Below are 57,488 nucleotides of genomic sequence, written 5' to 3'. Positions count from 1 at the left end.
CGCCTGGCGGACCAGCGCGCGCTGGGCTTCGTCTCGCGTGCGCCGCGTTTCGCGCTGGCGCACAAGTTCCCGGCCGAGGAAGCCTTGACCACCGTGCAGGCGATCGACGTGCAGGTGGGACGCACCGGTGCGATCACGCCGGTGGCGCGCCTGACCCCGGTGTCGGTGGGCGGCGTGACCGTCACCAACGCCACCCTGCACAACGAAGACGAGGTACGCCGCAAGGACGTGCGCGTGGGCGACACCGTGGTCGTGCGTCGCGCCGGCGACGTCATCCCCGAGGTGCTGTCGGTGGTGCTCGAGCGCCGTCCGCAGCCCGAGCCGGCCGTCTACGAACTGCCGAAGACCTGCCCGGTGTGCGGCTCGCACGTGGTGCGCGAAGAAGGCGAGGCGGTGGCGCGCTGCTCCGGCGGCCTCACCTGCGGCGCCCAGCGCAAGGAAGCGATCCGCCACTTTGCCGGCCGCCGCATGATGGACATCGAGGGCCTGGGCGACCGCTACATCGACAGCCTGGTCGAAGCCAACCTGGTGCACGGCGTGGCCGACCTGTATCGCCTGACGCTGGAAGACCTGCTGCAGATGAAGCGCCTGGCCGACGAGCGCGACGGCACTACACCCGAGACGGTCAAGCAGGGCAAGGTCGCGACCAAGTGGGCCGACAACCTGCTCGCCGCGATCGCCGCCAGCCGCAACCCGCCGCTCGAGCGCCTGCTGTTCGCGCTTGGCATCCGGCATGTGGGCGAGTCGACCGGCAAGACCCTGGCCGACTGGCTGGGCAGCCTGGCGCTGGTGCGCCGCGCCCCGGCCGCGCTGCTGCGCGTGCTGCCCGACATCGGCGGCACGGTGGCCGAGGCGATCGCCGAATTCTTCGCCGAGCCGAAGAACCAGGTGGCGCTCGATGCGCTGCTGGCGGCCGGCGTCACGCCGCAGGGCGAGCATGCGCCCAAGGCCCAGCTGCGCGAAAAGCTCGACGAGGTCGCGCTGCTGGCGGCGCTCGGCATCCCGAAGCTGACCGAGCCGCGTGCGCGCCAGCTGCTGGACGGCCGCACGCTGGACGACCTGGCACACCTGAAGATCTTCAGTGTGTTCGGCCTGCCGGCCACGGTGGCCGAGTCGCTGGACGCCTGGATGGCGGTGCCGGCGAATCGCGAGCACGTGCAGCAGGTCGCCGACCTGCGCCGCGAACTGCTGGCCCAGCTGCCCGAGGAAGCCCCAGCCGGTGAGGAAGGTCCGCTCGCCGGCAAGACTTTCGTGCTGACCGGGACGCTGCCGACCATGTCGCGCGACCAGGCCGGCGCGCTGATCGAGGCGGCCGGCGGCAAGGTGTCGGATTCGGTGTCGAAGAAGACTTCTTACCTGGTGGCCGGCGAAAAGGCGGGCAGCAAGCTGACCAAGGCCGAGAGCCTGGGCGTGACCGTGCTCGATGAAGCCGGCCTGCTGGCGCTGCTGCCGCAATAACAATTTGGAGTAGAGAATGAGTGCAATCAAGAAGGCCGTATTCCCGGTCGCGGGCCTGGGCAGCCGCTTCCTGCCCGCCACCAAGGCCCAGCCGAAGGAGATGCTGCCGATCGTCGACAAGCCGCTGATCCAGTACGCGGTCGAGGAGGCGGTCGCCGCCGGCATCACCGAGATGATCTTCATCACCGGCCGCAACAAGCGCGCGATCGAAGACCACTTCGACAAGGCCTACGAACTCGAGGCCGAGCTGGAAGCCCACGGCAAGGAACAGCTGCTGAAACTGGTGCGCGGCGTGATCCCGAAGAACGTCAACTGCATCTACATCCGCCAGTCCGAGCCGCTGGGCCTCGGCCACGCGGTGCTGTGCGCGCGTCCGGTGGTCGGCAACGAGCCTTTCGCCGTGCTGCTGGCCGACGACTTCATGGACAGCGCCCCCGGCCACAAGCCGGTGCTGGCCCAGATGACCGACCTGTACGCCTACGAAAAATGCAGCGTGCTGGCGGTGCAGGACGTGCCGCGCGCGCATACCCGCCAGTACGGTATCGTCAGCGCCAGCGCCTACCGCCCGGATCTGGAACTGGTCTCCGGCATCGTCGAGAAACCGCAGCCGGAAGAGGCGCCGTCGACGCTGGCCGTGGTCGGCCGCTACGTGCTGTCCGGCTCGATCTTCGAGGACCTCGAGAACATCGGCACCGGCGCCGGCGGCGAGATCCAGCTCACCGACGGCATCGCCGCGCTGATGGCGCGCGAACGCGTGCTGGCCTACCGCTACGCCGGCCAGCGTTATGATTGCGGTTCCAAGCTCGGTTACCTGAAGGCGACCACGGCGATGGGTCTGAAGCACCCGGAAACCGCGGAAGGCTTCGCCGAGTTCCTGGCCGAACTGCGGGAGAAACAGGGATGAGCATCCGCGAGATCCTGAAGATGGGCGACCCGCGCCTGCTGCGCGTGGCCGAGCCCGTGAAAGAATTCGACATGCCGGAACTGCACGCGCTGATCGCCGACATGTTCGAGACCATGCACGCGGTCGATGGCGCCGGCCTGGCCGCGCCGCAGATCGGCGTCAACCTGCAGCTGGTGATCTTCGGCTTCGGCAAGAACCAGCGCTATCCGGACGCGCCGAGCGTGCCGGAGACGGTGCTGATCAACCCGGTCCTGACGCCCTTGTCCGACGAGATGGAAGAGGGCTTCGAAGGCTGCCTGTCGGTGCCGGGCCTGCGCGGCAGCGTGCCCCGTCATACGCGTTTGCACTATGAAGGGGTCGATCAATATGGAAATCATATCAGTCGCGATGTCGACGGCTTCCATGCGCGCGTCGTGCAGCATGAAGTCGACCACCTGCTGGGCATCCTCTACCCGATGCGCATCAAGGACTTTTCCCGCTTCGGCTACACCGAAGTGATGTTCCCCGATCTCGATCCGAAGGCCGACGATTGAACCATAAGCTCATCAAGGCCGCACTGGCGGCCTGCTGCATCGTCGCGCCGCTGGCCCATGCCGACGACCTGTTCACGAAGATCGACGCCGCGCCGAAAAGCGAGTTCTGGCTCGACAGCGGCTTCGCGACTTACCACTTCGACCGCGACAAGGACCTGAACGGCGCCAACTGGGGCCTGGGCGCCGAGTACCGCTTCTCGGGCACGATGGCGGCCACCGTGGGCCGCTTCTACAACAGCGACCGCGATTACTCGAACTATGCCGGCGTGATCTGGCAGCCTTACGCGATCGGTCCGGTGCGCGTGGGCGCGGCCATCGCCGCTTTCAACGGTTACCCGAACATGCGGGATGGCGGCTGGTTCCCGGCGGCGATTCCGACTTTGACTTACGAGTACCAGCGCGTGGGCGTCAACGTCGGGATCATCCCGAGCTACAAGGATCGGCTGTATGGCGGGATTTCGGTGCAGTTGAAGATCAAGCTGTTTTGAGGTTTGCGTGGGCACGGTGTGCCCACCCTACGAACCGCCTGAGCCGGTAGGGTGGGCTCCCCGAGCCCACGCACACGCGGTTCAAGGTGCCGGGTAAGGCGACTTCCCACCCTCCGCAATAAACGCATCGATCCGCGCCTCCAGCACCGGCAGCGGCACCGAGCCCAGCTGCAGCACGGTATCGTGGAAGGCGCGAATATCAAAGCGAGACCCCAGCGCCGCCTCGGCCTTTTTACGCGCCCCCATGATCGCCATCTCGCCCAGGTAATACGACAGCGCCTGCCCCGGCCAGGAGATGTAGCGATCGACTTCGGTCTCGATCTCGTGGTCCGATAAAGCTGTGTTGTCGTGCATGTAGGCCTGGGCCTGTTCGCGGGTCCAGCCCTTGGCATGAATGCCGGTGTCGACCACCAGGCGCGCCGCGCGCCAGGCCTGGTAGCTCAGCATGCCGAACATCTCGTAGGGCGTCTCGTAGATGCCCATCTCCGTGCCCAGGCGTTCCGAATACAGCGCCCAGCCTTCGCCATAGGCCGAGATATACGCGCGGCGGAACGGCGGCACGCCTTTCTGCTCCAGCGCCACCGGCATCTGGAAGGCGTGGCCCGGCGCCGATTCGTGCAGGGTCAGGGCCGGCAGGCTGTACAGCGCGCGCGCCGGCAGGTTGTAGGTATTCACCAGGTAGACGCCGGGCCCGCCGCGCGCCGAGGTGTAGTAGGGCGCCTGGTCGGGCGGCACCGGGACGATCGCGAAGCGGCGCCGCGGCAGGTAGCCGAAATACTGGTCTGCCTTGCCGTCGAATTTCTTGGCGATCCAGGCCGCGCTTTTCAAGAGTTCGTCCGCCGTCTTCGCATAGAACTGCGGGTCGCTGCGCAGGAAAGCCAGGAAGGCCGGCAGCTCGCCCTGGAAGCCGGCGGCGGCCATGGTCTGCAGCATCTCGGCGCGGATCTTCGCCATCTCGGCCAGGCCGATGGCGTGGATCTCGTCGGCGCTCAGCGAGGTCGTGGTGTACTCGACGATCTTCGACTGGTAATAGGCGCGGCCGTCGGGGAGGCTCTCGGCCGCCAGCGGTACGCGCGCCTTCGGGAAGTAGTCGCTGCGCACATAGGCCAGCACCTCGGCGTGGGCCGGTTGCACGGCATCGCGGATCGCGGCGGCGCCTTCCGCGCGCAGGCGCGCCTGCTCGTCGGCCGGGATATTCGCCGGCATGCTCCTGAACGGGGTGTAGAAGATGGTGTCCTCGGGCGTCCTGCTTTCTGCCACCGTGGCCAACGGCGCATCGCGCCCGGCGAGCGTCACGCGCGGCGGCGTGAAGCCGCGCGCCAGGCCGGCGCGCATGTTCGCCAGCTGCTCCCTGAAATAACGCGGCATGTCGCGCAGCAGCAGGATGTAGTCGCGGTATTCCTGGGCCGACTTGAACGGCCGCCGCGCGGCATAGGTGATGTCGGTCCAGAAGGCGCTGTCGGCGTTGACCGGCTGCTCGTATTCGCGGAAGCGCTGGGCTTCATACAAGGCCTGGATCTGGGCGCGGTAGACGGCGTAGTTGATGCGCTCGTTCTTCGACAGCGCGGCCGGGGCGATGGCATCCAGGCGCTTGAGCACATCCTCCCAGTAGCGGCGGCGCGCTTCCTGGGTCGCGGCATCGACGCGCGGCAGTTCGGCACGGCGGCCCTTGGGCTGGTCCTCGTCGTCGGCCAGGCGCTGGGCGATGCGCCATTTCCATTCCTGCTGGTAGATGGACTGGAAGCGGGCGTCGGCCGGGGTCGAGGCGGCGGCGATGGAAGACAAGGAAGCGAAAAGCAGGGCGGCGGTCAGCGTTTTCAGGTGCATGGTTTCCCAAGGGGCTAGGCGGTGTGGTGAACTTGCGTTTGGTAACGATAGTACCGTGTTGCCCTTGCCGCAGGAAGATGCTGTGTTCGCTCAACGGCGGCCAGGTCCCGGCGTGCCATGATCAAGGGTTTTCGTAGACTTGCCGATTCTCGACATGGCTGACCCGACGCGGCCCTTGCCTCCCATGCTCCCTTTGCCCGACGGCGGTTGGTCGGCGCGCACGGTGCTGACCCCGACGGCGGTCAAGGTGCGCGGTCTTGCCCTCATGCCGTCGAACAGCGTGATTCCCGTGATCGTCGTGCCCGGCATCATGGGCAGCAATCTGCGGGCGAAGCGGCAGCCGCGCTCGCGCAAGGAGCGCAACTTGGGAGCCGAGCCTGGTGAGCCGGTCTGGCGGCCACCGAATACCATGGTTGGAGGCCTCTGGGATGCACTAACCTGGGACGGGTGCACGCCCAAGCAGCGCCAAAAACTGTTCGATCCAGACACGCTGGAAGTCGACGAAGATGGACCGCCGCATATTCCGCACCGCGACGGCAGATTGCACGTTCATCCGACACTGGCGCGCGAACGCGGTTGGGGGAGCTGCATGCCGATTCCTACGGCGGGCTCTTATGCGCGCTGGAGACAAGCCTGAACCGGACCTTCCAGCACGACGAAGCCACGGGCGAGCGCCATATCCAGCGCCATTGGCAGGAGGTCATGGCCTGCGATCCGAAAAAGTGGGGCATGCCGGGCATGATGCCGCTGACCGAGGCGGCCCTGGAAAAGCACGCGCGCCATCATTATCCGGTGTACGGTGTGGGCTACAACTGGCTCGAATGCTGCGAGCAGGCTTCGATACGGCTGGAGCGGCGCATCCTCGACATCATCGAATACTGGAAAGGCATGCGGCGCCAGTGCGAGCGCGTCATCCTCGTGACCCATTCGATGGGCGGGCTGGTCGCGCGCGCCTGCGCGAAGCGTATTCCGGACCGGATCGCCGGTGTGATCCATGGCGCGATGCCGGCCCTGGGCGCGCCTGCCGCCTATCGCCGCATGAGCTGCGGCACCGAAGCGCAGGATTTCGCCGGGCGCTTCGTCGCCAAAATTCTTGGTGCCACAACCTATGACACCACGCCCGTGCTGGCGACCTCGCCTGGGGCGCTGGAACTCCTGCCCACCCATTTGTATCCGGGATCCTGGCTGCACGTGCGGGTGGTGCATGCGCCCGGACCTGCGGGCGGGCCGGAAACGGCCATCGATTACCTGCACCTGCCGAACGAGGCTGCGCCGAATCCCTACGATCTTTACCGTGATTTGCGGCCCTGGTACAGGCTCGTCGATCCCGAGCTGGCCGACCCGGCAGGAAAATATGAGAGGAAACGCGGAGGCGTACACAAGGCGATCACGAATGCCATCAACACAGCCGAACGCTTTCACAGGGAATGCCTGGGCGACTACTATCACCCGAATACCTACGCCTTCTACGGCAGCGATGCGAGCCAGCCCGCTTTCGGCAAGGTGCGCTGGCTTGGGCGGAAAGAAACCGGCCTGGGCACCGCGCTCACACCGGCAAACATCAAGAACGCCAGATTGAGAGGGCGCGAACCAGGCGGCGTCCGGCTCGTGGACGTCGATCCGGTGTGCTCCCTGTCGTTCAAGCCCGAGCCGCCCGATGCCCGCGGCGACCGCACAGTGCCGTTCCAGTCCGGCGCCGGGCCGGCGGGTAAGGTCCAGCATCTGTTCGAAACCCGCGGCTACGACCACCAGGGCGCGTTCAACCACGAAGACATGCTGATGCTGACGCTGCGCCTGGTGGTCAGGATCGTACAGGGGATGCCATGAAACGTATTTTTCAAAGCAAGCTGTTCCGGGTGTATGCCGCAATGGCCGGATGCCTGGCCGCGGCCTGGGCGGCGGGCGCCGCCTGGGATACTTTCAAGGTGGTGCAAATGACTGGAAAAATGACGACGGTTTGTGTCGGCAGGATGCTCATCGACCTCCCCGCGGAGACCCGGGTAGAGCTCTACGGCGCGGAGATCAGCGGGCTTGGCATTGATGCGTTTGCCGAGAGTTCGGAGGCTTTCCAGCAGCGGCTGGCAGCGCGGGAAGCCGAGATCCGGGCCAAGCCGGATTTCCGTGGTGGCCGCAACAATATGGAATCCGCCAGCGACGTCCGGACCGACAATGGGCTCGCCGGAAAAATCTTCGTCCACGGGCGAAACGTCACCGAGGGCAATGCATCCGATGGCTTCACGACCGAACATTTTCACTATGAGGGCGTCGCCATCGAAGCGCATGTACACGGCGGCGGAATCAGCATCGACCTGAGTGCGGACGATTACGATCCCAAGCTCATCGGGAACCTTCCCCGGCTCCTCGCGCAACTCGTGCCGAATCCCGCCAACCGCGCGCCCACCGAGCCCGGCTTTTGCCTCGATCGCGCCTACGTCCGCGATCCGCTGCCCGCCGACGAGAACGAGCAGATCACGCTCGCCGCGGAGCTGCCCAGCTACCCCGACCTTGGCTTTCACTTCGAGACCACTGCAGGACTCAAGCCCGATCCGCGCGGCCTGATCGAGCGTAATGCCGCATCGCGCGGGCGCCTGCCGGCGATCCTGAACATGCGTGTCACCGACCTGCGCGCGGCACCGCGTACTATCGGCGGCCTGAAGGGCGAGGAGGTGGTCCAGCGCGTCATCGAGGACAACCTTGCCATCGTCTACGGCTTCGAATGGGAAGTGAACGGCATCCAGAACACCGTCTATGTGCCGACGCTGAGGCTGACCATGGTCACCGGCCGCGACCGCGGCGAGCCGGTCGCCTCGTCCCTCTCGCAGCCAGCCGCGCTGGCGCTGTGGGACCGCATCTCCTCCAGCATCCGCGTACGCCCCGTCAGCCGATGAGCGGCACGCCGCATCAGCGCTTGACCTTCCCCCAGGCCTCGCCCGCACGCCAGCGCGGCATCGCCGGCGCATTCGCTACCGCATAGCCCAGGTTCAGCGTGAACTGCGCCTGCTGCACCATGCCCGACAAGTCCCAGGCCGGGTCGTACTGGTCGCTGACCTGGTGGTAATCCTTCGTGAAGTCGTGCATGCGCTGGTTCGAAGCGGCCGCGTCGTGGGCGAAGGCGAAGCTGCCGTCGCCCGAGAACACGGCCGAACCGACGTTGAAGGCGGGGACGCCGGCCTTGGCGAACATGAAGTGGTCGGCGCGGAAGTAGGCACCGCCCAGGTCCGGCACGCTCGGCGCCAGCGCCAGGCCCATCTGCTTGGCCACCTCGCGCGAGGTATCGATGAGCGAGCTGCGCTCGGCGCCGGGCACGCCGATGTCGCGCGTGGGGCCGACGAAATTCATGCTGTCGAGGTTGAGATCGGCGGCGGTCTTCGCCAACGGCCACAGGGGCGCGCGGGTGTAGGCGAGGGCGCCCAGCAGGCCCTGCTCCTCGGCGCAGGGCCACAGGAAAATCTGGGTGCGCCGCGCCGGATGCGCGACGGCGGCCTGGGCCATCGCCAGCAGGGCGGCGGTGCCGGAGCCATTGTCGATGGCGCCGTTCCAGATGTGGTCGGGCTTGCCGCTGGTTGGGCCACTGGGTTCGTCGATGCCGAGATGGTCCCAGTGCGCCGAATAGATCACCGCTTCCTCGCGCAGCTTCGGATCGGTGCCGGGCACGATGCCGGCCACGTTGTACTCGGTCACCTGGCGCACCGTGCTTTTCAGCTGGGCGTGGACGCTGGCCTTCAGCTCGACCGGGCGGAAGCCCTTCACTTCGGCGCGGGCGCGCAGGGTGTCGAGGTCCTGGCCGGCGGCGCTGAACAGGGTGCGCGCCATGTCTTCGCTGATCCAGCCCTGCAGCGCGTTGCCGGGGCCGGCCAGGTGGAACTGCTCGTGCGAGAAGCTGTTGGCCGGCACGCTCCACGGATAGGAGCTTGATGCCGTGGTGTGGATCAGCAGGATGCCGGCCGCGCCCTGGCGCTGCGCTTCCTCGAATTTATAGGTCCAGCGGCCGTACCAGGTCAGCGACTTGCCGCCGAAGCGGTTCGGCTCGGCGGCCGTGGGCTGCGGGTCGTTCACCATCGCCACCAGCAGCTTGCCCTTCACGGCCACGCCCTGGAAATCGTTCCAGCCATCCTCCGCCGAGGCGATGCCGTAGCCGACGAAGACGATGGGCGCATCCAGCCGCGTATCGGGCTGGCCGTTGCCGTTGCCATAGACCGCGCCGGTGCCGAACGCCGCTTCGATGGTCTTGCCGCCGGCTTCGAAGCGCAGGCTGCTGGCGCCCACCTGGGTCTTCTGGCCGACCAGCGCGACCTTCTGGCGATAGCTGTTGCCGGCGGCCGGCTTGAGGCCGATCGCCGCGGCCTGGGTTTCCAGGTAGCGTACCGTCAGTTCGCCGCCGCGCTGGCCGGTGCCGCGGCCTTCGAGCAGGTCGTCGGCCAGGAAGGCCAGGTGCGCACGCAACGGCGCTTCCTGGACGGCGGGCGGGCTTGACGGTGCCGCGCCGGCGGCGAAGGCGGTGGCGAGCAGCGCACTGCCGAGCAGGGCGGCGTGCGGGAGTGGGCGGTCGGGCATGGCATCTGTCTCATCGTTGTTATGCAGGCCAGCGATGGTAGCAGCAGGCAGGGCCGCGCGGCACGGAAAATATTGTCACTACTTTACAATGTTCGATTCCGCGATCCCGTTATAATGGCTGCCACATGCCTTGGCCGCCTCGGCGGTGCCGCACCAAGATAAATCCAGTTGACCTGCATGGAAAGAGACGACAAAGAGCGGCAACAAACCAGCGATGACGGAAAGGCGAGGCCCCATGGGGTCGCCGTCGACCGGCTGCGCCCGTGGCGCCGGATCAGTGGCCAGTTGGTCACCCTGATCGGCGAGAGCGGGTTCTGCGCATTGTTTGGCCGCGCCCAGCGTACGCTGGCGGTCCGCTACGAATGGCTGAGCGTGGATCCCGCACGCAAGTCGATCGCCGGACTGCTGAGTGCGCTCGAGCACGACCTCGCGGTCGCCGAGCCGGCCGTCGCCGACATCGCAAACGCGGAGTTGCTGAATACATTCACCAGACAGTTGTCGTCGCTGATTGGCGAGGCGCTCACGGCCAGGCTGCTCGAGCAGGCCGCCGCTTCGGAACCGCAGGGACCGGAAGATGTACAGGAGCACAAGTAAATGACCGACAAAGTACGCCTTGGATCGATGGCCACCGGAGTACCAGGCCTCGATGTCCTCCTCGGCGGCGGCCTGACCGAATATTCCTTCACGCTGATTGCCGGCGCGCCCGGCAGCGGCAAGACGACGCTGGCGCACCAGATCATGTTCGCGCTGGCCGGTCCCGAACGGCGCGCCCTGTTCTTCACGGTGCTGGGCGAGCCGCCGCTGAAGATGCTGCGCTACCAGCAGCAGTTTTCCTTCTTCGACATGGCCAAGGTCGGCCCCTGCATCCGCTACGTGAACCTGGCGGACGACCTGCGCGCCGGCCACTTCCAGGGCGTGTTGGAACGCATCATGCGCGAGGTCGAGGACTTCGGCCCGGGCCTGGTCTTCGTCGATTCCTTCCGCTCGGTCATGCAGTCGGCGCGCAGCGGCAACGAAGGCCTGTCGGACCTGCAGCAGTTCATCCAGGAGCTCGGTTCGCGCATGGCGACCTGGCAGGCGACCACCTTCCTGATCGGCGAGTATTCGCAGGCCGACGTCGAGGCCAATCCGATCATCACGGTGGCCGACGGCATGGTCACACTGTACCAGGCGGCCGACGACAACTCGTCCCTGCGCAAGCTGCGCGTGAACAAGATGCGCGGCCAGGGCCACATGACGGGCGCGCACACCATGCGCATCGCCGACGACGGCATCCGCGTCTACCCGCGCCTGCTGCCGCCGCTGTCCGCCGACCGCCGGCCCGGCGTGCCGGTCGACCGCAATCCATGCCGCATCTCCACCGGCACCGCCGGCCTGGACGAACTGATGCACGGCGGCCTGCCGCAAGGGCACACGCTGCTGGTGTCGGGCCCGACCGGCGCCGGCAAGACCATCCTCGGCACCCGCTTCCTGCAGGCCGGCGCGGCCCAGGGCGAAAAGGGCGTGGCCCTGTTCTTCGAGAAGGGCACGGCGCGCCTGCGCAATGCCGAGCTGGCGGAAATCGTCCAGGGCGGTCATGTGGCCGTGGTGGAAAGCCGCTCGCTGTCGCTCAGCGTCGAAGAGCTGATGGACGAGATGTGCGCCGCGATCGACCGCAGCGGCGCGACCCGGGTGGTGATCGATTCGCTGTCCGAGCTCGGGCTCTACCTGGCGCCGGAAGCGCGCGCCGACCTGCGCACCGGAGTATTCCGGACCCTGGCCGAACTGGCCAAGCGTGGCGTCTCGGCGATGGTCACGGTCGGCATGGAAGACGATTATTGCAAGCTGAGCTTCAGCCCCGACGAGCTGTGCTTCCTGACCGACGCCGTGCTGTCGCTGCGCTTTGTCGAGTACGAAGGCGAACTGCGCAAGTTCATGACGGTGGTGAAGGTGCGCGGCTGCGACCACAGCACCGATCTGCGCGAGTACCGCATCACCGGCGAGGGCATCGAGGTGCGACCCAAGGCTTCGCAGCTGAACGGCATCATGATCGGCCGGCCAACCCTGGGGCGCTGAGGACGCATGGACGAGGACGAGGACGAGGACGCAATGGCACCGCCAGACAAGGACCCCACGGCCTCGCAACAGCGCGCCAGCACCCATGAGCTGCCGCGGGCCAGCCTGCCCGAGGAATTCCTGCTGCGCCGCATCCACATCCTCGAGAACGAGATCGACGCGCTGCGCGAAGTGGCGGCCGAGAAGCGCCGCCTGGAAGAGACCCTGGCCCAGCTGCGCGAGGCCAACGCGCACCTGGTGGTGGCCGCGGTCCAGGCCCAGCACCTGCAGGAAGACGCCGAGGCGGCCAACCGCCGCCAGAACGAGTTCCTGGCGATGCTGGCGCACGAGCTGCGCAATCCGCTGTCGCCGATCGGCATGGCGGCTTCGCTGCTGGATCGCATGCCGGACGCCACGCCCCAGCTGCACAAGCTGTCGCGCGTGATCGGGCGCCAGGTCGACCACATGGCCAAGCTGCTCGACGACCTGCTCGACGCCGCCCGCATCAGCAGCGGCAAGATCACCCTCTCGACCCAGCCTCTGCTGCTGGCCGACGTGCTGCAGCAGGCCGTCGAGACCATGCAGCCCTGCATCCAGGAACGGCGCCAGAGCCTGCAGCTGGAGCTGCCGCCGGAATCGGTGGTGGTGGAGGGCGACCAGGTGCGCCTGACCCAGGTCTTCACCAACCTGCTGGCGAATGCCTCGAAGTACACCGGCGACGGCGGCCGGCTGCACCTGACGGCACGCGCCGACGCCGACCAGGTGTCGGTGGCGATCGCGGACAACGGCAACGGCATCGCACCGGAAATCATCCCCTATATCTTCGACCTGTTCACCCAGGGCCCGCGCTCGCTGGCGCGCTCCGAGGGCGGACTGGGCGTGGGCCTGAACGTGGTGCGCAACCTGGTCGGCATGCACGCCGGGACGGTGACGGCCGAGAGCGCCGGCGCCGGCCTCGGCAGCTGCTTCACGGTGCGCCTGCCGCGTTCCGGCCAGCAGACCGTCGGCCGCGGCCCGTCCGAGGTGGCGGTGACCGGTGGCCGCAAGCGGGTGCTGGTGGTGGAGGACAATCCGGATACCTGCGCCACGCTGGCCGCCTGTCTGCGCGAAGAGGGACACGAAGTGGTCACCGCCCTCGACGGCCGCAGCGGCCTGGCGGCGGCGCTGGAGCGGCCCTATGACGTGATCGTGTGCGATATCGGCCTGCCGGGCCTGGATGGACTGGGATTGATCCGCGCGGTGCGCGCGGCGGTCGGCGTCCATGGCGCCGGCGCCGGGCCGCTGGCGATCGCCATGACCGGCTACGGCCAGCCGGAAGACGAGGCGCGCGGCCGCGAAGCCGGCTTCGACCATTACCTGGTCAAGCCGGTCGCACTGGAGGCTTTGCTGGCGCTGATCGGTTCGGAAGCGCGGGCAATCCGCGCCTGAACCGGCGTCCTACTTGCCCAGCAGGCGCGCCAGGCGCTGCACGGCTTCCTCGATCCGCTCGTACTGCGTCGCGTAGGAAAAGCGCACATGGCGCGCCGGCGCGGCAAAGCCGAAGTCGTCGCCGGGCACGATCGCCACATGGGCTTCTTCCAGCACCGCCTTGGCGAAGGCCGTGCTGTCGTTCGCATGCCGGTGCGGCAGGGCGGTGATATCCGCGTACACATAGAAGGCGCCGTCCGGCATCACCGGCACGCCAAAGCCGAGTTCGCGCAGGGCCGGCACCAGGAAGTCGCGGCGGCGCTGGAATTCCAGGCGGCGCGCTTCGAAGATGGCCAGCGCATCGTCGCCGAAGCAGGCCAGGGCGGCGTGCTGGGCGATGGTCGGCGCGCAGATGAACAGGTTCTGGGCCAGCTTCTCGAACACCGGCACCAGCGCGTCCGGCACCACCAGCCAGCCCAGGCGCCAGCCGGTCATGTTGAAGTACTTCGAGAAGCTGTTGACGGTGATGACGCTGTCGTCCAGCGCCAGGGCGCTGACCGGTTTGCCGTCGTAGGACAGGCCCTGGTAGATCTCGTCGACGATCGCGAAGCCGCCGCGCGCGCGCACCGCACCCAGCAGTTCGCGCGCCTGCGGCACCGTCATCGAGGTACCGGTCGGGTTCGAAGGCGAAGCCACCAGCACGCCGCGGCTGCGGTTGTTCCAGTGTTCGGCCAGGTGGGCGGCGGTCAGCTGGTAGCGTTCCGCGGCGCTCGAATACAGCAGCACGGGTTTACCGCCGAAGGCGCTGACGAAGTGGCGGTTGCAGGGATAGCAGGGGTCCGGCATCAGCACTTCGTCGCCCTCGGCGACCAGCGCGGCGCAGGCCAGCAGCAGGCCGGCCGAGGCGCCGGCGGTGACCACGATGCGGCGCGGATCGATGTCCAGGCCGTAGAAGCGCTGGTAGTGGCCCGAGATCGCTTCACGCAGGGCCGGCAGGCCGAGCGACTCGGTGTACTGGGTGGCGCCGCCGCGGATCGCCTCGACGGCGGCCTCGGCCACCATGTCGGGCGCGGTGAAATCCGGCTCGCCGACGCTCATGCTGATGACGTCGATGCCGGCGCGGCGCATGGCGGCGGCCTGCTTGACCATCTCCATGACGCGGAAGGGTTCGATGGCGTCGACGCGGGACGCCAGCTGCAGGGCGCGGGAAAGAGGGGTGTTCTGGGTATCTGGCATCCCGCTACTTTACCTCATGCCGCCAGTGCCTGCTCGGCGCGCTCCAGTAAAGCCACGCAATCCGCCGCCGGCAGCGGGCGGCTGACGTAATAGCCTTGAATCTCGTCGCAGTCGTACTGCTCCAGCTCGCGCAGCTGGGCGATGTTCTCGACCCCCTCGGCCACCACTTTCAGGCTCAGGCTGTGCGCGAGGCGGATCACGGCCTTGGTGATGGCGGCATCGTCCGGGTCGTCCGGCAGGTCGCGGACAAAAGTGCGGTCGATCTTCAGCGCGTCCAGCGGGAAGCGCTTCAGGTAGGCCAGGCTCGAGTAGCCGGTGCCGAAATCGTCCACCGAGAGGCGCATGCCGAGCGCCTTGATGCGCGACAGGATCGCCACCGCGGCTTCCGGATTCACCATCAGCATCGATTCGGTCAGCTCGAATTCCAGCAGGCCGGGATCGACCCCGGCGCCGACCACGATGCGTTCGATCAGCTCGGCCAGGTCGGCCTGCTGCAGCTGGCGTGCCGACAGGTTGATCGCCACCGGCGGCACCGGCAGCCCGGCCGCGGCCCAGGCGCCGAGCTGGCGGCAGACTTCGCCGATCACCCATTCGCCGACCGGCAGGATCAGGCCGGTGTCTTCGAGGATGGAGATGAATTCGAGCGGCGGCACCAGGCCGCGCTGCGGATGCTGCCAGCGCAGCAGGGCCTCGAAACCGCTGATGCTGCCGCCGGCCAGGTCCAGCTTGGGCTGGTAATGCAGCAGGAACTCGCCGCGTTCCAGGGCCAGGCGCAGCTGCGATTCGAGCTGGATGCGCTGGGCCGCGTTCTCGTGCAGCGCCGCGGAATAGAACTGCCAGGTGTTGCGGCCGTTGTTCTTGGCGCCGTACATCGCGGTGTCGGCGCTCTTGAGCAGTTGCCCGGCGCTGCTGCCATCTTCCGGGTAGACCGCGATGCCGATGCTGGCCGAGACGAACAGTTGCTGGCCCTGCAGGTGGAAGGGCTGGGCCAGTGCCTCGACGATGCGGCCGGCCAGTTCGGCCGCCGCCGGCGATTCCTTCTGCTCGCCTTCCAGCCAGGGCAGCACCACCGCGAACTCGTCGCCGCCCAGGCGCGCCACCACGTTGTCGGTGCGCGCGCAGGCTTCGAGGCGGGCCGCCGCCTGCACCAGCAACTGGTCGCCGGCGCCGTGGCCGAGCATGTCGTTGACGTTCTTGAAGCGGTCCAGGTCGATGAACATCACCGCCGCGCGGTGGCCGTCGCGGCCGGCCTGGGCGATCGCGTCTTCGAGACAGGTGCCGAGCTGGCGCCGGTTCGGCAGGTTGGTCAGCGAATCGTACTGGGCCAGCCAGGTCAGGCGCTTGCGCGCTTCCTGGCGCTCGATCGCGGTGCCGAGGATGTTGGCGATCCCGCGCAGGAACACGGCGTCGTCGTCGTCGAAGCGGCGGCCGTTGTCGGTGTACGCGCCCAGCACGCCGAAGGCGCCGACACCGGCGTCCAGGCCGCTGCGCAGACCGTGCATCGCCGCCAGCGGCGCGAACCAGGGCCGCAGGCCGGATGCCGGTGCGCCGCTCAGCGGATCGCCGGCACAGCCCAGCTGCAGGCCGATGGTCTGGCTCAGCCGCCCGGCGCCGCTACGCACCATCAGCTGGCGCCCGGGCGCATTGCCGGACTGCGTGTTCTCGAATAGCGCAGCGCAGGGCGCGCCCAGACCCTGGGCGGCGGCCTGGGCGGCATCCTGGAACAGTTCGTCGAGATCGTTCATGGCCAGCGCCTTGCGGCCGAGCTCGGCAATCAGGGTCTGGCGCTTGGCGTTCTCGACGATTGCGCGTTCGAATTCCTTGCGTTCGGTAATGTCGATGTCGATGCACAGGTAGCGTTCGAGCGTGCCGCCGGCGTCGAAGATCGGCACGATGGTGCGGTACCACTGCAGGCGGCCGGCGCGGCCGTCGAACACGACCTCGCCGTTCCAGACCCCGGTCGAGGGCTGCCAGGGCGCATCGCTGCCGGCCGGGCGCCCGAAGTCGAGCAGTTCGCGGCCCAGCGCTTCCTGGCGCGCAAAACCGCTGCTGCGCTCGAACAGTTCGTTGACGCCGATGATGCGGCCCTGGGTGTCGACTTCGCACACGATGGCGGCCTGGTCGACCGCGCTCTTGTGCTGCATCAGGGAGTTGGTCAGCGAATCGATGCGCTGGCCGAACTGCACGCGCAGGCTGGCGGCGCTGCGGTTGACGGCGCGGATCGCTTCCTCGATCTCGGTCGGGGCGTCGGCGTGTAGCGCGGCCTCGGCGGTGACGCGGCCGGCCGCGACGTCGTTCTCGAAGGAGTGCAGGCGTCCGAGGCTGGCCAGCCAGCGCTTCAGCAGCGTGCGCATCAGCGCCAGGCCGACCGCGAAGGCGATCAGCGCGAAGGTCGCGGTCTCGATCACCAGCGCCCACAGCTGCGCGGCGATCTTGTCGGCGTCGAAGTCGAGGCGAATCACGCCGTAGTCGCGGCCGCCGACGCTGGCGACGCGGTTGACTTCGTAGAGCTTGGACGCGATCAGCCGGCTCAGCCAGGCAGGCGCCGGCGCGCGCTCGACTTTCGGCGCCTGCACGCGCAGGGTGCCGCCGGCCACGTCGATGAAGGCGGCGCTCTTGAACGGCGACTGGAACAGCATCTTGCCGAGGGTGCGCTGGACCGTGTCGTAATCGCCGATGACCACGCTGTCCTCGATGTTCTGGGCCGCCACCTCGACCAGGGTGAGGGCGGCGTCCTGGGTCTCATCGACATGCTGCAGGAACTGGTAGCGGTAGAACAAGCCCATGCCGGTGCCGAGGAAGACCACCATGGTGAGGCTGAAGACGGCGAACACGCGCCCGGCCAGGGAGCGCGGCAGCAGGGAAGTCGGTAACAGGCCGGTCAATGAGCTTCTTAGTGAGCGAATGAGCGAGCGTGGCGGCGGCATGGGCACGGGTCTGGTGGATCGCGAAAACTCAGCGCAGGTTCAGGGGCGCGCCGGCGTAGAAGGCACGGTAGCTGGCGTAATCGGCGTTGCTGGCGGCGACGAAGCCGAGCGGCTCCTTCGCGCCGATCAGTTCGGCGGCGGCGTCGAGGATGCGCCGGCCTTCCGGGTCCTTGCGCATGCCCAGGAACGCCTTGGCCACGGCGCGGACTTCGGCGGCCGGCACGCGCGGCGAGGCCATCAGCGCCAGGTCGTTGAAGGGCGCGGAACGCCACAGCACGCGGAAGGCCTTGTTCTCGCGTGCGCTGAAGTTCTCCACCAGCTGGGAGTTGGCCCCGCTGGCGCGGGCCCGGCCGGCGAACAGCTGGGTGAAAGCGGCGTCCATGTTGCCCGCAAACACGGCATTGACGGCAATCCGACGGCGCAGCAGTTCGGCATAGGGGGCCTTGTAGGCGACCAGGGCTTCCGGCCCCGGGAACACGACGGTGCCGCCCGCCAGCTCGTCCAGATCCTTGATTGGCGAGTCGGCCGGCACCACGATCTGGGCCTGCACTGGCGGCGCGTCGCGGCGGCCGAATACGGTCCAGCCCATCTTTTCGCGGTCCGGACTGAACAGGTGGTTGGTGAAGGCGAAATCGACTTCGCGCGCCAGCACATAGCTGGTGGTGTCGGCCGAGGTGCGGCCCAGTTTCAGGTTCAGCTGCACGCCGCTCTTTGCCGAGACGTAGCGGACGATGGGATTCCAGAAACTGGCCGAGACCTTCAGGTTGTACTGGTTGACCGGTGAAAAGTTATAGCTGTGGGTCTCGGCGCCGGCGCCAACAGGGAGGGCGCACGCAAGCAGCACAAGACCGGTTTTGATAAAGGAGTGCATGAGTCTGTACGGTGGCGGCCGGGGGCGCGGGCCGGTTTGTCGAAGCTGGGCGAATGTGGCCCGGAACAGCGCTGCGAACTATATCATATTTCCTATGTGCAATAGATTGCGGCTTGGCGTTTGTTCTGATAATGCAACGCCCGAACGAAAAACGCGCCGCACGGGCGCGTTTCCGGGGGTGACGCAGCGGTCTCAGGCGCGCCGGCGGCTGCGCAGGCCCAGCAGGCCCAGGCCGAGGCCCAGCATGGCCCAGCTTTCCGGCTCCGGCACGGCCGACACCAGGTCGAGACGCACCGCATAGCATTCGCCGATGGCGCCGCCGCGGCAGGCGGTGGCGGCGATCTGCTGGGCGCCGTTGATGCCTTGTGCGTCCGTGATCACCCAGGCGGAAGCCGGGTCGATCAGGGCGTTCAGGTCGACCATGCCGTTCGCGCTGTCGTAGAGGAAGCCGTGGTAGCCGTAGCTGGTTTCGGTGAGCTGGACGGAGGAGGTGCCGACGATCTGGCCGAGCTTGTTGATGTCCCAGGCGATGCTGTCGTCGAAGCCGGCGTCGAGCGTGCCGAGGTCGGTGATCGTGCCATGGTCGTACAGGAAGGCGTGCGAGGCATGGGCGATGCTCGAGGTCGGGATGCCGCCGACCGCCTGGCCGAGATCGTTCAGGCCGTAGATCGCGCTGTTGCCGAGATCCGGCGCCCCGATCGGGTCGACGCTGCCGCCGCGGAAGAAGGTGGCGTAGTAGGGATACTCCGGCACCGTGATCTCGCCCTGGTAGGAGGCGCCGCCGATCAGGCCCTTGTTGTTGATCGCATAGGCATCGCTGCCGGCGCCGCCCGGCAGGGTGCCGAGCCCGGTCATGCTGCCGCCTTCGTAGCGGAAGGCCTGCCGGTAGTAGGTGTCCGGTTCCGCCCCCGTGTTGGCGCTGCCGACGATCGTGCCATGGTTGTTGATGTCCCAGGCCACGCTGTTGCTGCCGCCCAGGGTGCCGAGGTCCTGCAGCGAGCCGCCCGAGAAGACGAAGGCGTGGCTGTCTCCGCCGGCGGTGCCGGCGGCGCCGACCACCTGGCGGTAGTCGTTGATCGCGTTGGCAGAACTGTTGAGACCGCCGAGCGTGCCGAGATCGGCAAAGCCGCCGCCGATCCACGCGAAGGCGTGGGTATTGCCGCCGGTACTGTAACTGCCGACCACGTCGCCGTAGCGGTTGATGTCGGCGGCGGTGCTGCCGACGCCGGCCACCACGGTGACGTTGTACAACGGGTCTGCCAGCGCCGCGGCGCCGGGGAGGGCGAGCGCGGCGGCAAGTAATATTCGTGAGAAATGAGTCAGGCGCATGTGAGCCTCCTTGGACGGTTGATGAGTAAAGCACCGTCCAGCTTATGCGGCGCCGCGGCGGCGGCGCCTGATGAGCATCAGAGGTATGCGCGCTGAATGGGCGCGCAGGACGCGCGCCCGGAGAGGATCACTGGTGCGACTGGTGGCTGGCGGTCAGCTTGCGCATCAGCGGCAGCGCCAGCAGCGCGATCACGGTGCAGGCCACCGCGCCCATGCCCAGCTTGTTGAACAGGCTGGTGTAGATCGGCAGGGTCTGCAGCGGGTCGGTGACGTCCTTCGGCACGCTGGCCAGGTTGGCGACCACGCCGCCCAGGTATTGCGAGATGCCGGTGGCGACGAAGTAGGCGCCCATCATGAAGCCGCTCATGCGCGCCGGCACGTAACGCGCCACCATGGCCAGGCCCAGGCCCGATACCAGCAGTTCGCCCAGCGAGTACAGGCCGTAGCCGGCGATCATCACCCACGACGAGGTCATGCCGTTGACGGCGAAGACACCGGCCACGCCGTAGGCGAAGAAGCCGGCGGCCACCGCGGCGAAGCCGAGCGCGAACTTGCCGGCGATCGACAGGTCCTTGCCGGTGCGGCCGGCAAAGGAATAGGCCCAGGCCAGGACCGGCGACAGCACCATGATCCAGATCGCGTTCAGCGCCTGGAACTGGGCCGGCGACCAGGTCCACAGGTGGGCGCCGAAGACGGTGAAGTCGAGGTCGACGTTACGCAGCGCGAACAGCGACAGCGAGGTCGACATCTGCTGGTAGAAGATGAAGAAGAACACGGTCTGCAGGGTCAGCACCAGGGCCGCGATCAGGCCGGCGCGTTCGCTCGGCTCGCTCTTGCGGATCAGGTGCACGAAGATGCCCAGCACCACCACGCCGGCCAGGTAGACGAAGAAGCGGGCCAGGGCCTGGTCTTCGAGGATCTCGGCCGAGCCGAACACCACCAGCACGGCGCCGGCCAGCACGGCCGCCAGCTTGCCGACCTGCAGCGGCTTCTCGTCCGGCAGGCTGCCGACATGGGCGATGGTGGCGCGCATCAGCGCCACGTTCAGCAGGCCGACCACCAGGCCGACGCTGCAGACCGCGAAGGCGGCGTGCCAGCCGAAGTTGTTGCCGTAGGCGGCGTTGACGTAATCCTTGATCCAGGGCGTGGCCAGCATCGACACGGTCGAGCCGACGTTCACGGCCATGTAGTACAGGGTGAAAGCGGAGTCGATCTTGGAATCGTCGCCTTCGTAGATCTTGCGCACCAGGTTGGCGGTGTTGGGCTTGAACAGGCCGTTGCCGACCACCACCACGCCGAGGGCGCAGAACAGGAAACGGGTGCTCTCGGTCGGCACCGCCATCAGCGCGTAGCCGACGGTCAGGATCATCGCGCCCAGGTACATCGAGCGCTTGGTGCCGAGGATCTTGTCGCCGATCCAGCCGCCGATCGCCGGGGCGACGTAGATCAGGGCGGCGGCCGCGCTCCAGACCAGGTTGGCGCGGCTGTCCTCGAAGCCGAGGCGCTCGACCATGTAATAGACGATCAGCGCCTGCATGCCGTAATACCCGAATCGCTCCCACAGCTCGATCAGAGCGACGGTGAGGAAGGAACGGGTTTGTGTGTAGGGTAGTGGTAGGGTTTCGGTTTTCATGGGTCTCCCGGATTCGCGGATGCCGGGCCTTGTGGGCACAGCAATTCCGGGATGCTACGCGAGGCCGGGGCTTCGCGCAATGCCGGAAAACAGGGCCGTAAACACCGTCCTGGCGGGCTCTACGCGTTTTCGCGCTGTCGTGCGGCACGAAAAAACTTGCTGAATATAAAATGCAATGTTGTCCTACCTTGCCGACGCGAACCGACCCGAAGAGCCCAAGACACCATGAGAGTGCGCACCCACCTGAGCCTGCTGGCGGCGGCGGTTTTCCTGCCGATGATCGTCGGCGCCGGCGTTGCCATCAAGTTGCTGCTGGACGCCGAGCGCCATGCGGTGCTGCGCGGGATGCAGGAGCTGGCGCGCACCTCGGTGCTGGCGATGGACCAGGAGCTGACGGCGGCGATCGCCACCGGCCGCACGCTGGCGACCTCGGCCCGCCTGAGCCAGGGCAACCTCGAAAGCTTCTATGCCCAGGCGCGCGCGGCGAATGCCGGTACCATCCGCCAGACCGCGCTGCTGCGCGAGGACGGCCAGCAGCTGTTCAACACCGCACTCCCCTTCGGCCAGCCGATCGCGCCGCCGCTCGCCGGCGCGCTGCAGCGCGTGCAGGGCGTGCTGGCACGCGGCCTGCCCACCGTCTCCAACCTGATCGTCGGCGGCGCGACCCGGCGCCCCGTGATCGCGATCGAGCTACCGCTGCGGCTCGACGACGGGCGCAGGGTCCTGCTCGACCAATGGTTCGCTGTCAGCCACCTGAACCGTGTACTGCCGCGCGACGTGGCGCCTTCCTGGCAGGTCGCGGTGTTCGACCGCGACGGCGCGACCCTGGCGCGCAACGCGGCCTGGAAGGACGAGATCGGCACGCGCGCCCGCCCGGCGCTGCTCGACGGCCTGCGCCAAGGCAAGGCGCAGATCGATATCGCCGGGCCCGACGGCAAGCCGATGGCGGCGGCGCTGGCGCGCTCCGCGCTGTCCGGCTGGACCGCGGTGATCGGCGTGCCGGTCAGCGAACTCGAGGCGACGGCGGCGAGCGCGGTGTCGCTGATCGCCGCGACCCTGCTGTGCGCGGTGGCGCTGGCGCTGGCGGGCGCGATCCTGTTCGCGCGGCGCCTGCTGGCGGCCACCGAATACCTGGGCGCCGCCACCGAGGGCATGGCCGAAGGCTGGCTGCCGCCGCCGGCCGACCTGCGCATCGCCGAACTGAACAGCCTGCAGCAGGTGCTGCACGCGGTCTCGCGCCGGCTGCAGAAGGCCGAGGCGGGGCGCCGCAAGCACCTGGCCGAAGTGCAGGCGGCGCGCAGCGTGGCCGAGTCCCAGAACCGCGCCAAGGACGAGTTCCTGGCCATGCTCGGCCACGAGCTGCGCAATCCGCTGGGCGCGATCAGCTCCGCCATCGCCCTGATCCAGATGGGGGCGGGCGGCCCGGCGGCAGAGCGCGCGCACCAGATCATCGGCCGCCAGAGCCGCCACCTGGCCCACCTGGTCGACGAGCTGCTCGACGCCAACCGGGTCCTGAGCGGCAAGGTGGTGCTGGCGCCGGTGCCGCTCGATCTCGCCGGCGCCGTGCGCGAAGCGGCGCAGACCCTGCAGACCCAGGGCACCACCGCCGCGCACGAGGTGACGCTGGCGCTGGAGCCGGTCTGGGTCCATGGCGACCCGACCCGGCTGCAGCAGGTGATCGGCAACCTGATCGAAAACGCCGCCAAGTACACCCAGGCCGGCGGCCATATCGCCGTCAGCACGCGCGTACGGGACGGCATGGCGGAACTGGTGGTGCGCGACGACGGCAAGGGCATCGAGGCCGAGCTGTTGCCGCGCGTGTGGGACGTGTTCGTCCAGGGCAAGGTGAGCAACCGCGCCAAGGGCGGCCTGGGCATCGGCCTGGCCGTGGTCAAGTCGCTGGTCGAGCAGCAGCATGGCACGGTGGCCGTGCACAGCCGCGGGGCCGGGCAGGGCAGCAGCTTCACGGTGCGCCTGCCGCTGGCCGCCGAGGTGCCGGCGGATGCCGCCGTCGAGCGCGTCGATGCCGCGCCGCTGGATGGCTTGCGCGTGCTGGTTGTCGAGGACAACGAGGATTTGCGCGAGATGATGTGCGCGCTGCTCAGCTCGCGCGGCTGCGTGGTCGGCAGTGCTGCCGATGGAACCACGGCGCTGGCGCTGGCCCGCAACACCTTGCCGCAGGTGGCCTTCGTCGACATCGACCTGCCCGACATCTCGGGCTACGAGGTGGCGCGCCAACTGGCCGGGCAAGGCGGCATCCGGCTGATAGCGGTAACCGGCTACGGCCAGCCGGACGACGTACGGCGCGCGCTGGCGGCGGGCTTCGATCGTCACCTGAAGAAGCCGGTGCGCATGGAAGATATTGAACAGGCGATCGGCGCCATCGATCTCGTGCGTTAATTGTAAATTCGCAACAAAAGAATGCGCCGTCTGCCGCGGCGTCTTTTTACACCGCTTTATTCTCTTTGGCAGCGCTTCCATTTGTCCATGACAAAGACCCGATGTGGGTGGCGCGTCGGGGCATTCTCCGACCCCTGCTGCCGTTCGCCTTCGCCGCCTGCAAGCGAGCTCGTGCACGATTGGATTCCCGTTGGAGATTATCGGGTTGTAAAGTAATCTGGCGGGCAGGAGTACCAAAACTCACAAATTTTCACCAACATTCCTCATGGCCGATTCCAGCACAGGTTCCACGGTCGGATACCGCGACGATGCCGTCATCGCGGCGCTGCTGCATGGACGCGGCGTGCACGTGCAGGGCCGCGACGCGGCAGCCGAGCGCGCCGCCCTGGCGGGGCTGGCCCAGTGCCTGGCCGACGATCCGGACCTGCTGCTGCAACGGGTAGCCGAGGCGGTGCGCGAGCTGTGCGCCGCCGATGCGGTCGCGATCGCGGTGCGCGAAACCGGGCCGGGCGGCGAAGAGATCTGCTGGCATGCGACTGCGGGAGGTCTGGCAGGCCAGGTGGGAAAGCGCTGGCCGCTGCAGGCCTGTCCCGCCGGCGCCAGCGTGCTGGCCGACGGCGCCGTGCTGTTCTCGCGGCCGGGGCAGGTGTTCGCATCGGTGCGCGATGCCGGCCTCGATGTCGCCGAAGCGCTGGGCGTCCCCTGGCGCGTGCGCGGACAGCCGGCCGGCGCCCTGGTTGCCCTGCTGGACGGCGAGGGCCAGCATTTCGATGCGCATGACCTGCAGCTGCTGCGCGAGCTCGCCGGTTTTGCCGCCGCGGCGCACCAGGCCAGCGGCGCGCGGCGCGGCGCTCCCGACCCGGAGCAGCTGGAGCGCGAGCTCGAACAGCGCCTGCGGCCGGTGCTCGAGAGCCGCGAGACCTTGCAGCGCGAAGTCGAGGAAAGCCGCGCCGCCGAGCGCGCGCTGCGCGAACACAAGGCCCTGATCGACGCCACGCTCAGCATCAGCACGGTCGGGGTGATTTATTTCGACCTCGACAATAACGTCTACGACATCAACCAGGCTTACCAGCGCATGACCGGTTACAGCGAGGAAGAGCTGCGCACCGTCGACAACTGGAGAGCCATCACCGCGCCCGAGTTCTGGGACCTGACGCTGCGTTCCGGGCGCGAGCTGCGCGATACCGGCGTCACCCGGCCCTACACCAAGCAGATGCTGCGCAAGGACGGCAGCCGCTGGTGGGGGCTGTACGCGCCGGCGCGCATTTCGGGCGAGGGCGCGCACGCGCGCTGCGTCTGCTTCGTGCTGGACGTCAGCGAATTGAAGGAGGCCGAAGCGCGCCTGGCCGAGAGCGAGCAGCGCTTCCGCGCCCTGGTCGAAGGCTTCGGCCAGGCCGTGTGGGAAACCGATGCGCAAGCCAATTTCGTCCAGCCTTCGCCGAGCTGGTGCGCCTACACCGGGCAGCGCGAGGCGGCCTCGATGGGCAAGGGCTGGCTGGATGCCGTCCATCCCGACGACCGCGACTACGTGCAGCGCGAATGGCGCGCGGCGCTGGCGATGCGGCGCGGGATCAACATGGAATTCCGCGTGCACGTGGCGATGGGGGGCTGGCGCTGGACCAATGTGCGCGCGGCGCCGCTGTTCGACGCCGACGGCAGCCTGCGCAAGTGGTTCGGCATGAACATCGACATCGACGAGCGGCGCCGCACCCAGGCCGCGTTGACCGAGAGCGAGCGCCGTTACCGCATGCTGTTCGAGGCGATGGACGAAGGCTTCCTGCTGGCCAGCGTGCAATACGACGCCGACGGCCGCGCGGCCGCGCTGGTGTATTCGGAAGCGAATCCGGCGGCGGTGCGCATGACCAGTATCCATTATGTCGGCCCGGGCTTGCTGAAGGTGCGCCCCGAGCACGAACCCTGCTGGCTGGACGCCTGCGCCCAGGTTGCGCGCACCGGCGTCAGCACCCGCTCGCAGTGCTTTTCGGAGGCGCTCAACAGCTGGTTCGATTTCTTCGTCTATCCGGTCGGCGGCGACTCGCCGCGGGTGGCGATCCTGTTCCATGACATCACGGTGCGCAAGCGCGCCGAGGATGCGCTGCGCGAAAGCGAGGCACGCTTTCGCGCACTGGCCGATGCCTCGCCGGCGCTGATCTACCAGTTCGATCCCGACGGCGGCCTGATGTACCTGAACCAGGGCGGCAACGGCGACAGCGGCTCGCCGGCGCCGTCCGACAGCTGGCGCGGCGTCGTGCAGCCGGAGGACATGCACAGCTACCTGATGCAGGTATCCGAGGGCATCCGCCAGCGCGCCATCTTCAGCCACCGGATCCGGGTGCCGGCACGCGACGGCAGCTGGCGCTGGTTCGAGTCGCACGCCGCGCCCTGGTATTCGGACGACGGCCAGCACCGTGGTTATGTCGGCATCTCGCTCGACATCACCGGCGCGGTGCAGGCCGAGGACGCGCTGAAGGACGCCGACCGCCGCAAGGACGAGTTCCTGGCGACCCTGGCCCACGAGCTGAGGAACCCGCTGGCGCCGATCAGCAACGCGGTGCAGCTGATGCGCCGCCCCGACGGGCGCCGCCAGTCCGACCGCGTGGTCGAGATGGTGGGGCGCCAGGTGCGCCAGATCGCGACCCTGGTGGATGACCTGATGGAAGTCTCGCGCATCACGCGCGGCAAGATCGACCTGCGCCTGGAACGGGTGCCGGTGGCGGAAATCGTTCACAGCGCAGTCGAGACCAGCCAGCTGCCGATCGAGCGCGCCGGCCACCAGCTGGCGGTGGCGCTGCCGGAGGAACCGCTGGTGCTGCTGGCCGACCGCGTGCGCCTGACCCAGGTGTTCGCCAATCTCCTCAACAATGCGGCCAAGTACACCGATCCGGGCGGCCGCATCTGGGTCGACGTCTGGCGCGAAGACGGCCAGGCCGTGGTGTCGGTGCGCGACACCGGCATCGGCATACCGCCGGAAGCGTTGGGCCAGGTGTTCGACATGTTCGCCCAGGCCCACCGTGCGGTCGGGCGCGGGCAGGGCGGGCTCGGGATCGGCCTGACGATGGTGCGCAGCCTGGTCGAGATGCACCACGGGAGCGTCGAGGCGCACAGCGGCGGCAGCGGCATGGGCAGCGAGTTCGTGGTGCGCCTGCCGCTCGCAACCGAGGACGACGGCCGGCTGGAGCGCCCCGGCCAGGAGCAGGCGCGGCCCTATGCCCCCTTCGCCGGCCAGCGCATCCTGGTGGTGGACGACAACCGCGACGCCGCCGATACCCTGGGCCTGCTGCTCGAAGCGGACGGCGCCGAGGTGCGGGTGGTCTACGACGGCCGCAGCGCGCTGGCGATGGCCGAGAGCTTCCTGCCGTCCAGCGTGCTGCTCGACATCGGCATGCCGGTCATGGACGGCTACGAGGTCGCGCGCCGCCTGCGCCAGGACGAGCGCTTTGCAAGCATGCGCATCGTGGCGCTGACCGGCTGGGGCCAGGATGCGGACCGGCGCCAGACCCGCAACCGCGGTTTTACCCAGCATTTGACCAAGCCGGTGAGCCTGGAGGACCTGCATCGCATACTGACTTAGAGCCAATTAAGTGCAGATAGGAACAGTTTCCGTGCGTTTCGATGCACGCTGCATTTTTTATGCAGTGTGAGTTGGCTAACATCAAAGCCAGATACCCGCTGATAGACTGAAATCACGTCAACCCTTGTTGGGAGGCAGCGATGACGTGGATTTCGGAGTTTGTCAGATATTTATCCGTGCTGGGCGACCCTAGGCTGGAGCCCGGCACCATCGACGGGCTTCCCCCGTTCGCCTTGCGCCAGACGGTGGATGCCTTGCAGGCCGCCGGCTGGATCACGACCTACGAATACGGCGGCGCCGACGCCTGGGTCGACTACGCCCGCGTCGACCTGCGCAAGGGCCGCTCCAAGCTCAAGCTCGAGTGGGACCAGGAAAGCGGCGGCAGCATCGACGGCCCGCGCGTGGTGCTGGATGAGTTACGGGTGCTGGATCCGTGGACCAGGATGCAGCCGCGGCCGCATTGAACCATTGAACATGCGTGGGCACGGGGTGCCCACCCTACGTAGGGCGGGCACCCCGTGCCCGCGGCGACATCAAAACCGCTCGTCGGCGCCCAGATAGCGCCACTGCCCCGGCGGCAGCTCGCCCAGCTTGACGCGGCCGATCCGCACCCGCTTCAGGCCGATCACCTTCAGGCCCACCATGTCGCACATGCGGCGGATCTGCCTTTTCCGGCCTTCTTTCAGGGTAAAGCTGAGCTGGTCGTCGTTCTGCCAGCGCACCTTGGCCGGCAGCAGCGGTTTGCCGTCCATCCACAGGCCGTGATTCAGCTTCTTCAGATCCGCGTCCGGCAGCCTGCCCGGCCTGGTGTACTGCACGCGCACCAGGTATTCCTTCTCGATGGAAGTGTCTTCGCCGATCAGCTGGCGCGCGATGCGGCCGTCCTGGGTCAGCACCAGCAGGCCGACCGAATCGATGTCCAGGCGCCCGGCCGGCACAAGCGAGCGCAGCTGGGTCGGGTGGAACTGCTCGGGCGAGGGATCGTCCTTCCAGCGGTTTTCCGGCTTGACCAGCACCACGGCCGGCTTGTAGCCATCCTCGGCCTGGCCGCTCACATAGCCGACCGGCTTGTTGATCAGCACCGTCACGCGCTTGCTCTGCTCGGCCGCGGCCTGGCGCTCGACCGTGATCTTCTGGTGCGGCAGCACCTTGCTGCCCAGTTCATTGACGACCTTGCCGTCGACCCGGACCCAGCCTTTCGCAATCCAGTCGTCGGCTTCGCGACGGGATGAAAGGCCAAGTTCGGACATGCGTTTGGAGAGGCGTACGGGTTCGGTCATAGCAGTAAATGTTGATTCGTCATTCCCGCGGAAGCGGGAATCCATCGGCCGCGTTCTCAGTGGCTCGGCATGGATTCCCGCCTGCGCGGGAATGACGGTGGTATTGGTCAGATTTTCAGTGCATCCAGCAATTCAGTCTCGAGCTGCACCTGCACCCGCTGGTTGTTCAGCGCCTGGCCGTCGATCAGGAACACGTCCTCGACGCGTTCGCCCAGGGTCATGATCTTGGCGGTGTGCAGGTTGATGCGGTAGCGCGCCAGCACGCTGGCGATCGCGTACAGCAGGCCGTTGCGGTCGTTGGCGGCAATCGACAGCAGCCAGTACTGGCCGCGCTCGTCCGGGCGCAGGTCGACGCTCGGCGTGATCGGGAAGTTGCGCGACATGCGCGACAGGCGTGCGCGCAGCGGTGGGCTGAGCGGCTCCTGCCGGATCAGCACTTCGCACAATTCGTGCTCGATCAGGCTGATGATGTCGCGGTAGTTGTTGGCGAAGTGTTCGTCCGTGATCAGGAAGGTGTCGAGCGCATAGCCATCCCGCGTCGTATGGATCTTGGCGTCGAGGATGGAGAAATTCTTGCGGTCGAAATAACTGCAGATGCGCGCGAACAGGTCCGGCTGGTCCTTCACGTACACCGTCACCTGCAGGCCTTCGCCGATCGGCGCCAGGCGCGCTTTCACCACGGGCTTGTCGAGCCCCAGCCTGCCGTGCAGGGAGCGGGTCTGCCAGGCGATGTCGGAGGCGTCGTGGCGCAGGAAGTAGGCGACGTCGAGCTGCTTCCACAAGGCCTCGTGCGCATCCGGGGGCAGGCCGAACAGGCGCAGCGTGGCCAGGGCTTCCTGCTGGCGCGCGCGCAGTTCGCGGTCGGCCGAGGGCGGCTCGCCGCCCAGCACGCGCAGCGTCATCTTGTACAGGTCTTCCAGCAGCTTGGCCTTCCAGGCGTTCCACACCTTGGGGCTGGTGCCGCGGATGTCGGCCACCGTCAGCAGGTACAGCGCGGTCAGGTGGCGCTCGTCCTTCACCAGGTTGGCGAAAGCGGCGATCACGTCCGGGTCGGACAGGTCCTGCTTCTGGGCCACCTGCGACATGGTCAGGTGCTGCTCGACCAGGAACACGACGAGCGCCGTGTCGTCCTGCGCGATGCCGTGGTCGCGGCAGAATTCCAGCACGTCCTGCTTGCCCAGCTCGGAATGGTCGCCGCCGCGGCCCTTGGCGATGTCGTGGAACAGCGCCGCCACGTACAGCAGCCAGCGGCGCGGGAAGTTGGCGATCAGCTGGCTGCAGAACGGGTATTCGTGCGCATGTTCCGTCATCGTGAAGCGGCGCATGTTCCGCACCACCATCATGATGTGCTGGTCGACGGTGTACACGTGGAACAGGTCGTGCTGCATCTGGCCGATGATGCGGCGGAAGTTCGGCAGGTAGCGGCCGAGGATGCCCATGTCGTTCATGCGGCGCAGCGCGTGCACCAGGCCGACCGGCGCCTGCAGGATGCGCAGGAACAGCGCCCGGTGCAGCGGGCTGGCGCGGAAGGCATCGTCGATCAGCGTGCGCGCATGCCACAGCGCGCGCATGGTACGCGCCGTCATACCCTTGATGTCGGGGCGCTCGGTCATCACCAGGAAGATCGCCAGCACGGCCGAGGGCTCGGCCTGGAACACGTCGTCGTGGGCGATGTCGATGAAGCCGTTGACTTCGTTGAAGCGCGGGTTGATCGGCACCGGCACCGAAGGGTGGGGGAAGAGCTGGGCCTCGATGTTCTGCAGCAGGATGGTGTTCATCTGGGTCACCGTCTTGGCGGCCCAGTAGTAGCGTTGCATCAGGTATTCGCTGGCGCGGCGCGCTTCCAGGCCCTGGCCGGTCGAGCGCAGGCCGAAGGTCTCGGCGATCGCGGTCTGGACGTCGAACACCAGACGGTCTTCGCGGCGCCGGGTCTGCAGGTGCAGGCGGATGCGGATGTCCTTGAACGCGTATTCCTTTTCCATCAGCTGGCGCGCTTCCTCGCGCGTGATCAGGCCGCGGATCGCCAGCTGGGTCCAGGAATTGCCGAGTTGCGCCGCCTGGGCCACCCAACGGATGACTTGCAGGTCGCGCAGCGCGCCCGGGCTTTCCTTGACGTTCGGCTCCAGGCTGTAGGGCGTAAACTCGTACTTGGCGTGGCGCAGCCGCATCTCGGCGGTCTTGGCGTGGAAGAAAGCCTGGGCATCCATCGCTTCGTGGTAGCGCCGCTGCAGCTCGGCGAACACGGCCTCGCTGCCGGCGACGAGGCGCGCTTCCAGCAGGCTGGTCTGGACCGTGATGTCGGCCGCCGATTCGCTCATGCATTCGTCGACGGTGCGGATCGAATGGCCGATCTCCAGGCCCAGGTCCCACAGCAGCTGGACGAACTGTTCGAGTTTCGCCTGGGTGAGGGCGTCGGCCGGGTTGGCGAGCAGGATCAGCAGGTCGACGTCGGAATGCGGAAACAGCTCGCCGCGGCCGTAGCCGCCGACCCCGACCAGGGCCGCGTCCGACGGCAGCCCGGCCGCGCGCCAGGCATCGGTCAGCACCCCGTCGACACTGTGGCGCAGGCCGCGCAGCAGCTTCTCGGGTTTGCCGTTCTCGCGGAAGTCGGCAATGATGTGGCTGCGCTCGTCCTTCAGGCGCTGGCGCAGCTGCGTCTGCAGGAGAGGCTGTTCGGTGGTGGCGGAACCTGGCATCGGCGTGGCGGTCATGCGGCGCGGACTCAGGCCGCCACGGCGTCCTTGGCGAGGACGATCGCCGGCGGTGGCGGGGTGCCGGCCGAGACGGTCAGCACTTCATAGCCGGTCTCGGTCACCAGGATCATGTGTTCCCACTGGGCCGACAGGCTGCGGTCGCGGGTCTTGATGGTCCAGCCGTCCGGCATTTCCTTGATCTCGCGGGCGCCGGCGTTGATCATCGGCTCGATCGTGAAGATCATGCCCGGCACCAGTTCTTCGCCGGTGCCCGGGTGGCCGTAGTGCAGCACCTGCGGCTCCTCGTGGAAGACCTTGCCGATGCCGTGGCCGCAGAATTCGCGCACCACGCTGAAGCCGTTCTTTTCGGCGTGCTGCTGGATCGCGTGGCCGATGTCGCCCAGGTGCGCGCCCGGTTTGACCTTGCTGATGCCCAGCCACATGCATTCGTAGGTGACTTCCGACAGGCGGCGCGCCTGCAGCTTCGGCTTGCCGACCAGGAACATGCGGCTGTTGTCGCCGTGGTAGCCATCCTTGGTGATGACGGTGACGTCGATGTTGACCGAGTCGCCGTCCTTCAGCACCTTGTCGCCGGGGATGCCATGGCAGATCACGTCGTTGACCGAGGTGCAGACGGCCTTGGGGAAGGGCGGGTAGCCCGGCGGCGCGTAGTTCAGCGGAGCCGGCACGGTGCCCTGCACCTTGACCATGTATTCGTGGCAGAGGCGATCGAGTTCGCCGGTGGTGACGCCGACCTTGACGAAGGGGGTGATGTAATCGAGCACTTCGCTGCCTAGGCGGCCGGCGATACGCATGCCTTCGATCTCTTCCGGGGTCTTGATGGAAATGGACATAATATTTTGCTTGCAATGAGTTCTGCGAGGGATATCCATCCATTATATGTGATCGCGCGATACGTATGAACTTGAAATCAGGACCGAATCCCGCTAGAATCTCGGGTTGCTCGTGTCCGTATCGAGCAATGTTGTAAAAAACGTCTTTTTATTGAATCGCGAATGCGGCCGACAAGGGTGCCCGAAAAGGGTGGACTGGCCGTTATTCAAGACCCAACCCTGGAGAATCATATGTCCGTTACTATGCGCGAAATGCTGGAAGCCGGTGTTCACTTCGGCCACCAGACCCGTTTCTGGAACCCGAAAATGGCACCGTTCATCTTCGGTCATCGCAACAAAATCCACATCATCAACCTGGAAAAAACCATGGCGATGTACCAGGATGCGATGAAGACCATCAAGCAGATCGCTGCCAACCGCGGCACCATCCTGCTGGTCGGCACCAAGCGCCAGGCCCGCGACATCATCGCCGCTGAAGCCCAGCGCGCTGGTGTGCCTTACGTCGACCAGCGTTGGCTGGGCGGCATGCTGACCAACTTCAAGACCATCAAGACCTCGATCAAGCGCCTGAAAGACATGGAAGCCGCCATCGAGTCGGGCGAAGTCGAGAAGATGTCGAAGAAAGAAGCCCTGATGTTCTCGCGCGAACTGGACAAGCTGCAGAAGTCCATCGGCGGCATCAAGGACCTGGGCGGCGTGCCGGACGCGATCTTCGTCGTCGACGTCGGCTACCACAAGGGCGCCATCACCGAAGCCGCCAAGCTGGGCATCCCGGTCATCGGCGTGGTCGACACCAACCACTCGCCGGAAGGCGTTACCCACGTGATCCCGGGTAACGACGACTCGTCGAAGGCCATCACCCTGTACGCACGCGGCGTCGCCGATGCGATCCTGGAAGGCCGTGCCAACGCCACCAACGAAGTCGTGCAGATGGCAGCCAAGGCTGACGACGAATTCGTCGAAGTCTCCGACCAGGCATAATTGGTTAACGCGGGCCTTCGCCCGCGGCCGTGCTGCGCCGGACCCAGGGTCCCGCGCGGTACAAAAAGGGGCGCCGAGCCTGTAATCGAGCGCCCCTTTTTTTAAGCGAATTCAGCAAGAACAATCTCATTAAGGAGAAACAACATGGCAGCGATTACTGCAGCGATGGTCGGCGAACTGCGCGCCAAGACCGATGCCCCGATGATGGAATGCAAGAAGGCCCTGAACGAAGCCGAAGGCGATATGGCCCGTGCTGAAGAGATCCTGCGCGTCAAGCTGGGCGGCAAGGCCTCGAAAGCAGCTTCGCGCATCACCGCCGAAGGCGTGGTGACGGCTTACGTCGCCGGCAACGTCGGCGCGCTGGTCGAAATCAACAGCGAAACCGACTTCGTCGCCAAGAACGACGAATTCATGGCCATGGCCAACCTGGCTGCCAAGCTGGTCGCCGAGAACAACCCGGCCGACGTCGCCGCCCTGGCCGCTCTGCCGGTCGACGGCAAGACCTTCGACGACGTGCGTACGGCACTGATCGGTAAAATCGGCGAGAATATGACCGTTCGCCGCTTCCAGCGCTTCGAAACCACCGGCAAGCTGGCTTCGTACCTGCACGGCTCGCGCATCGGCGTGATCGTCGACTACGACGGCGCCGACGAGCAAGTGGGCAAGGACGTCGCCATGCACATCGCCGCGATGAAGCCGGTCGCCCTGTCGTCCGAGCAAGTGCCGGCCGAACTGATCGAGAAAGAGCGTTCGGTCGCCCAGCTGAAGGCCAAGGAAGATGCCGACAAGGCCATCGCCGAAGGCAAGCAGCCGCAATCGGAAGAGATCGTTGCCAAGCGCATCGACGGTTCCGTGCAGAAGTACCTGAAGGAAGTGTCGTTGTTCAACCAGGCTTTCGTGAAGAACGACAAGCAGAGCATCGAGCAGATGCTGAAGGCGAACAACGCTTCGGTGAAGGCATTCACGATGTACGTCGTCGGCGAAGGCATCGAGAAGAAGGTCGACGACTTCGCAGCCGAAGTCGCTGCCCAGATGGCCGCAGCAAAGCAGTAATCAGCAGTAAGCAAGAAGACGGGCCGCAAGGCCCGTTTTTGCAGGGGCGTCCGGGCAAGTCCGGACGCCCCGGTAGGGTGGGCACCCTGTGCCCACGCGTGACGCTCGCGCCACGTTGGCCCACCCTGCATCAGTACCCCGAATTCGAATCATCTAACATCCAGGAGCCCATTCATGACCAAACCCGCCTACCAACGAGTCCTCCTCAAACTGTCTGGCGAAGCGCTGATGGGCGATGACCAGTTCGGCATTAACCGCGCCACCATCGAGCGCATGGTTGCCGATGTGGCGGAGGTGCAGAAGCTGGGCGTGGAACTGGCCGTGGTGATCGGCGGCGGCAACATCTTCCGTGGCGTGGCGCCGGGCGCGCAAGGCATGGACCGTGCGACCGCCGACTACATGGGCATGCTGGCCACCGTCATGAACGCGCTGGCCCTGGCCGACGCCATGCGCCAGCAGGGCATCACCGCACGCGTGATGTCGGCGATCGGCATCGAGCAGGTGGTCGAGCCCTACGTGCGCCCGAAGGCCCTGCAATACCTCGAAGAAGGCAAGGTGGTCGTGTTTGCTGCCGGCACCGGTAATCCCTTCTTTACCACCGACACCGCGGCCGCCCTGCGCGGCTCCGAGATCTCGGCCGAGATTGTTTTGAAGGCAACCAAGGTCGATGGCGTATATACTGCCGATCCGAAGAAGGATCCGCATGCAACCCGTTACGAGTCGATCACCTTCGACGAAGCGATCGCCAAGCACCTGCAGGTGATGGACGCGACCGCGTTCGCCCTGTGCCGCGACCAGAAGCTGCCGATCAAGGTGTTCTCGATCGTCAAGCCGGGCGCGCTCAAGCGCGTGATCATGGGCGAAGACGAGGGTACACTGGTACACGTTTAACATCCGTAATTTAGAAAAACAGGAGAGCAGCATGTCCGTAGCTGACGTGAAGAAAAATGCCCAGGACAAGATGGCGAAATCCATCGAAACCCTGCGGGCCAACCTGGCGAAAGTCCGTACCGGCCGCGCCCACACCGGTCTCCTCGACAGCGTGACGGTCGAGTACTACGGTTCGCCGACCCAGCTGTCGCAGGTCGCCAACCTGACCCTGATCGACGCCCGCACCATCGGTGTGCAGCCGTACGAGAAGAAAATGCTGGGCACCATCGAAAAGGCGATCCGCGACTCCGACCTGGGCCTGAACCCGTCCTCGTTCGGCGAAATGATCCGCGTGCCGACCCCGCCGCTGACCGAAGAGCGCCGCAAGGAAATGGTCAAGCTGTGCAAGTCGGAAGCCGAAGACGCCAAGATCGCGGTGCGCAACGTGCGCCGCGACGGCAACGAGCAGCTGAAGAAACTGGTCAAGGACAAGGCGATCTCGGAAGACGACGAGCGCCGCGCCTCGGACGACATCCAGAAGCTGACCGACAAGGCCGTGGTCGACATCGACAAGCTGGTTGCAGAAAAAGAAAAAGAAGTCATGACGGTGTAAGCTGGCGGGGGAGGGGCGCTTGTCCCTGCGCTTTGCCCTGTCCTTGCAATCGTGTACGCCGGCCCGGGTGACCGTGCCGGCGCCTCGTTTTTACCGCCGATTCCGGCCTGATTTATGATTTTCAAAAGTTCGACCACCGCAGTTCCCGACGCGCCGAAGGTGCCGCGCCATATCGCCATCATCATGGACGGCAATGGCCGCTGGGCGACCAAACGCCTGCTGCCGCGCGTGGCCGGCCACGTCAAGGGCGTGGACGCCGTGCGCAAGATCGTCGAAGCCTGCGTGGAGCGCGGCGTCGAGTACCTGACGCTGTTCGCCTTTTCCTCGGAAAACTGGCGCCGTCCGGCCGACGAGGTGTCGTACCTGATGGGCCTGTTCGTCACCGCGCTCGAGCGCGAAGTGGCGAAGATGCACGCCAATAACATCCGCCTGAAGGTGGTGGGCGACCTGTCGCGCTTCGACCCGAAGCTGCAGGACATGATCGCCAACGCCGAGCGCAAGACCGCCAACAACAGCCGCCTGACCGTGACCGTGTGCGCCAACTACGGCGGCCGCTGGGACATCATGCAGGCGACCGGCAAGATGGTGGCGGCCAATCCGGGCGCGACCGAATTCACCGAAGAGATGCTGGCGCCGCACCTGGCGATGGCCTACGCGCCGGAGCCGGATCTGTTCATCCGCACCGGCGGCGAAGAGCGCATCTCGAACTTCCTGCTGTGGCAGCTCGCCTATTCGGAGCTGTACTTCACCGACGCGTTCTGGCCCGACTTCTCGCCGGAATCGCTCGATACCGCGATCGCGTCCTACCAGAGCCGGGAGCGCCGCTTCGGCCGCACCGGCGAGCAGGTCGCTACCAAGGCTTGATAACTGATGCTGAAAACCCGCGTCATCACCGCTCTCGTCCTGCTGGCCATCCTGTTGCCAGTCCTGTATTTCAACAATTTCACGGCGTTCGCGGTGGTGGCCACGGTGTTCTTCGGCGCCGCCATCTGGGAATGCGTGCGCCTGTTCAATCCCGGCACCGCCAGCGGCCACATCATCGCCCTGGTATGGGCGGCGGTGTTCGCCTTCTCGGTGTTGAGCGGCCACGGCAGTCCGGCATTCTGGGCCGCGCTCAGCCTGGCGCTGTGGATCGCGCGCTTCACGCCTTCGCTCAAGCTGGGCCTGCCGCCGCTGGGCAGCCCCGTCAACACGCTGCTGAGCCTGCTGTACGGCTTCGCCATCTTCGGCTGCTTCATCGCCATCGTGGTGCTGTTCCAGCACTCGCCGGTGTTCCTGCTGTCGGTGATGGCGATCGTCTGGGTGGCCGACATCGGCGCCTACTTCTCCGGCAAGGCCTTCGGCAAGCGCAAGCTGGCGCCCTCGATCTCCCCGGGTAAATCCTGGGAAGGTGCGATCGGCGGCGGCATCGCGGTGCTGGTGCTGGCTTCGCTGTCGGTGGTTTTCGGCGGCGACGCCTTCGCCGACACCTTCGCCGCGCGCGTCGCGCACGGCTTCGGCTGGCCGGCGCTGCTGGCCATCCTGGTCCTGATGGTTGCCGCCAGCGTGGTCGGCGACCTGTTCGAATCCCAGCTCAAGCGCCGCGCCGGCATGAAGGACAGCAGCAACCTGCTGCCCGGCCACGGCGGCGTCCTCGACCGTATCGATGCCCTGATCCCGGTCCTGCCGCTGGCAGCCCTTATCGGCTCGCAGCTATAAGCCGATCGGTTTAACATGGCCTGGCCACGTTGAACCGGCCGCATATAATGGAAAATGCCATGCAACGCGTAACCATCCTGGGCGCTACCGGCTCGATCGGCGTCTCGACGCTCGACGTGCTCGCGCGCCATCCCGACCAATACGGCGTGTATGCGCTGAGCGCGCACAGCCGCGTCGATGAACTCGCGGTCCAGTGCCGCCAATTCCGTCCGGCCCGCGCCGTCGTCGGCTCGGCCGAGGCCGCCGCGCGCCTGCGCCAGCTGATCGCCGACCTGCCGACCGAGGTCGCTTACGGCGAACAGGCCCTGTGCGAGATCGCCTCCAGCAGCGACACCGACACCGTGATGGCCGCCATCGTCGGCGCCGCCGGCCTGGCGCCGACCCTGGCCGCCGCGCGCGCCGGCAAGAAGGTCCTGCTGGCGAACAAGGAAGCGCTGGTGATGTCCGGCCAGCTGTTCATGGACGCGGTGCGCGAGCACAAGGCGACCCTGCTGCCGATCGACAGCGAACACAATGCGATCTTCCAGTCGCTGCCCGCACACTACGCACGCGAGCCGGAAGCGGCCGGCGTGGCGAAGATCCTGCTGACGGCTTCCGGCGGGCCCTTCCTCAAGCGCGCCGTCGGGACGCTGGAGCAGGTGACCCCCGAGGAAGCCTGCAAGCACCCGAACTGGGCCATGGGCCGCAAGATCTCGGTCGATTCCGCCACCATGATGAACAAGGGCCTGGAAGTGATCGAGGCCCACTGGCTGTTCGGCGCGCCGGCCGACCGGATCGAGGTGGTGATCCACCCGCAAAGCGTGATCCACTCGATGGTGTCCTACGTGGACGGCTCGGTGCTGGCCCAGCTCGGCAACCCCGACATGCGCACCCCGATCGCGCACGCGCTGGCCTACCCGGAGCGGATCGTCTCCGGCGTCGCGCAGTTGGACCTGACGACGATGGCGGCGCTCGAATTCCATGCCCCCGATTTCCAGCGCTTCCCGTGCCTGGCGCTGGCCTTCGACGCCCTGCGCGCCGGCGGCACCGCGCCCGCCTTGCTGAACGCGGCCAACGAGGTGGCGGTGCAAGCCTTCCTCGACCGCCGCATCGGCTTCCGCGACATCGACCGCGTGGTGCGCCGCGTGATGGACGAGGAAGCCCACGGCGCCGCCTCCAGCATCGAGGCGGTGCTGGCCCAGGACGCGCAGGCGCGCCTGGCGGCCGGCCGCATCGTCGACGGCCTGGCCCGGACCTGACGCCATGTCCTTCAGCCATATCCTGATCGGCTTCCTGCTTGGCCTGGGGCCGCTGATCATCCTGCACGAACTGGGCCACTACTGCGTGGCGCGCCTGTGCGGCGTGAAGGTGCGCCGCTTCTCGATCGGCATGGGCCGCGTGGTGTGGTCGCGCCGCTTCGGCCGCGACCAGACCGAGTGGGCGGTGTCGGTACTGCCCCTGGGCGGCTATGTGAAACTGGTCGACAAGCGCGACCCGGGCTCGGCCCCGGTCGACGCCGAAGAAGCAGCGCGCGAGTTCACCAGCCAGAATGTGTGGAAGCGTATCGCCATCATCGCCGCCGGTCCCGCGGTCAATTTCGTGGTGGCGATCCTGCTGATGGCCGGCCTGTTCATGGCCGGCAAAGAGGAACCGGGCACGCGTCTGCGCGCGATGCCGGCCGATACCCCGGTCTACGTGGCCGGCGTGCGCGGCGGCGACGCCATCCAGGCCGTCAACGGCCGTCCGGTCCAGTCGTGGAGCGAGCTGCGCTGGGAGGTGGTGCGCGCGGCCATCGACAAACGCGACGCCGAATTCGCCCTGCATGGCCAGGGCGGCGACAGCTACCGCGCCGTGATTCCGGCAGCGACCCTCGCCCGTTTCGACCCCGACGGCAAGGACGACATCATGGAAGGTCTCGGCCTGCAGATCTGGCGTCCGGCGGCCGTGGCGAGCGCGGTGGTGCCGGGTGGCGCGGCCGCGCGCGCCGGCCTGCGCGCCGGCGACCTGATCACGGCGATCGACGGCAAACCGGTGATCGACGCCGTCGACGTGATCCTGGCGGTACGCAAAGCGGCCGGGCGCAGCCTGCAGTTCGGCCTCAAGCGCGACGGCCAGCCGCTCGAAGCGACGGTGACGCCCGAGCGCGACGAAAAATCGGGGCAGGGGATCATCAAGCTGGAGATGGCGCAGCTGCCGCAAATGGTCACGGTGAAAGCCGGACCGCTCGATGCCATCGCCAAAGGCGCGGCGCGGGCCTGGGACGGCAGTGTCACCACCCTCAAGATGCTGGGCCGGATCCTGACCGGCGAAGTCTCGCTGAAGAACGTGTCGGGTCCGCTGACCATCGCCGGCGTCGCCGGACAGGCCGTAGACAGGGGCTTCGGTACATATATCGAGATACTTGCCTTCATCAGTCTGAGCCTGGGTGTAATGAATCTGTTACCAATTCCCGTTCTGGATGGCGGCCAATTGCTGTATTATTCGCTGGAAGTTTTGACCGGGCGCCCCCTGCCAGCGCGAGTAGGAGAGATCGCGCAGCTCGCCGGGTTCGGCCTGATGCTCATGCTGATGGCGCTCGCCGTCTTCAACGACCTGGTGCGGCTGTTCTGATACCGGGCGCAGAATACGTACGTTGTCCAAATGACTGACCCATTGATCTAACCAATGAAATTACACACCGATCGTCCTGTTCTGCCACGCTTCGCCTTGCCCTCCCGTCGTAGCCTGATCGGCGCAGCCGTGCTGGCGCTTTGCGCCGGTCACGCCGCCGCCGTCGCTCCCTTCGTCGTGAAGGACATCCGGGTCGAAGGCATCCAGCGTACCGAGGCAGGCACGGTGTTCAGCTACCTGCCGGTACGCGTCGGCGAAACCTTCGACGACGACAAGGGCACCGCCGCGATCAAGGCGCTGTACGCCACCGGCTTCTTCAAGGACGTGCGCCTGGAAGAAGAAAACGGCGTGCTGGTCGTGCTGGTCGAGGAACGCCCGGCGATTTCGAGCGTCGACTTCACCGGCACCAAGGAATTCGAGAAGGACATGCTGGTCAAGGCGCTGAAGGAAATCGGCGTCGGCGAGACCAAGATCTTCGACAAGGCGTCGGTCGACCGCGCCGAGCAGGAGTTGAAGCGCCAGTACCTGTCGCACGGCCTGTATGGCGTGAAGATCACCACCACCGTGACCCCGATCGAGCGCAACCGCGTGACGATCATGTTCAACGTGGACGAAGGCGATGTCGCCAAGATCAAGGGCATCAACATCGTCGGCAACAAGGCCTTCACCGACAAGCAGCTGCGCGAACTGCTGCAGCTGAACACCTCGGGCTGGTTCACCTGGTACTCGAAGGCCGACCAGTACTCCAAGCAGAAGCTGACCGGCGACCTGGAATCGATCAAGTCCTGGTACGCCAACCACGGCTACCTGGAAGCGACCGTCGAATCGACGCAGGTCGCGATCACCCCGGACAAGAAGGACATCTACCTGACCATCAACATCACCGAGGGCGAGAAGTACACCGTCACCGGCATCAAGATGGAAGGCGAGACCTTCGGCCGCGAGCAGGAACTCCAGAACCTGATCCTGCTGCGTCCGGGCCAGACCTATTCCGGCGAGCTGCTGGAAGCCTCGAACAAGCGTATTTCGGACCGCCTGGCGAGCTTCGGCTACGCCTTCGCCAACGTCAACGCCAACCCGGAGATCGACCAGGCCAAGCATGAAGTGAAGTTCACCTTCATCGTCGATCCGGGCAAGCGCGCCTACGTGCGCCACATGACGATCTCGGGCAACACGATCACCCGCGACGAAGTGATCCGCCGCGAATTCCGCCAGTTCGAGAGCTCGTGGTACGACCCGACCCGCGTGAAGATGTCGCGCGACCGTGTCGACCGTCTCGGCTACTTCAAGGACGTGACCGTGGAAACCCCGGAATCCCAGGGCACCACCGACCAGGTCGACGTCAACATCGCCGTGGTCGAAAGGCCGACCGGTAACTTCATGATCGGCGGCGCGTTCTCGCAGGCCGAGAAGTTCACCTTCACGGCCTCGGTCACGCAGGCCAACTTTGCCGGCAGCGGCAACACGGTCGGCATCGAACTGAATACCAGCAAGTACAACCGCACGCTGTCGTTCGCGCAGACCGACCCGTACTTCACCGACGAAGGCGTGTCGCGCGCCTTCCAGCTCTACCTGCGCACCTCGCGTCCGCCGGCGCTGAACATCGGTTCGTACACCGTGCGCCAGCTGGGCGGCAACCTGACCTTCGGCGTGCCGTTCTCGGACATCGACACCGTCTACTTCGGCGCCGGCGTGGAACGCACCAAGCTGGAGACCGACGAAAGCTCGCCGACCCCGTACCAGGAATTCGTGCGCCAGAACTCGAAGGACGCACTGGCCCGCACCACCGGCGTCGGCAGCGCGACCACCAACGCGATCCCGTTCACGGTGGCCTGGGGCCGCGATTCGCGCGACAGCGCGGTCACGCCGACCCGCGGCCGCTATCAGCGCGCCAACCTCGAGCTCGACCTGCTGGGCGATTCGAAGTACTACCGCATGATCTACGAACACCAGTGGTACCGTCCGCTGACGCGCTGGATGACGCTGGCGCTGAAGGGCGAACTGGATATCGGCGGCGGCATGGGTGGCCACGCCTACCCGGTCTTCAAGAACTTCTACGGCGGCGGCATCGGTTCGGTGCGCGGCTACGAGAGCTCGTCGCTGGGTCTGGTCGACTACCGTACCCTGGACGCGCTGGGCGGCGCGCGCCGCCTCATCGGCAACGCCGAGCTGCAGTTCCCGTTCCCGGGCAGCGGCACCGACCGTTCGCTGCGCTGGTTCACCTTCGCCGACACCGGCCAGGTCTACCAGGAAGGCCAGCGCCTGCGCCTGGACCAGCTGCGCTATTCGGCGGGTATCGGCCTGTCGTGGATTTCCCCTGTGGGTCCGCTCAAGTTGAGTTATGCTAAGCCCTTGAACGCCAAGCCGGGCGACCGCCTGGAACGCTTCCAGTTCCAGATGGGTACCGGCTTCTGATAAGGATTGCGGAGCTCATGTTGAATAAATCGATAGCCTCCTTGCCCAGAATCGCAGCGCTTGCCGCCGTGTGCGCGGGCGCGCTGCTGCATGCGAATGCACAGGCGCAGGCGACCGGCCGGATCGGCTTCATCTACACCGAAAGGCTGATGACGGAATCGAAACTGGCGCGTAACGCCGACGAGAAGATCCAGGCCGAGTTTTCCAAGCGCCAGAAGCAGGTCGACGACATGGTCAAGCGCTTCAAGAGCGCGCGCGAGAAGTTCGACGACGACGCGCCGAAGCTGAACGACATCGACCGCACCCGCCGCACCCGCGAACTGCTCGACATGGAGAAGGACGTGCAGCGCATGCAGCGCGAGTTCAACGAGGACCTGCTGCAGCGTAAGAACGAGGAACGCGCCGCCATCGCGCAGCGCGCCTTCAAGCTGATCGAGCAGGTGGCGGAGCAGGAGCACATCGACGTCGTGCTGCAGGAAGCCATCTGGGCCAGCCCGCGCATCGACATCACCGACCGCGTACTCAAGCTGCTCGATAAATAAGCGCTTGCTTTCAATCGAACGCCGGCCGGACGGAAGCGCCCGGCCGGCGTATCATTATTCAGATTTTACTTTTTACGGAACGACCAGATGGGCACTCGACTGGGTGAATTGGTCGAACGCTTCGGCGGACAGTTGGTGGGCAACCCGAACCTCGAGGTTCAGGGCATCGCCCCGCTGGACAGCGCCGATGCTTCGCACATCAGCTTTCTTAGCAATAGCAAACTGCGCGCGCTCGCGGGGCAGAGCAGGGCCGCGGCGCTGATCGTCGCGCCGATGGACGACACCACCGTCGCCGCCACTTACGAAGGCACGCGCATCGTCACCACCAACCCCTACGCCTACTTCGCCCGCGTCGCCCAGTACTTCGCGGCGCTCGACGAAACGCCGCCGGCGCCGGGCGTGCACCCCAGCGCCGTGGTCCACGACAGCGCCAGCATCGACCCCAGTGCGCATATCGGCCCGAACGTGACGGTCGAAGCGGGCGCCGTGGTGAAGGCTGGCGCGATCATCGATGCCGGCTGCTTCGTCGGCCGCGAGGCCGAGATCGGCGAAGAGACGCACCTGTTCGCCAACGTGACCTTCCACGCGCGCTGCAGGATCGGCAAGCGCGGCATCCTGCATTCGGGCGCCGTGATCGGCACCGACGGCTTCGGCTTCGCCAAGGAAAACGGCGTCTACATCAAGATTCCGCAGACCGGGCGCGTGCTGCTGGGCGACGACGTCGACGTCGGCGCCAACACCACGATCGACCGCGGCGCGCTGGCCGACACAATCATCGAAGATGGCGTGAAGCTCGACAACCAGATCCAGATCGGCCACAACTGCCACATCGGCGCGAACACCGCCATGGCCGGCTGCGTGGGCGTGGCGGGCAGCGCCAGGATCGGCAAGAACTGCACCTTCGGCGGCGCCGCCATGGTGCTCGGCCACCTGGAAATCGCGGACAATGTCCATATCTCCTCGGGCAGCATGGTCTCGCGCTCGGTGCTCGAGCCGGGCCAGTACACCGGCTTCTACCCGCTGGCCAAGAATGCGGAGTGGGAGAAGAGCGCCGCCATCGTGCGCAACCTGTCTTCGATGCGCGAAAAGATCCGCACGCTGGAAAAGCAAATCAAAAACCTGACTGACAACGCAGAACAAAAATGACGACCGAACAGACCACCGAATCGAAGATCCTCAACATCACCCAGATCAAGGAATACCTGCCGCACCGCTATCCGCTGCTGCTGGTGGACCGCGTGGTCGACTATGAGCTGGGCAAGACCATCACCGCGATCAAGAACGTCACGGTGAACGAGGAGTTCTTCAACGGCCACTTCCCGCACCAGCCGGTCATGCCGGGCGTGCTGATGGTCGAGGCGCTGGCCCAGACCGCGGCCATCCTGTCCTTCATGACCATGAACGTGAAGCCGGACGAGAATTCGGTGGTGTACTTCGTCGGCATCGACAACTGCCGTTTCAAGCGCCCGGTCGGCCCCGGCGACCAGCTCAGGATGGACGTCGAGATCCTGCGCAGCTCGCGCGGCATCTGGAAGTACAAGGCCCAGGCCAGCGTCGACGGCAAGGTCGCGGTGGAAGCGGAACTGATGTGCACCATCCGTGCCAACGAATCGGCCGGCGCACCGGCGGCAGCGGGGCAGTAATGAGCAGCAGGATTCACCCGACCGCGATCGTCGATCCGCAGGCCCAGCTGGACAGCTCGGTCGAGGTCGGCCCTTATTCGATCATCGGCCCGCACGTGCGCATCGACAGCGGCACCGTGGTCGGCCCGCACGTCGTGATCGAAGGGCACACGACGATCGGCAAGGACAACAAGATCTTCCAGTTCGCCTCGCTGGGCGCGGCGCCGCAGGACAAGAAGTGGGCCGGCGAGCCGACCCGCCTCGAAATCGGCAACGGCAACACCATCCGCGAATTCACGACCTTCAATCTGGGCACCGCCCAGGACGCGGGCGTGACCCGCCTGGGCGACGACAACTGGATCTCGGCCTACGTGCACCTGGCGCACGACTGCCAGGTCGGCAGCCACACGATCTTCTCGAACAACGCGCAGCTGGCCGGCCACGTCCAGGTGGGCGACTGGGCGATCCTGTCGGGCTACTGCGGCGTGCACCAGTTCTGCAAGATCGGCGCGCATGCCTTCATCGGCATGTACACCAGCCTGACCCAGGACGTGCCGCCTTACGTGCTCGTCTCCGGCAACCCGGCCGAGGCGCACGGCGTCAACATCGAGGGCCTGAAGCGCCGCGGTTTCACGCGCGAGCAGATCAACGCCATCCGCGCGGCCTACAAGGACATCTACCGTACCGGCCTGACGCTGGAAGAAGCCAAGGCCAAGCTGGCCCAGGATGCGGCGCAAGGCGGCGACGCTGCTCCGCAGATCCAGGCCATGCTCGACTTCCTCGGCACCACGACCCGTGGCATCGTCCGCTGAAACACAGCTCGCCCCGCATCTCGCCTTAGTCGCAGGCGAGGTCTCCGGCGATATGCTGGCGGCGCGCCTGATGGCCGGGCTGAAGCCGCACCTGCCGGACCTGCGCTTCACCGGCATCGGCGGGCCGCGCATGCTGGAGCAGGGCCTGCAGTCGGACGTGCCGATGGACACCCTGACGGTGCGCGGCCTGCTGCCCGTGCTGCTGCGCTATCGCGAGCTGAAGGGCATCCAGAACCGCCTGCGCGACCGCCTGCTTGCGGAGCGTCCGGCGGCCTTCATCGGCGCCGATTACCCCGGCTTCAACCTGGGCCTGGAAGAACAGCTGCGCGCTGCCGGCATCCCGACCCTGCACTTCGTCGGCCCGCAGATCTGGGCCTGGCGCGGCGGGCGCATCAAGAAGATCCAGCGCGCGGTCTCGCACATGCTGCTGATCTTCCCCTTCGAGGAAGAGATTTATCGAAAGGCCGGTGTGCCGGCCACTTACATCGGCCACCCGCTGGCCGAGCAGATTCCGCTGCAGCCGGACGTGGCCGCCGCGCGCCGCCGGCTCGGCATTCCCGAGGATGCGAAGGTCGTCACCGTGATGCCGGGCAGCCGCATGGTCGAGATCAAGCATCTCAGTGCGCCTTTCGCCGGCGCCGTCGCGCTGCTGGCGAAGCGCGACCCGGCGCTGCGTTTCGTCGCGCCGATGGCGGGCGAGCGCCAGAAGGCGTATCTTGTGGAGCTGTTGGCGAAAGCGGGTCACCGGGACCTCATCGACGGCGGCACGCTGCGCCTGGTCGACGGCCAGTCGCACGATTGCATCGCCAGTGCCGATGCGGTGCTGGCGGCGTCCGGCACGGCGACGCTGGAAGTGGCCCTGTTCAAGAAGCCGATGGTGATCGCCTACAAGGTGGTGCAGGCCGAATGGCTGCTGATCCGGAACATGGGCTACCTGCCATGGATCGGGCTGCCGAACATCCTGGCGCGCGAATTCGTGGTGCCGGAGTTCCTGCAGCACGCCGCCACGCCGCAGGCCCTGGCCGACGCCGTCTGGTTCCAGCTGAGGGACGAGGCCAACCGCGGCAGGCTGCGGCAGCGCTTCCTGGACATGCACCACAGCCTGCTGCGCGACAGCGCCGAAGAGAGCAGCAAGGCCGTGCTCGAAGTCATCGGCAAACGGTAACAGTTAGACCAGTCATATGACGAAAAAGAAGTTCAATTTCTATCCCGGCCTGCCGGTGAAAAACCGTCCGTTTACGCTCGACGACATCGTCTGCGGCGTCGACGAAGCCGGCCGCGGACCGCTGGCCGGGCCGGTGTTCGCCGCCGCCGTGATCCTCGATCCGAAGCGGCCGATCGAAGGCCTGCGCGACTCGAAGAAGCTGACCGAGGCGCGGCGCGACGAGCTGGCCCCGATCATCCGCGAACAGGCGCTGGCCTGGGCCATCGCCGAGTGCTCGCACCACGAGATCGATACCATCAACATCCTGCAGGCGACCATGCTGGCGATGCGCCGCGCGGTCGAGCAGCTGGGCTTGACCCCGACCATCGCCCTGATCGACGGCAACCGCTGCCCGCAGCTGCCGCCAGCGATCCGCGCCCACGCGGTGGTGGAGGGCGACGACAAGGTGCACGCCATCTCGGCGGCCTCGATTCTGGCCAAGACCGCGCGCGACGCCGCCCTGGTGGCGCTGCACGAAGCCTACCCGCAGTACGCCTTCGACCAGCACAAGGGCTATTCGACCGCGCTGCACCTGGAACGCCTGCGCCTGCACGGCCCGTGCCCGGTGCACCGCCGCTCGTTTGCGCCGGTGCGCGCGCTTCTAAAGCCCGACCCTTGCGAACCGGATTTGTTCGCCAGCCTCGAAGGCGTGGCCGCATGAAGACCGTCAGTTCGCGCGACAACGCCTTCTACAAGGAGCTGAAAGCACTGGCCACCAGCTCGCAGGCGCGCCGCAAGGCCGGCCGCTCGCTGCTGGACGGCGTGCACCTGTGCCAGTCCTGGCTCGACCTGAAGGGCCTGCCGGCGCATTGCGTGGTGTCCGAGGATGCGCTGGCCAACCCGGAAGTGGCGGGCATCGTCGAGCGCGTCGAGGCCGCCCGCGGCCACGTGACGGCGCTGCCGGAGGCGCTGTTCGGCGCCATCAGCCAGGTCGAGCACGGCGTCAACCTGGTGTTCGTGATCGAGACCCCCAGCCCCGCGCTGCCGCAGCGGCTCACCGTCTCCGCGGTGCTGCTGGATGGCGTGCAGGACCCGGGCAACGTCGGCTCCATCCTGCGCAGCGCCGGCGCGGCCGGCATCAGGCAGGTCTGGTGCAGCCCCGGCACGGCCTTCTGCTGGTCGCCCAAGGTGCTGCGCGCAGCGATGGGCGCGCACTTCGTGCTGGAGATCTTCGAGAACGCCGATTTGCCGGCGCTGGCGCGCGACGCCCAGGTGCCGGTGCTGGCCACCAGCGGCTATGCCGCCGACAGCCTGTACGACCCGGCGCTGGACTTGTCCAAGCCGGTGGCCTGGGTCCTGGGTCACGAAGGGCAGGGCGTGTCCGATGAACTGCTGCAGCTGGCCAGCCGGCGCGTCGCGGTGCCGCACGCGGGCCAGGTCGAGTCCCTGAACGTGGCCGCCTGCGCCGCGGTGTGCTTTTTTGAGCAACTGCGGCAACTGCGGCAGTCGCGGCAACAGCGCTAACGCCAAAGATGGACGCCGCCGCTGGCGCCATGTACCCTTTGGGCTGGGCAAGCGGAGTCGGAATGGACACAATGCAGTCAGCTTTACAGAACCTACATTTCCTGGTGGCGGAAGCCGAACCGGTGCAGCGCCGCGCGCTGATCGAAGCGCTCGGCCAGCTCGGCGCAAGCCGCGTCACCGACGTGCCCGACGGCCCGACCGCGCTGCGCACCCTGCAGGCCGGCTTCACGCCGAAAGTCGACGTCGCCGTCATCGACCTGGCCCTGGGCGGCATGGACGGCCTCGAACTGCTGCGCGCGATCGCGGGCCTGAAGTCGGGCGTGCGCCTGATCGTGATCGGCGCCCAGCCGGCCAGCGTGCTGTTCTCGGTCGAGACCCTGGCTCAGGCCTATGGCGTCGAGCTGCTCGGCACGGTGGCCAAGCCGGTTTCCAGCGCCAAGCTGAAGACGCTGCTGGACAACCTGCAGCCGCCGGCCCGTCCGCGTGCGGCCCCCAGCTCGCCGGCCTTCAGTTTCGCCGAGGTCGGCGTCGGCCTGCAGCAGCGCCAGTTCGAACCCTTCTTCCAGCCCAAGATCGAACTGGCGACCGGCCAGGTGAAAGGCCTGGAGACCTTCGCGCGCTGGCGCCATCCCGAGCATGGTGTGCTGGGCCCGGGCGCCTTCATCGACGCGCTGGAGCAGAACAACCGCATCGACTTCCTCGACTGGACCATGATCGAGCTGTCGGTCGAGTGCTGCCGCAAGTATCACGACCAGGGCATCCCGATCTCGATCTCGCTGAACCTGGCGCCCGAAACGCTGGCGCATCCCCACTTCATCCGCCAGGTGCAATCCTGCATGAAGCGCCACGGCCTGATGCCCGACTACCTGACGTTCGAGATCCCCGAAGCGGCGATCCTGAAATTCGACGCCGACTTCATCGAGCGCCTGGTGCGCCTGCGCATGATGGGCTTCGGCCTGGCGATCGACGACTACGGCACCGGGCGCTCCAACCTGCAGCTGCTGGCGCGGATTCCGTTCTCGGAACTGAAGATCGACCGTTCCTTCGTCGACGGCGCCTCCAAGAAGCGCCCGCTGGGCACCGTGCTGAAGTCCTGCCTGGGGCTGGCGCACAGCCTGGACCGGATGTCGGTGGCGGTCGGTGTCGAGACGCGCCAGGACTGGGATTTCCTGCAGGGCTTGGGCTGCACGTATGCGCAGGGCTACCATATTGCCAATCCGATGGCGGCTTCGGCGTTTCCGGGGTGGCTTGAGGATTGGCGGCACTTTTTCTAACCCGCAGCCGCCCGTCGTCCCCGCGAAGGCGGGGACCCAAGTTTGTTCGCTGCCCGCTTGCTCAACTTGGATTCCCGCCTGCGCGGGAACGACGGTGGCAGGGCTTAATATTCCCGACGATCCGGCTTGATCTCCTGAAGAATGGTCGTCGAAATCTCCTCGATCGACTTGGTCGTCGACGACAGCCAGCGTATCCCCTCGCGCCGCATCATGGTCTCGGCCTCGTTGACCTCGTAGCGGCAATTCTCGATCGACGCATATTTGCTGCCGGCGCGCCGCTCGTTGCGGATCTCGGCCAGGCGTTCCGGCGTGATCGTCAATCCGAACAGCTTGTGCTTGAAGGGCGGCAGCGCCGACGGCAGTTTGCCGCGTTCGAAATCGTCCGGAATCAGCGGGTAGTTGGCGGCCTTGATCCCGTACTGCATCGCCAGGTACAGGCTGGTCGGGGTCTTGCCCGAGCGCGAGACGCCGACCAGGATCACGTCGGCCTCCGCCAGGTTCTTGTGCGACTGGCCGTCGTCGTGGGCCAGCGAGAAGTTGATCGCCTCGATGCGGCTCTTGTATTCCTCGCTGTCGACCACGTTGTGGATGCGGCCGATGGTGTGGGTCGACTTCACGCCCAGTTCCTGCTCGAGCGGCGCGACGAAGGTCTGGAACAAATCCATGTGCATGCCCTGGGCCGCGCGGATCACGCTCGACAGGTCGTGCTTGACCAGGGTCGAGAACACGATCGGGCGCTGGTTGTCGGACAGGGCGACGTCGTTGATGCGGCGCGCCGCGTCGTAGGCCTTCTCGATCGTATCGATGAAGGGCAGGCGGATCTGGCGGAAGCGCATCTCGAACTGGCTCAGCACCGCGTGGCCGAAGGTCTCGGCCGTGATGCCGGTACCGTCGGAAACGAAGAAAACGGTGCGGGCGGCGTTCGGATTGGGCGGTGTGCTGGAAGGAGTCATGGTGCCTTTTTGCTAAGATGATGACAAAGTTGCAGGGGCCACACGGTGCAATGCACAAACGCGGGTTAAAATGCTCGGCAACGGTAGTAAGGATTGTGGGCCACGGCACGAAGAATAACAAGAAAGCATGGTTGGCCTGGACGATCCGCGAAAGATTTCCATCATCAAAAAAGGTGTTTCATCATGACTAACCTGTCTACTGCAGAACTGAAGGCGCCGGATCCAGCGGCCGCCGGCGAAAGTGTTTACGTTGCGCCGTTCGAGCAACTGCGCATGACCGACGTCGAGTCGGTCGGCGGCAAGAACGCGTCGCTGGGCGAAATGATCAGCCAACTGGCCGAAGCCGGCGTGCGCGTGCCGGGCGGCTTCGCCACCACGGCCGATGCCTTCCGCGACTTCCTGCGCCACAGCGCCGACGGCGGTCCTTCGCTGGGCCAGCGCATCGAACTGCGCCTGGAGAACCTGAACATCGACGACACCCGCGCGCTCGCCGCCGCCGGCGCCGAAATCCGCCAGTGGATCGTCGAGACCCCGTTCCAGCCGCGCCTGGAACAGGAAATCCGCAGCTTCTACGAGCGCCTGGTCGCCGATTCCGAAACCGAGATGTCGTTCGCGGTGCGTTCCTCGGCCACCGCCGAAGACCTGCCGGACGCCTCCTTCGCCGGCCAGCAGGAAACCTTCCTGAACGTGGTCGGCATCGACAACGTGCTGGAAGCCATGAAGCACGTGTTCGCCTCGCTGTACAACGACCGTGCGATCTCCTACCGCGTGCATAAAGGCTTCACCCACGCCGAGGTCGCGCTGTCGGCCGGCGTGCAGCGCATGGTGCGCTCCGACACCGGCGCGGCCGGCGTGATGTTCACCATCGACACCGAGTCCGGCTTCAAGGACGTGGTCTTCATCACCTCCAGCTACGGCCTGGGCGAGACCGTGGTGCAGGGCGCCGTCAACCCGGACGAGTACTACGTGCACAAGCCGATGCTCGAGCAGGGCAAGAAGCCGGTGATCCGCAAGAACATCGGCTCGAAGCTGATCAAGATGGAGTTCACCAAGGAAGCCAAGGCCGGCCGCTCGGTGCAGACCGTCGACGTGCCGGTCGAGCTGCGCAACCGCTACTCGCTGAACGACGAGGAAGTGGTCGAACTGGCCAAGTACGCGGTCATCATCGAAAAGCACTACGGCCGCCCGATGGACATCGAGTGGGGCAAGGACGGCCGCGACGGCAAGCTGTACATCCTGCAGGCGCGCCCGGAAACCGTGAAGTCGCAGCAGAAGGCCGGCGACGCCCAGCAGCGCTTCAAGCTGAAGGGCACCGGCACCGTGCTGACCTCGGGCCGCGCGATCGGCCAGAAGATCGGCGCCGGTCCGGTCCGCGTGATCAAGGACCCGTCCGAGATGGAACGCGTGCAGCCGGGCGACGTGCTGGTGGCCGACATGACCGACCCGAACTGGGAACCGGTGATGAAGCGCGCTTCCGCCATCGTCACCAACCGCGGCGGCCGTACCTGCCACGCGGCGATCATCGCCCGTGAACTGGGCGTGCCGGCGGTGGTCGGCTGCGGCGACGCCACCGACGTGCTGAAGGACGGCACCTTCGTCACGGTTTCCTGCGCCGAAGGCGACGAGGGCCGCATCTACGACGGCCTGCTGGAAACCGAGGTGTCGGAAGAAGTGCGCGGCGAACTGCCGCCGCTGAAGACCAAGATCATGCTCAACGTCGGCAACCCGCAGCTGGCCTTCGACTTCCAGTCGGTGCCGAACGGCGGCGTCGGCCTGGCCCGTCTCGAGTTCATCATCAACAACAACATCGGCGTGCACCCGAAGGCCATCCTCGAGTACCCGAACATCGACAACGACCTGAAAAAGGCGGTCGAATCGGTCGCCCGCGGCCACGCTTCGCCGAAGGCCTTCTACGTCGATAAACTCGCCGAAGGCGTGGCGACGATCGCCGCCGCGTTCTGGCCCAAGCCGGTCATCGTGCGCCTGTCGGACTTCAAGTCGAACGAGTACAAGAAGCTGATCGGCGGTTCGCGCTACGAGCCGGACGAAGAGAACCCGATGCTGGGCTTCCGCGGCGCCGCGCGCTACCTGGCCGAGGACTTCGCCGAGTCCTTCGAGATGGAATGCCTGGCCATGAAGCGCGTGCGCGAAGAGATGGGCCTGACCAACGTCGAGATCATGATCCCCTTCGTGCGCACCCTGGGCCAGGCCGAGAAGGTCATCGCCCTGCTGGCCAAGTACGGCCTGAAGCGCGGCGAAAACGGCCTGCGCGTCATCATGATGTGCGAAGTGCCGTCGAACGCGATCCTGGCCGAGCAGTTCCTGCAGTACTTCGACGGCTTCTCGATCGGCTCGAACGACCTGACCCAGCTCACGCTGGGCCTGGACCGCGACTCCGGCATGGAGCTGCTGGCCAAGGACTTCGACGAGCGCGACCCGGCCGTCAAGGCGATGCTGTCGCTGGCGATCAAGGCCTGCCGCGCGCAGGGCAAGTACATCGGCATCTGCGGCCAGGGGCCGTCGGATAACCCGGACTTCGCCGAGTGGCTGGTGGAGCAGGGCATCGAGTCGATGTCGCTGAACCCGGATTCGGTGATCGACACCTGGCAGAAGCTGGCGGCGATGTAAGCACCGCCTGGCCGATCGAACCCTCGCCGGCATGCGCCCGCGAGGGTTTTTTCTTTTTCGCGCACAAGGCTGCTAGACTGTTATTGTTCAGTCAAGGAGGCAAGATGCACGAGATGACCGGCACCCCCACCCAGCGCCCCTGCGCATTCATCACCGGCGCCGCCAGCGGCATCGGCCGCGCCACCGCCATTCTGTTCGTCCGGCGCGGCTGGTTCGTCGGCCTGGGCGACATCGACGACACCGCCCTGGCCGCGCTGGCGCAGGAACTGGGCCCGGAAAATGCCTGGACCTGCCGGCTCGACGTCACCCGCGAGGCATGCTGGGAGACCGCCCTGGCCAGCTTCATGCGCCGCGCCGGCCGCCTCGACCTGCTGGTCAACAATGCCGGCATCCTGATCTCCGGACCGTTCACGAACAATTCGCTGGCGCGCCACCACGCGCTGGTCGACGTCAACGTCAAGGGTGTGCTGAACGGCTGCCACATCGCCAAACCCTACCTGATGCGCACGCCGGGCGCGCGCGTGATCAACCTGTCCTCGGCTTCCGCGGAGTACGGGCAAGCCTCGCTGGCGACGTATTCGGCCACCAAGTTCGCGGTGCGCGGGCTGACCGAGGCGCTGAACGTCGAATGGCAGGGCGATGGCATCCGCGTGATGGACGTGATGCCGCTGTTCGTGCAGACCGCGATGGTGGACGGCATGGACGCCGCCAGCGTGCGCCGGCTGGGTGTGCGCCTGCGCCCGGAAGATGTGGCCAGGGTGGTGCTGAAGGCCGCGCAATACCGTGGCTACGGCAAGGTGCACTGGCCGGTGGGCTGGATGGCGCGCCTGCTGCACGCGATGGGCGGGGCCGGACCGGACCGGGTCAGCCGTTTCGTCGCGCACCGGCTCGCGACCTGAGCCCGGTCAGCCCTGCGGCTGCAGCGCGATCACCGCCATGCCCGCCAGCGCGAGGCCGGCGCCGAGCAGGTCGAAGCGGGTCAGGGGGATGCCGTCGACGAAGCGCAGCCAGAGCAGGGCGACGGCGATATACATGCCGCCATACGCCGCATAGGTGCGGCCGGCGGCGGTCGGGTGCAGGGTCAGCAGCCAGGCGAACAGCGCCAGCGACAGGCAGGCCGGCAGCAGCAGCCAGGCGCTCTTGCCGGCCTTGAGCACCAGCCAGGGCAGGTAGCAGCCGAGGATCTCGGCCAGCGCGGTGAGCGCGAACAGGGCGCCGTATTTGACGAGTGCGAGCATGCTGTCTTATACCGCTTTTGCCGGCAGGGCGCGCGCATCGATGACCGTATTGCGCCCGCCCGCCTTGGCCGCGTACAACGCGGCATCGGCACGCGACAGCATGGCCTCGATGCTTTCGCCGGCGCCGAGCGTGGCGGTGCCGATGCTGACCGTGTAGCCGGCGTCGATGCCGGCGGCGGCGTCCGGCCGGCGTTCGAGGCCGTCGCGCAGGCGCTCGGCCACCAGCAGCGCGGTATCGGCGTCGGTATCCGGCAGCAGCACCGCGAATTCCTCGCCGCCCAGGCGGGCCACCACGTCGATCCCGCGCACCACCGCTTCGGTACGTTCGACGATGTCGACCAGCACCCGGTCGCCGGTCGCGTGGCCATGGGTGTCGTTGATGCGCTTGAAGTGGTCGACGTCGAACAGCAGCACCGATAGCGGGCTGCCGGCGCGCAGCGCGCGCGCCTGCTCGCGCGCGGCCAGCTCGAAGAAGGCACGGCGCGAGCGTGCGCCGGTCAGGTGGTCGTGGTCGGCGGCGTGGCGGGCGCGCGCGACCAGGTCGGCGTTCGCCATCATCACCGCGCCCAGTGTCAGCGCCGGCAGGGCCAGCGCGCCGATCGAGAAGAAGATCATGCTGACGGCGGTGTCGTTCCAGGGGACAGGGAAGCCGGCCAGCGGAACGGCGTAGACTGCCGCGCGTACCAGCTGCATCGCGGCCGTGCCGAAGGAAGCGTAGAGCGTGAACAGCACCGGATAGTGGCGCTTGGCGCGGCCCAGCTGCGGCTTGAGCAGCATGCCCATCTCCAGGCACAGGACCGCATGCAGCAGCGACATCGCGACGATCCGTCCGCCCGTCGAATCGACACCATGGTGCAGCAGCAGGATCAGGAACAGGCCCAGCGCGACCCAGCCGCCCAGGCGCCACCAGGGCACCGGCAGATGCAGGTAGCGGCGAAAGCCCGCCAGCATCAGCGCCGTGGTGGACAGCAAGAGGGTGTTTGCGACCTCGATCGACAGGAAATCGGGAACGGCGCCGCGCGCCGCGAACAGCGGCATCGACACCACCGCCATCGCATTCGCCACCGACCACTCGCTGATACCGCGTGCGCCGCTCTTCCTCAGCGAGGACAGCACGAACAGCATGACGGCGGACAGGGCCATCGTCACCAGCAGGAGGCTTACGATGATGAGCATAATTTCCATATGGTATCAAATATCGACCTAAAACCCTATTTACATGTGGTTTTTTGGCTGTTGACTCTTTGACCAGACGCGGTAGACTGCCCTCGTCGTCCATCGTGGAAACAAGGAGGAGAAGCCATGGCTGAGTGGATGGGCTGGCTGGCCGCGGCCGGCGTGCTTGTGATCCTGGAGCTGTTCACCGGGACATTTTATTTATTGATGATCGCGATCGGATTGGCTGTCGGCGGCGTCGTGGCCCTGCTGGGTGCGGGTGGCCCGGTGCAGACCATCGCCGCGGCCGCGGTCGGCGTGCTGGCGACGGCCCTGCTGCACCGCTCGCGTTTCGGGCGTCCGGCACGGCACGATGCGTCGCGCGACCGCAACGTCAACCTCGACATCGGCCAGCGCGTGACGGTGCCGGCCTGGGACAACGGCCGCGCCCGGGTCATGTACCGCGGCGCGCTGTGGGACGTCGAACTGGGCCAGGGCGCCACGCCGCAGGCCGGCGACTTCCGCATCGTCGAGGTGCAGGGAAGCCGGCTGGTGGTGGCCAACGCCGCGCATTCATAAGATTTGCTTCAAATATAACGATACTTATAAGGGATGCTCATGGAATTCTCATTCGGTACCGTGGCGCTGGTGATCTTCATCATCGCGCTGGTGTTCGTGTTCAAGACCATCAACGTGGTGCCCCAGCAGCACGCCTGGGTCGTCGAGCGTCTCGGCAAGTACCACGCCACGCTGGCGCCCGGCCTGAACATCGTCGTGCCCTTCATCGACCGCATCGCCTACAAGCACAGCCTGAAGGAGATCCCGCTCGACGTGCCGCCCCAGGTCTGCATCACCAAGGACAACACCCAGCTGCAGGTGGACGGCATCCTGTACTTCCAGGTGACGGACGCGATGCGCGCCTCGTATGGCTCGTCCAACTTCATCACCGCGATCACCCAGCTGGCCCAGACCACGCTGCGGTCCGTCATCGGCCGCATGGAGCTCGACAAGACCTTCGAGGAGCGCGACCACATCAACACCACGGTCGTCAACGCGATCGACGAATCGGCCGCCAACTGGGGCGTGAAGGTGCTGCGCTACGAGATCAAGGACCTGACCCCGCCGGCCGAGATCCTGCACGCGATGCAGCGCCAGATCACCGCCGAGCGCGAGAAGCGCGCCCTGATCGCCGCTTCCGAAGGCCGGCGCCAGGAACAGATCAACATCGCCAGCGGCGAGCGCGAGGCGGCCATCGCCCGTTCCGAAGGCGAGAAGCAGGCCGCGATCAACCGCGCCCAGGGCGAGGCGACCGCCATCGTGGCGCTGGCCGACGCCAGTGCGACCGCGCTGCGCCAGGTCGGCGATGCGATCCGCAGCCCGGGCGGCATCGACGCCGTCAACCTGCGCGTGGCCGAGGAATACGTCGAAGCCTTCGGCAAGCTGGCCAAGACCAACAATTCGATCATCGTGCCGGCCAATCTGGGCGAGATGAGCGGTTTGATCGCGAGCGCGCTGCAGATCGTCAAGGCACAGAAATAATGCGGGTGGTCCTCATCACCGGCGGCTCGGACGGCATCGGCGCCGAGATCGCGCGCCAGCTGGCGGCCAAGGAAGGCGCCGGCGTGGCGCTGGTGCTGGCCGCGCGCGACAGCGGCAAGCTCGCGCAGGTGGCCGGGCAGTGCGCGGCGCTGGGCGCCCAGCTGCTGACGGTGCCGACCGACGTCGCCGACCAGGACCAGTGCCGGCGCCTGGTCGATGCCGCGCTGGCGCGCTTCGGTCGCATCGACGTGCTGGTCAACAATGCCGGCCGCTCGGCCCATTCGCTGTTCGAGGAAGTGCCGGACCTCGGCTGGTATGAAGAGCTGATGCGCATCAATCTGTGGGGCAGCGTGTGGTGCACCCAGGCCGCGCTGCCGGCGCTGAAGGCGGCGCGCGGACGGATCGTCGCGGTGTCCTCGCTGGCCGGCCTGATCGGCGTACCGGGACGCACCGCCTACAGCGCCAGCAAGTTTGCGATGACCGGCTTCTTCGAGGCCCTGCGCGCGGAATTGAAGGGCGCCGGCGTCTCGGTGACGATCGCCTATCCGGGCGTGGTCGATACCCGGATCCGCTACCGCGGCTTCAACGCGCTGGGACAGCCGATGGGCAGCAGCGGTTTGCGCGAGGAGGGGGCGATGACGGTGCAGGCATGCGCGCGCCTGATCGTCGAGGGGATGGAGAAGCGCAAGCGTGAAGTCGTGATGACGGGCAAGGGCAAGTTGGGCAGGCTGCTTAAACTGGTCGCTCCCGGCCTGGTCGAGAAGATGGCTTTGGCCGCCCTCAAGGATGACGTCCGGCCGCATTGAGCGCACTGAGCCTTGGTAACTCAGCTGTTCAGA

At 66.7% G+C, this 57,488-nt stretch carries 48 protein-coding genes (1 of these 48 cut by a window edge); 35 read left to right on the top strand and 13 right to left on the bottom strand.

The genetic code is table 11. The features are described from left to right. The 4 genes in view from ligA to NX782_RS00475 are tightly spaced (at most 16 nt apart) and all read left to right on the top strand, a layout consistent with a single transcriptional unit that may run on beyond the window. On the top strand, nt 1–1,458 hold the 3' portion of the coding sequence (gene ligA, locus NX782_RS00490) for an NAD-dependent DNA ligase LigA (protein WP_258843515.1). Its footprint begins 891 nt before the window's first position; only the last 1,458 of its 2,349 coding nucleotides appear in the window; its start codon lies beyond the left edge, outside the window; its stop codon occupies nt 1,456–1,458. A gap of 16 nt (nt 1,459–1,474) precedes the next feature. Next, nucleotides 1,475–2,362 (top strand): UTP--glucose-1-phosphate uridylyltransferase GalU, encoded by an 888-nt coding sequence (gene galU / locus NX782_RS00485; protein WP_258843514.1) that lies wholly within the window; start codon nt 1,475–1,477, stop codon nt 2,360–2,362. Further along, a complete protein-coding gene (gene def / locus NX782_RS00480; RefSeq protein ID WP_258843513.1) occupies nt 2,359–2,895 on the top strand; it encodes a peptide deformylase in 537 nt (178 codons plus the stop codon). Before galU ends, def begins: the two co-directional genes overlap by 4 nt. Continuing rightward, nucleotides 2,892–3,383: a hypothetical protein gene (locus tag NX782_RS00475; RefSeq protein ID WP_258843512.1), complete on the top strand. Its 492-nt coding sequence runs from the start codon at nt 2,892–2,894 to the stop codon at nt 3,381–3,383. Before def ends, NX782_RS00475 begins: the two co-directional genes overlap by 4 nt. A gap of 81 nt (nt 3,384–3,464) precedes the next feature. Here NX782_RS00475 and NX782_RS00470 read toward each other — a convergent pair whose 3' ends face one another. Further along, the gene (locus NX782_RS00470; RefSeq protein ID WP_258843511.1) at nt 3,465–5,210 is read right to left on the bottom strand and encodes a DUF885 domain-containing protein; all 1,746 of its coding nucleotides are present in this window, start codon (nt 5,208–5,210) and stop codon (nt 3,465–3,467) included. Between the two features lie 154 nt (nt 5,211–5,364). Between NX782_RS00470 and NX782_RS00465 the strand changes: the two genes are divergently transcribed. The 3 genes from NX782_RS00465 to NX782_RS00455 are packed head-to-tail and all read left to right on the top strand — an operon-like array spanning nt 5,365 to nt 8,098. Beyond that, a complete protein-coding gene (locus NX782_RS00465; protein WP_258843510.1) occupies nt 5,365–5,847 on the top strand; it encodes a hypothetical protein in 483 nt (160 codons plus the stop codon). Then, on the top strand, nt 5,787–7,037 hold the full coding sequence (locus tag NX782_RS00460) for an esterase/lipase family protein (RefSeq protein ID WP_258843509.1): 1,251 nt from the start codon (nt 5,787–5,789) through the stop codon (nt 7,035–7,037). Before NX782_RS00465 ends, NX782_RS00460 begins: the two co-directional genes overlap by 61 nt. Then, nucleotides 7,034–8,098, top strand: a complete 1,065-nt coding sequence (locus NX782_RS00455; RefSeq protein WP_258843508.1) for a T6SS immunity protein Tli4 family protein — start codon at nt 7,034–7,036, stop codon at nt 8,096–8,098. Before NX782_RS00460 ends, NX782_RS00455 begins: the two co-directional genes overlap by 4 nt. Nucleotides 8,099–8,111: 13 nt before the next feature. Here NX782_RS00455 and NX782_RS00450 read toward each other — a convergent pair whose 3' ends face one another. Next, nucleotides 8,112–9,764 (bottom strand): M28 family peptidase, encoded by a 1,653-nt coding sequence (locus NX782_RS00450; protein WP_258843507.1) that lies wholly within the window; start codon nt 9,762–9,764, stop codon nt 8,112–8,114. A 177-nt stretch (nt 9,765–9,941) separates the two neighbouring features. Between NX782_RS00450 and NX782_RS00445 the strand changes: the two genes are divergently transcribed. From NX782_RS00445 to NX782_RS00430, 3 genes are read left to right on the top strand one after another with little or no spacing between them, the layout of a single operon-like run. Beyond that, a complete protein-coding gene (locus NX782_RS00445; RefSeq protein WP_258843506.1) occupies nt 9,942–10,358 on the top strand; it encodes a hypothetical protein in 417 nt (138 codons plus the stop codon). Next, nucleotides 10,359–11,819 (top strand): ATPase domain-containing protein, encoded by a 1,461-nt coding sequence (locus tag NX782_RS00440; protein WP_258843505.1) that lies wholly within the window; start codon nt 10,359–10,361, stop codon nt 11,817–11,819. Between the two features lie 6 nt (nt 11,820–11,825). Further along, complete coding sequence (locus NX782_RS00430; RefSeq protein WP_308632746.1) at nt 11,826–13,226, top strand: ATP-binding protein; 1,401 nt, start codon at nt 11,826–11,828, stop codon at nt 13,224–13,226. A gap of 9 nt (nt 13,227–13,235) precedes the next feature. Here NX782_RS00430 and NX782_RS00425 read toward each other — a convergent pair whose 3' ends face one another. The 5 genes from NX782_RS00425 to NX782_RS00405 form a co-directional block, all read right to left on the bottom strand. Next, a complete protein-coding gene (locus NX782_RS00425; protein ID WP_258843504.1) occupies nt 13,236–14,441 on the bottom strand; it encodes a pyridoxal phosphate-dependent aminotransferase in 1,206 nt (401 codons plus the stop codon). 14 nt (nt 14,442–14,455) lie between these two features. After that, nucleotides 14,456–17,326: an EAL domain-containing protein gene (locus tag NX782_RS00420; protein WP_258843503.1), complete on the bottom strand. Its 2,871-nt coding sequence runs from the start codon at nt 17,324–17,326 to the stop codon at nt 14,456–14,458. A 70-nt stretch (nt 17,327–17,396) separates the two neighbouring features. After that, entirely contained in the window at nt 17,397–18,239 is an 843-nt protein-coding gene (locus tag NX782_RS00415; RefSeq protein ID WP_258843502.1) for a phosphate/phosphite/phosphonate ABC transporter substrate-binding protein, read from the bottom strand. Between the two features lie 192 nt (nt 18,240–18,431). After that, complete coding sequence (locus NX782_RS00410; RefSeq protein WP_258843501.1) at nt 18,432–19,568, bottom strand: DUF3466 family protein; 1,137 nt, start codon at nt 19,566–19,568, stop codon at nt 18,432–18,434. Between the two features lie 127 nt (nt 19,569–19,695). After that, entirely contained in the window at nt 19,696–21,201 is a 1,506-nt protein-coding gene (locus NX782_RS00405) for a peptide MFS transporter (RefSeq protein ID WP_258843500.1), read from the bottom strand. A 225-nt stretch (nt 21,202–21,426) separates the two neighbouring features. On the opposite strand from NX782_RS00405, the gene NX782_RS00400 reads away from it, so the two are divergent. The 3 genes from NX782_RS00400 (at nt 21,427) to NX782_RS00390 (ending at nt 27,636) form a co-directional block, all read left to right on the top strand. Then, the gene (locus NX782_RS00400) at nt 21,427–23,601 is read left to right on the top strand and encodes a hybrid sensor histidine kinase/response regulator (RefSeq protein WP_258843499.1); all 2,175 of its coding nucleotides are present in this window, start codon (nt 21,427–21,429) and stop codon (nt 23,599–23,601) included. Nucleotides 23,602–23,866: 265 nt separating this feature from the next. Further along, nucleotides 23,867–27,172 carry a PAS domain S-box protein gene (locus tag NX782_RS00395; RefSeq protein ID WP_258843497.1) on the top strand — a complete coding sequence of 1,102 codons (3,306 nt, stop codon included), beginning with the start codon at nt 23,867–23,869 and terminating at the stop codon, nt 27,170–27,172. A gap of 140 nt (nt 27,173–27,312) precedes the next feature. Next, nucleotides 27,313–27,636 (top strand): hypothetical protein, encoded by a 324-nt coding sequence (locus NX782_RS00390; protein ID WP_258843496.1) that lies wholly within the window; start codon nt 27,313–27,315, stop codon nt 27,634–27,636. Between the two features lie 69 nt (nt 27,637–27,705). On the opposite strand, the gene NX782_RS00385 is transcribed toward NX782_RS00390, so the two are convergent. The 3 genes from NX782_RS00385 to map form a co-directional block, all read right to left on the bottom strand. Further along, nucleotides 27,706–28,452 carry a pseudouridine synthase gene (locus tag NX782_RS00385; RefSeq protein ID WP_258843495.1) on the bottom strand — a complete coding sequence of 249 codons (747 nt, stop codon included), beginning with the start codon at nt 28,450–28,452 and terminating at the stop codon, nt 27,706–27,708. A 107-nt stretch (nt 28,453–28,559) separates the two neighbouring features. Then, nucleotides 28,560–31,163, bottom strand: a complete 2,604-nt coding sequence (locus NX782_RS00380; RefSeq protein WP_258843494.1) for a [protein-PII] uridylyltransferase — start codon at nt 31,161–31,163, stop codon at nt 28,560–28,562. 11 nt (nt 31,164–31,174) lie between these two features. Continuing rightward, nucleotides 31,175–31,999 (bottom strand): type I methionyl aminopeptidase, encoded by an 825-nt coding sequence (gene map, locus NX782_RS00375; protein ID WP_258843493.1) that lies wholly within the window; start codon nt 31,997–31,999, stop codon nt 31,175–31,177. A gap of 231 nt (nt 32,000–32,230) precedes the next feature. Between map and rpsB the strand changes: the two genes are divergently transcribed. From rpsB to NX782_RS00290, 17 genes are all read left to right on the top strand, one after another. Next, nucleotides 32,231–32,980 (top strand): 30S ribosomal protein S2, encoded by a 750-nt coding sequence (gene rpsB / locus NX782_RS00370; protein WP_258843492.1) that lies wholly within the window; start codon nt 32,231–32,233, stop codon nt 32,978–32,980. Between the two features lie 144 nt (nt 32,981–33,124). Beyond that, nucleotides 33,125–34,033, top strand: a complete 909-nt coding sequence (gene tsf / locus NX782_RS00365; protein WP_258843491.1) for a translation elongation factor Ts — start codon at nt 33,125–33,127, stop codon at nt 34,031–34,033. Between the two features lie 174 nt (nt 34,034–34,207). Continuing rightward, on the top strand, nt 34,208–34,924 hold the full coding sequence (gene pyrH, locus NX782_RS00360) for a UMP kinase (RefSeq protein WP_258843490.1): 717 nt from the start codon (nt 34,208–34,210) through the stop codon (nt 34,922–34,924). Nucleotides 34,925–34,955: 31 nt separating this feature from the next. After that, nucleotides 34,956–35,516 (top strand): ribosome recycling factor, encoded by a 561-nt coding sequence (gene frr / locus NX782_RS00355; RefSeq protein ID WP_258843488.1) that lies wholly within the window; start codon nt 34,956–34,958, stop codon nt 35,514–35,516. A gap of 114 nt (nt 35,517–35,630) precedes the next feature. Continuing rightward, the gene (uppS, locus tag NX782_RS00350) at nt 35,631–36,380 is read left to right on the top strand and encodes a polyprenyl diphosphate synthase (protein ID WP_258843487.1); all 750 of its coding nucleotides are present in this window, start codon (nt 35,631–35,633) and stop codon (nt 36,378–36,380) included. 6 nt (nt 36,381–36,386) lie between these two features. Then, nucleotides 36,387–37,214 carry a phosphatidate cytidylyltransferase gene (locus NX782_RS00345; protein WP_258843486.1) on the top strand — a complete coding sequence of 276 codons (828 nt, stop codon included), beginning with the start codon at nt 36,387–36,389 and terminating at the stop codon, nt 37,212–37,214. A 59-nt stretch (nt 37,215–37,273) separates the two neighbouring features. Further along, nucleotides 37,274–38,452, top strand: a complete 1,179-nt coding sequence (gene ispC, locus NX782_RS00340; protein ID WP_258843485.1) for a 1-deoxy-D-xylulose-5-phosphate reductoisomerase — start codon at nt 37,274–37,276, stop codon at nt 38,450–38,452. 4 nt (nt 38,453–38,456) lie between these two features. Then, on the top strand, nt 38,457–39,803 hold the full coding sequence (rseP, locus tag NX782_RS00335) for an RIP metalloprotease RseP (RefSeq protein WP_258843484.1): 1,347 nt from the start codon (nt 38,457–38,459) through the stop codon (nt 39,801–39,803). Nucleotides 39,804–39,857: 54 nt separating this feature from the next. Beyond that, nucleotides 39,858–42,218, top strand: coding sequence for an outer membrane protein assembly factor BamA (gene bamA, locus NX782_RS00330; RefSeq protein WP_258843483.1), 2,361 nt, complete (start codon nt 39,858–39,860; stop codon nt 42,216–42,218). 41 nt (nt 42,219–42,259) lie between these two features. Then, nucleotides 42,260–42,760: an OmpH/Skp family outer membrane protein gene (locus tag NX782_RS00325; RefSeq protein WP_258843482.1), complete on the top strand. Its 501-nt coding sequence runs from the start codon at nt 42,260–42,262 to the stop codon at nt 42,758–42,760. A gap of 87 nt (nt 42,761–42,847) precedes the next feature. After that, complete coding sequence (gene lpxD, locus NX782_RS00320) at nt 42,848–43,906, top strand: UDP-3-O-(3-hydroxymyristoyl)glucosamine N-acyltransferase (RefSeq protein ID WP_258843481.1); 1,059 nt, start codon at nt 42,848–42,850, stop codon at nt 43,904–43,906. After that, nucleotides 43,903–44,403, top strand: a complete 501-nt coding sequence (fabZ, locus tag NX782_RS00315; RefSeq protein WP_258843480.1) for a 3-hydroxyacyl-ACP dehydratase FabZ — start codon at nt 43,903–43,905, stop codon at nt 44,401–44,403. Before lpxD ends, fabZ begins: the two co-directional genes overlap by 4 nt. Further along, nucleotides 44,403–45,194 carry an acyl-ACP--UDP-N-acetylglucosamine O-acyltransferase gene (gene lpxA / locus NX782_RS00310; protein ID WP_258843479.1) on the top strand — a complete coding sequence of 264 codons (792 nt, stop codon included), beginning with the start codon at nt 44,403–44,405 and terminating at the stop codon, nt 45,192–45,194. Before fabZ ends, lpxA begins: the two co-directional genes overlap by 1 nt. Continuing rightward, nucleotides 45,178–46,359: a lipid-A-disaccharide synthase gene (gene lpxB / locus NX782_RS00305; RefSeq protein ID WP_258843478.1), complete on the top strand. Its 1,182-nt coding sequence runs from the start codon at nt 45,178–45,180 to the stop codon at nt 46,357–46,359. The genes lpxA and lpxB overlap by 17 nt, the downstream gene beginning before the upstream one ends. A gap of 16 nt (nt 46,360–46,375) precedes the next feature. Beyond that, nucleotides 46,376–47,059 (top strand): ribonuclease HII, encoded by a 684-nt coding sequence (gene rnhB, locus NX782_RS00300; RefSeq protein WP_258843477.1) that lies wholly within the window; start codon nt 46,376–46,378, stop codon nt 47,057–47,059. Continuing rightward, complete coding sequence (locus tag NX782_RS00295; protein ID WP_258843476.1) at nt 47,056–47,862, top strand: TrmH family RNA methyltransferase; 807 nt, start codon at nt 47,056–47,058, stop codon at nt 47,860–47,862. The genes rnhB and NX782_RS00295 overlap by 4 nt, the downstream gene beginning before the upstream one ends. Before the next feature lie 71 nt (nt 47,863–47,933). Next, a complete protein-coding gene (locus NX782_RS00290) occupies nt 47,934–49,136 on the top strand; it encodes an EAL domain-containing response regulator (protein ID WP_258843475.1) in 1,203 nt (400 codons plus the stop codon). A gap of 104 nt (nt 49,137–49,240) precedes the next feature. Here the strand turns inward: NX782_RS00290 and ppsR are convergent, their stop codons facing one another. Then, complete coding sequence (gene ppsR, locus NX782_RS00285) at nt 49,241–50,089, bottom strand: posphoenolpyruvate synthetase regulatory kinase/phosphorylase PpsR (RefSeq protein ID WP_258843474.1); 849 nt, start codon at nt 50,087–50,089, stop codon at nt 49,241–49,243. A gap of 183 nt (nt 50,090–50,272) precedes the next feature. On the opposite strand from ppsR, the gene ppsA reads away from it, so the two are divergent. Together ppsA and NX782_RS00275 are read left to right on the top strand one after the other, a co-directional pair. Continuing rightward, nucleotides 50,273–52,717 (top strand): phosphoenolpyruvate synthase, encoded by a 2,445-nt coding sequence (ppsA, locus tag NX782_RS00280; RefSeq protein ID WP_370661749.1) that lies wholly within the window; start codon nt 50,273–50,275, stop codon nt 52,715–52,717. A gap of 104 nt (nt 52,718–52,821) precedes the next feature. Continuing rightward, nucleotides 52,822–53,616 carry an SDR family oxidoreductase gene (locus NX782_RS00275; protein WP_258843473.1) on the top strand — a complete coding sequence of 265 codons (795 nt, stop codon included), beginning with the start codon at nt 52,822–52,824 and terminating at the stop codon, nt 53,614–53,616. Between the two features lie 6 nt (nt 53,617–53,622). On the opposite strand, the gene NX782_RS00270 is transcribed toward NX782_RS00275, so the two are convergent. Further along, nucleotides 53,623–53,955, bottom strand: coding sequence for a YnfA family protein (locus NX782_RS00270; protein WP_258843472.1), 333 nt, complete (start codon nt 53,953–53,955; stop codon nt 53,623–53,625). A gap of 6 nt (nt 53,956–53,961) precedes the next feature. Then, a complete protein-coding gene (locus tag NX782_RS00265; RefSeq protein WP_258843471.1) occupies nt 53,962–55,131 on the bottom strand; it encodes a GGDEF domain-containing protein in 1,170 nt (389 codons plus the stop codon). 126 nt (nt 55,132–55,257) lie between these two features. Here NX782_RS00265 and NX782_RS00260 point away from each other — a divergent pair, with 126 nt between their 5' ends. Genes NX782_RS00260 through NX782_RS00250 form a run of 3 tightly spaced genes read left to right on the top strand, consistent with a single transcriptional unit; the run spans nt 55,258 to nt 57,455 of the window. Further along, nucleotides 55,258–55,689, top strand: coding sequence for an NfeD family protein (locus tag NX782_RS00260; protein WP_258843470.1), 432 nt, complete (start codon nt 55,258–55,260; stop codon nt 55,687–55,689). A 39-nt stretch (nt 55,690–55,728) separates the two neighbouring features. Further along, entirely contained in the window at nt 55,729–56,649 is a 921-nt protein-coding gene (locus NX782_RS00255; protein ID WP_258843469.1) for an SPFH domain-containing protein, read from the top strand. After that, nucleotides 56,649–57,455, top strand: a complete 807-nt coding sequence (locus NX782_RS00250) for an SDR family oxidoreductase (protein WP_258843468.1) — start codon at nt 56,649–56,651, stop codon at nt 57,453–57,455. The genes NX782_RS00255 and NX782_RS00250 overlap by 1 nt, the downstream gene beginning before the upstream one ends. Nucleotides 57,456–57,488 lie beyond the last annotated feature (33 nt).

The sequence above is a fragment of the Massilia norwichensis genome (assembly GCF_024753245.1).
Classification (GTDB): domain Bacteria; phylum Pseudomonadota; class Gammaproteobacteria; order Burkholderiales; family Burkholderiaceae_D; genus Telluria; species Telluria norwichensis.
This window is presented reverse-complemented; position numbering and strand designations above follow the sequence as displayed.

Bases quoted from the DNA above. Each gene is read 5' to 3' on its own strand.
- galU (WP_258843514.1), top strand. From the start codon at position 1,475: ATGAGTGCAATCAAGAAGGCCGTATTCCCGGTCGCGGGCCTGGGCAGC.
- def (WP_258843513.1), top strand. From the start codon at position 2,359: ATGAGCATCCGCGAGATCCTGAAGATGGGCGACCCGCGCCTGCTGCGC.
- NX782_RS00470 (WP_258843511.1), bottom strand. From the start codon at position 5,210: ATGCACCTGAAAACGCTGACCGCCGCCCTGCTTTTCGCTTCCTTGTCT.
- NX782_RS00465 (WP_258843510.1), top strand. From the start codon at position 5,365: ATGGCTGACCCGACGCGGCCCTTGCCTCCCATGCTCCCTTTGCCCGAC.
- NX782_RS00455 (WP_258843508.1), top strand. From the start codon at position 7,034: ATGAAACGTATTTTTCAAAGCAAGCTGTTCCGGGTGTATGCCGCAATG.
- NX782_RS00450 (WP_258843507.1), bottom strand. From the start codon at position 9,764: ATGCCCGACCGCCCACTCCCGCACGCCGCCCTGCTCGGCAGTGCGCTG.
- NX782_RS00445 (WP_258843506.1), top strand. From the start codon at position 9,942: ATGGAAAGAGACGACAAAGAGCGGCAACAAACCAGCGATGACGGAAAG.
- NX782_RS00440 (WP_258843505.1), top strand. From the start codon at position 10,359: ATGACCGACAAAGTACGCCTTGGATCGATGGCCACCGGAGTACCAGGC.
- NX782_RS00430 (WP_308632746.1), top strand. From the start codon at position 11,826: ATGGACGAGGACGAGGACGAGGACGCAATGGCACCGCCAGACAAGGAC.
- NX782_RS00425 (WP_258843504.1), bottom strand. From the start codon at position 14,441: ATGCCAGATACCCAGAACACCCCTCTTTCCCGCGCCCTGCAGCTGGCG.
- NX782_RS00415 (WP_258843502.1), bottom strand. From the start codon at position 18,239: ATGCACTCCTTTATCAAAACCGGTCTTGTGCTGCTTGCGTGCGCCCTC.
- NX782_RS00410 (WP_258843501.1), bottom strand. From the start codon at position 19,568: ATGCGCCTGACTCATTTCTCACGAATATTACTTGCCGCCGCGCTCGCC.
- NX782_RS00405 (WP_258843500.1), bottom strand. From the start codon at position 21,201: ATGAAAACCGAAACCCTACCACTACCCTACACACAAACCCGTTCCTTC.
- NX782_RS00400 (WP_258843499.1), top strand. From the start codon at position 21,427: ATGAGAGTGCGCACCCACCTGAGCCTGCTGGCGGCGGCGGTTTTCCTG.
- NX782_RS00395 (WP_258843497.1), top strand. From the start codon at position 23,867: ATGGCCGATTCCAGCACAGGTTCCACGGTCGGATACCGCGACGATGCC.
- NX782_RS00390 (WP_258843496.1), top strand. From the start codon at position 27,313: ATGACGTGGATTTCGGAGTTTGTCAGATATTTATCCGTGCTGGGCGAC.
- NX782_RS00385 (WP_258843495.1), bottom strand. From the start codon at position 28,452: ATGACCGAACCCGTACGCCTCTCCAAACGCATGTCCGAACTTGGCCTT.
- NX782_RS00380 (WP_258843494.1), bottom strand. From the start codon at position 31,163: ATGACCGCCACGCCGATGCCAGGTTCCGCCACCACCGAACAGCCTCTC.
- map (WP_258843493.1), bottom strand. From the start codon at position 31,999: ATGTCCATTTCCATCAAGACCCCGGAAGAGATCGAAGGCATGCGTATC.
- rpsB (WP_258843492.1), top strand. From the start codon at position 32,231: ATGTCCGTTACTATGCGCGAAATGCTGGAAGCCGGTGTTCACTTCGGC.
- tsf (WP_258843491.1), top strand. From the start codon at position 33,125: ATGGCAGCGATTACTGCAGCGATGGTCGGCGAACTGCGCGCCAAGACC.
- pyrH (WP_258843490.1), top strand. From the start codon at position 34,208: ATGACCAAACCCGCCTACCAACGAGTCCTCCTCAAACTGTCTGGCGAA.
- frr (WP_258843488.1), top strand. From the start codon at position 34,956: ATGTCCGTAGCTGACGTGAAGAAAAATGCCCAGGACAAGATGGCGAAA.
- uppS (WP_258843487.1), top strand. From the start codon at position 35,631: ATGATTTTCAAAAGTTCGACCACCGCAGTTCCCGACGCGCCGAAGGTG.
- NX782_RS00345 (WP_258843486.1), top strand. From the start codon at position 36,387: ATGCTGAAAACCCGCGTCATCACCGCTCTCGTCCTGCTGGCCATCCTG.
- ispC (WP_258843485.1), top strand. From the start codon at position 37,274: ATGCAACGCGTAACCATCCTGGGCGCTACCGGCTCGATCGGCGTCTCG.
- rseP (WP_258843484.1), top strand. From the start codon at position 38,457: ATGTCCTTCAGCCATATCCTGATCGGCTTCCTGCTTGGCCTGGGGCCG.
- bamA (WP_258843483.1), top strand. From the start codon at position 39,858: ATGAAATTACACACCGATCGTCCTGTTCTGCCACGCTTCGCCTTGCCC.
- lpxD (WP_258843481.1), top strand. From the start codon at position 42,848: ATGGGCACTCGACTGGGTGAATTGGTCGAACGCTTCGGCGGACAGTTG.
- fabZ (WP_258843480.1), top strand. From the start codon at position 43,903: ATGACGACCGAACAGACCACCGAATCGAAGATCCTCAACATCACCCAG.
- lpxA (WP_258843479.1), top strand. From the start codon at position 44,403: ATGAGCAGCAGGATTCACCCGACCGCGATCGTCGATCCGCAGGCCCAG.
- rnhB (WP_258843477.1), top strand. From the start codon at position 46,376: ATGACGAAAAAGAAGTTCAATTTCTATCCCGGCCTGCCGGTGAAAAAC.
- NX782_RS00295 (WP_258843476.1), top strand. From the start codon at position 47,056: ATGAAGACCGTCAGTTCGCGCGACAACGCCTTCTACAAGGAGCTGAAA.
- NX782_RS00290 (WP_258843475.1), top strand. From the start codon at position 47,934: ATGCAGTCAGCTTTACAGAACCTACATTTCCTGGTGGCGGAAGCCGAA.
- ppsR (WP_258843474.1), bottom strand. From the start codon at position 50,089: ATGACTCCTTCCAGCACACCGCCCAATCCGAACGCCGCCCGCACCGTT.
- ppsA (WP_370661749.1), top strand. From the start codon at position 50,273: ATGACTAACCTGTCTACTGCAGAACTGAAGGCGCCGGATCCAGCGGCC.
- NX782_RS00275 (WP_258843473.1), top strand. From the start codon at position 52,822: ATGCACGAGATGACCGGCACCCCCACCCAGCGCCCCTGCGCATTCATC.
- NX782_RS00270 (WP_258843472.1), bottom strand. From the start codon at position 53,955: ATGCTCGCACTCGTCAAATACGGCGCCCTGTTCGCGCTCACCGCGCTG.
- NX782_RS00265 (WP_258843471.1), bottom strand. From the start codon at position 55,131: ATGCTCATCATCGTAAGCCTCCTGCTGGTGACGATGGCCCTGTCCGCC.
- NX782_RS00260 (WP_258843470.1), top strand. From the start codon at position 55,258: ATGGCTGAGTGGATGGGCTGGCTGGCCGCGGCCGGCGTGCTTGTGATC.
- NX782_RS00255 (WP_258843469.1), top strand. From the start codon at position 55,729: ATGGAATTCTCATTCGGTACCGTGGCGCTGGTGATCTTCATCATCGCG.
- NX782_RS00250 (WP_258843468.1), top strand. From the start codon at position 56,649: ATGCGGGTGGTCCTCATCACCGGCGGCTCGGACGGCATCGGCGCCGAG.